The sequence below is a fragment of the Agrobacterium vitis genome, from assembly GCF_037039395.1.
GTDB classification, from domain to species: Bacteria; Pseudomonadota; Alphaproteobacteria; order Rhizobiales; family Rhizobiaceae; genus Allorhizobium; species Allorhizobium vitis_E.
Window position 1 is genome coordinate 967529 of record NZ_CP146242.1, and the last position, 57671, is coordinate 1025199.

General features: G+C 58.3%; 46 protein-coding genes, 1 tRNA gene and 1 pseudogene (2 of these 48 running past the window's edge). 20 read left to right on the forward strand and 28 right to left on the reverse strand.

Going from position 1 to position 57671, the window contains the following annotated elements; genetic code table 11:
* Positions 1-290 carry the 5' portion of a (R)-mandelonitrile lyase gene (locus V6582_RS07215; protein WP_156631882.1) on the reverse strand. The gene continues 109 nt to the left of window position 1, outside the view, so the window shows 290 of its 399 coding nt (coding positions 1-290); the start codon lies at positions 288-290; the stop codon falls past the left edge of the window.
* A gap of 229 nt (positions 291-519) precedes the next feature.
* Here V6582_RS07215 and V6582_RS07220 point away from each other — a divergent pair, with 229 nt between their 5' ends.
* Both V6582_RS07220 and V6582_RS07225 read left to right on the forward strand, forming a co-directional pair.
* Positions 520-1644 (forward strand): glycoside hydrolase family 88/105 protein, encoded by a 1125-nt coding sequence (locus V6582_RS07220; RefSeq protein ID WP_234889672.1) that lies wholly within the window; start codon positions 520-522, stop codon positions 1642-1644.
* Positions 1645-1764: 120 nt separating this feature from the next.
* A pseudogene (locus V6582_RS07225) lies at positions 1765-3013 on the forward strand (NAD(P)/FAD-dependent oxidoreductase).
* Positions 3014-3075: 62 nt separating this feature from the next.
* On the opposite strand, the gene V6582_RS07230 reads toward V6582_RS07225, so the two are convergent.
* Positions 3076-4074: a SphA family protein gene (locus tag V6582_RS07230; protein WP_197434378.1), complete on the reverse strand. Its 999-nt coding sequence runs from the start codon at positions 4072-4074 to the stop codon at positions 3076-3078.
* A gap of 707 nt (positions 4075-4781) precedes the next feature.
* Here V6582_RS07230 and V6582_RS07235 point away from each other — a divergent pair.
* The gene (locus tag V6582_RS07235) at positions 4782-5591 is read left to right on the forward strand and encodes a CDP-diacylglycerol diphosphatase (RefSeq protein ID WP_234889673.1); all 810 of its coding nucleotides are present in this window, start codon (positions 4782-4784) and stop codon (positions 5589-5591) included.
* A gap of 60 nt (positions 5592-5651) precedes the next feature.
* Here V6582_RS07235 and V6582_RS07240 read toward each other — a convergent pair whose 3' ends face one another.
* From V6582_RS07240 to V6582_RS07250, 3 genes are all read right to left on the reverse strand, one after another.
* A complete protein-coding gene (locus V6582_RS07240) occupies positions 5652-6197 on the reverse strand; it encodes a gluconokinase (RefSeq protein WP_156631885.1) in 546 nt (181 codons plus the stop codon).
* Between the two features lie 167 nt (positions 6198-6364).
* Positions 6365-6835, reverse strand: a complete 471-nt coding sequence (gene rirA / locus V6582_RS07245) for an iron-responsive transcriptional regulator RirA (RefSeq protein ID WP_015915017.1) — start codon at positions 6833-6835, stop codon at positions 6365-6367.
* A 255-nt stretch (positions 6836-7090) separates the two neighbouring features.
* Entirely contained in the window at positions 7091-8587 is a 1497-nt protein-coding gene (locus V6582_RS07250) for a CoA-acylating methylmalonate-semialdehyde dehydrogenase (RefSeq protein WP_156631886.1), read from the reverse strand.
* 110 nt (positions 8588-8697) lie between these two features.
* Here V6582_RS07250 and V6582_RS07255 point away from each other — a divergent pair, with 110 nt between their 5' ends.
* A complete protein-coding gene (locus tag V6582_RS07255; RefSeq protein ID WP_156631887.1) occupies positions 8698-9579 on the forward strand; it encodes a LysR family transcriptional regulator in 882 nt (293 codons plus the stop codon).
* A gap of 14 nt (positions 9580-9593) precedes the next feature.
* The gene (locus V6582_RS07260) at positions 9594-10022 is read left to right on the forward strand and encodes an OsmC family protein (RefSeq protein ID WP_156631888.1); all 429 of its coding nucleotides are present in this window, start codon (positions 9594-9596) and stop codon (positions 10020-10022) included.
* Positions 10023-10031: 9 nt separating this feature from the next.
* Here the strand turns inward: V6582_RS07260 and V6582_RS07265 are convergent, their stop codons facing one another.
* The 3 genes from V6582_RS07265 to V6582_RS07275 are packed head-to-tail and all read right to left on the reverse strand — an operon-like array spanning position 10032 to position 12063.
* Positions 10032-10652 carry a DUF1007 family protein gene (locus tag V6582_RS07265; protein ID WP_156631889.1) on the reverse strand — a complete coding sequence of 207 codons (621 nt, stop codon included), beginning with the start codon at positions 10650-10652 and terminating at the stop codon, positions 10032-10034.
* Positions 10649-11440, reverse strand: coding sequence for a hypothetical protein (locus tag V6582_RS07270; RefSeq protein WP_156631890.1), 792 nt, complete (start codon positions 11438-11440; stop codon positions 10649-10651). The genes V6582_RS07265 and V6582_RS07270 overlap by 4 nt, the downstream gene beginning before the upstream one ends.
* A gap of 14 nt (positions 11441-11454) precedes the next feature.
* Positions 11455-12063 (reverse strand): HupE/UreJ family protein, encoded by a 609-nt coding sequence (locus V6582_RS07275; RefSeq protein ID WP_156631891.1) that lies wholly within the window; start codon positions 12061-12063, stop codon positions 11455-11457.
* A gap of 334 nt (positions 12064-12397) precedes the next feature.
* Between V6582_RS07275 and V6582_RS07280 the strand changes: the two genes are divergently transcribed.
* A complete protein-coding gene (locus V6582_RS07280) occupies positions 12398-12982 on the forward strand; it encodes a HupE/UreJ family protein (protein ID WP_337739257.1) in 585 nt (194 codons plus the stop codon).
* Positions 12983-13136: 154 nt separating this feature from the next.
* Positions 13137-13511, forward strand: coding sequence for a hypothetical protein (locus V6582_RS07285; protein ID WP_156631893.1), 375 nt, complete (start codon positions 13137-13139; stop codon positions 13509-13511).
* 107 nt (positions 13512-13618) lie between these two features.
* Here V6582_RS07285 and V6582_RS07290 read toward each other — a convergent pair.
* Positions 13619-13695, reverse strand: a tRNA-His gene (locus V6582_RS07290).
* A 165-nt stretch (positions 13696-13860) separates the two neighbouring features.
* Positions 13861-14310 carry a phasin gene (locus V6582_RS07295; protein ID WP_156631894.1) on the reverse strand — a complete coding sequence of 150 codons (450 nt, stop codon included), beginning with the start codon at positions 14308-14310 and terminating at the stop codon, positions 13861-13863.
* Between the two features lie 233 nt (positions 14311-14543).
* Here V6582_RS07295 and V6582_RS07300 point away from each other — a divergent pair, with 233 nt between their 5' ends.
* Positions 14544-18737, forward strand: coding sequence for an ATP-binding protein (locus V6582_RS07300; RefSeq protein ID WP_156631895.1), 4194 nt, complete (start codon positions 14544-14546; stop codon positions 18735-18737).
* A 124-nt stretch (positions 18738-18861) separates the two neighbouring features.
* Positions 18862-20802, forward strand: coding sequence for an AsmA-like C-terminal region-containing protein (locus V6582_RS07305; protein WP_197434379.1), 1941 nt, complete (start codon positions 18862-18864; stop codon positions 20800-20802).
* A gap of 9 nt (positions 20803-20811) precedes the next feature.
* On the opposite strand, the gene V6582_RS07310 is transcribed toward V6582_RS07305, so the two are convergent.
* The 4 genes from V6582_RS07310 to V6582_RS07325 all read right to left on the reverse strand — a co-directional run bounded on the left by V6582_RS07310 (position 20812) and on the right by V6582_RS07325 (position 24901).
* On the reverse strand, positions 20812-21627 hold the full coding sequence (locus V6582_RS07310; RefSeq protein ID WP_060719219.1) for an ABC transporter permease: 816 nt from the start codon (positions 21625-21627) through the stop codon (positions 20812-20814).
* Positions 21628-21636: 9 nt separating this feature from the next.
* Positions 21637-22578: an ABC transporter permease subunit gene (locus V6582_RS07315; protein WP_234889674.1), complete on the reverse strand. Its 942-nt coding sequence runs from the start codon at positions 22576-22578 to the stop codon at positions 21637-21639.
* A 4-nt stretch (positions 22579-22582) separates the two neighbouring features.
* Positions 22583-23731, reverse strand: a complete 1149-nt coding sequence (locus tag V6582_RS07320) for an ABC transporter ATP-binding protein (protein ID WP_156631897.1) — start codon at positions 23729-23731, stop codon at positions 22583-22585.
* 99 nt (positions 23732-23830) lie between these two features.
* Complete coding sequence (locus V6582_RS07325) at positions 23831-24901, reverse strand: polyamine ABC transporter substrate-binding protein (protein ID WP_156631994.1); 1071 nt, start codon at positions 24899-24901, stop codon at positions 23831-23833.
* A gap of 540 nt (positions 24902-25441) precedes the next feature.
* On the opposite strand from V6582_RS07325, the gene V6582_RS07330 reads away from it, so the two are divergent.
* Positions 25442-26212, forward strand: coding sequence for a hypothetical protein (locus V6582_RS07330; protein ID WP_156631898.1), 771 nt, complete (start codon positions 25442-25444; stop codon positions 26210-26212).
* Positions 26213-26239: 27 nt separating this feature from the next.
* Here V6582_RS07330 and V6582_RS07335 read toward each other — a convergent pair whose 3' ends face one another.
* Entirely contained in the window at positions 26240-27649 is a 1410-nt protein-coding gene (locus V6582_RS07335; RefSeq protein ID WP_156631899.1) for a helix-turn-helix domain-containing protein, read from the reverse strand.
* Positions 27650-27897: 248 nt separating this feature from the next.
* Between V6582_RS07335 and aceA the strand changes: the two genes are divergently transcribed.
* On the forward strand, positions 27898-29187 hold the full coding sequence (gene aceA, locus V6582_RS07340) for an isocitrate lyase (protein WP_070166362.1): 1290 nt from the start codon (positions 27898-27900) through the stop codon (positions 29185-29187).
* Positions 29188-29339: 152 nt separating this feature from the next.
* The gene (locus tag V6582_RS07345; protein ID WP_060719226.1) at positions 29340-29600 is read left to right on the forward strand and encodes an SMc00767 family acetate metabolism repressor; all 261 of its coding nucleotides are present in this window, start codon (positions 29340-29342) and stop codon (positions 29598-29600) included.
* Between the two features lie 42 nt (positions 29601-29642).
* On the opposite strand, the gene V6582_RS07350 is transcribed toward V6582_RS07345, so the two are convergent.
* The 8 genes from V6582_RS07350 to V6582_RS07380 all read right to left on the reverse strand — a co-directional run bounded on the left by V6582_RS07350 (position 29643) and on the right by V6582_RS07380 (position 39938).
* Positions 29643-30836, reverse strand: coding sequence for a TCR/Tet family MFS transporter (locus V6582_RS07350; RefSeq protein WP_156631900.1), 1194 nt, complete (start codon positions 30834-30836; stop codon positions 29643-29645).
* Between the two features lie 271 nt (positions 30837-31107).
* Complete coding sequence (locus V6582_RS07355; RefSeq protein WP_156631901.1) at positions 31108-32763, reverse strand: ABC transporter ATP-binding protein; 1656 nt, start codon at positions 32761-32763, stop codon at positions 31108-31110.
* Positions 32764-33250: 487 nt separating this feature from the next.
* Positions 33251-33586: a haloacid dehalogenase-like hydrolase gene (locus V6582_RS27530; protein ID WP_420360188.1), complete on the reverse strand. Its 336-nt coding sequence runs from the start codon at positions 33584-33586 to the stop codon at positions 33251-33253.
* The gene (locus tag V6582_RS07360) at positions 33583-33900 is read right to left on the reverse strand and encodes a haloacid dehalogenase-like hydrolase (protein WP_156631902.1); all 318 of its coding nucleotides are present in this window, start codon (positions 33898-33900) and stop codon (positions 33583-33585) included. Before V6582_RS07360 ends, V6582_RS27530 begins: the two co-directional genes overlap by 4 nt.
* A gap of 337 nt (positions 33901-34237) precedes the next feature.
* Positions 34238-36766, reverse strand: a complete 2529-nt coding sequence (locus V6582_RS07365) for a methyl-accepting chemotaxis protein (RefSeq protein WP_156631903.1) — start codon at positions 36764-36766, stop codon at positions 34238-34240.
* Positions 36767-37022: 256 nt separating this feature from the next.
* On the reverse strand, positions 37023-37883 hold the full coding sequence (locus V6582_RS07370) for a LysR family transcriptional regulator (protein WP_156631996.1): 861 nt from the start codon (positions 37881-37883) through the stop codon (positions 37023-37025).
* A 332-nt stretch (positions 37884-38215) separates the two neighbouring features.
* Positions 38216-38362: a hypothetical protein gene (locus tag V6582_RS07375; protein WP_156540775.1), complete on the reverse strand. Its 147-nt coding sequence runs from the start codon at positions 38360-38362 to the stop codon at positions 38216-38218.
* A gap of 388 nt (positions 38363-38750) precedes the next feature.
* The gene (locus V6582_RS07380; RefSeq protein WP_156631904.1) at positions 38751-39938 is read right to left on the reverse strand and encodes an NAD(P)/FAD-dependent oxidoreductase; all 1188 of its coding nucleotides are present in this window, start codon (positions 39936-39938) and stop codon (positions 38751-38753) included.
* Positions 39939-40084: 146 nt separating this feature from the next.
* On the opposite strand from V6582_RS07380, the gene V6582_RS07385 reads away from it, so the two are divergent.
* From V6582_RS07385 to V6582_RS07410, 6 genes are all read left to right on the forward strand, one after another.
* Positions 40085-41503: a glutamine synthetase family protein gene (locus V6582_RS07385; RefSeq protein ID WP_411909750.1), complete on the forward strand. Its 1419-nt coding sequence runs from the start codon at positions 40085-40087 to the stop codon at positions 41501-41503.
* Positions 41504-41572: 69 nt separating this feature from the next.
* Positions 41573-42856: an NAD(P)/FAD-dependent oxidoreductase gene (locus tag V6582_RS07390; protein ID WP_156631905.1), complete on the forward strand. Its 1284-nt coding sequence runs from the start codon at positions 41573-41575 to the stop codon at positions 42854-42856.
* A 145-nt stretch (positions 42857-43001) separates the two neighbouring features.
* Positions 43002-44471 (forward strand): glucose-6-phosphate dehydrogenase, encoded by a 1470-nt coding sequence (gene zwf, locus V6582_RS07395; RefSeq protein ID WP_156631906.1) that lies wholly within the window; start codon positions 43002-43004, stop codon positions 44469-44471.
* 13 nt (positions 44472-44484) lie between these two features.
* The gene (gene pgl / locus V6582_RS07400) at positions 44485-45183 is read left to right on the forward strand and encodes a 6-phosphogluconolactonase (RefSeq protein WP_156631907.1); all 699 of its coding nucleotides are present in this window, start codon (positions 44485-44487) and stop codon (positions 45181-45183) included.
* Positions 45184-45307: 124 nt separating this feature from the next.
* Complete coding sequence (gene edd, locus V6582_RS07405) at positions 45308-47125, forward strand: phosphogluconate dehydratase (RefSeq protein WP_156631908.1); 1818 nt, start codon at positions 45308-45310, stop codon at positions 47123-47125.
* A 991-nt stretch (positions 47126-48116) separates the two neighbouring features.
* A complete protein-coding gene (locus V6582_RS07410; protein WP_156631909.1) occupies positions 48117-50339 on the forward strand; it encodes a methyl-accepting chemotaxis protein in 2223 nt (740 codons plus the stop codon).
* A gap of 64 nt (positions 50340-50403) precedes the next feature.
* On the opposite strand, the gene V6582_RS07415 is transcribed toward V6582_RS07410, so the two are convergent.
* Positions 50404-51078 (reverse strand): DJ-1/PfpI family protein, encoded by a 675-nt coding sequence (locus V6582_RS07415; protein WP_337739258.1) that lies wholly within the window; start codon positions 51076-51078, stop codon positions 50404-50406.
* 188 nt (positions 51079-51266) lie between these two features.
* Here V6582_RS07415 and V6582_RS07420 point away from each other — a divergent pair, with 188 nt between their 5' ends.
* The gene (locus V6582_RS07420; protein ID WP_156631910.1) at positions 51267-52214 is read left to right on the forward strand and encodes a GlxA family transcriptional regulator; all 948 of its coding nucleotides are present in this window, start codon (positions 51267-51269) and stop codon (positions 52212-52214) included.
* A 284-nt stretch (positions 52215-52498) separates the two neighbouring features.
* Positions 52499-53758 (forward strand): 2-hydroxycarboxylate transporter family protein, encoded by a 1260-nt coding sequence (locus V6582_RS07425; protein ID WP_197434381.1) that lies wholly within the window; start codon positions 52499-52501, stop codon positions 53756-53758.
* Positions 53759-53815: 57 nt separating this feature from the next.
* Here the strand turns inward: V6582_RS07425 and V6582_RS07430 are convergent, their stop codons facing one another.
* The 4 genes from V6582_RS07430 to V6582_RS07445 all read right to left on the reverse strand — a co-directional run.
* The gene (locus V6582_RS07430; protein WP_156631911.1) at positions 53816-55225 is read right to left on the reverse strand and encodes a tlde1 domain-containing protein; all 1410 of its coding nucleotides are present in this window, start codon (positions 55223-55225) and stop codon (positions 53816-53818) included.
* Positions 55226-55832: 607 nt separating this feature from the next.
* Positions 55833-56240, reverse strand: a complete 408-nt coding sequence (locus tag V6582_RS07435) for a hypothetical protein (RefSeq protein WP_156631912.1) — start codon at positions 56238-56240, stop codon at positions 55833-55835.
* A 138-nt stretch (positions 56241-56378) separates the two neighbouring features.
* Positions 56379-57467 carry an ABC transporter ATP-binding protein gene (locus V6582_RS07440; protein WP_156631913.1) on the reverse strand — a complete coding sequence of 363 codons (1089 nt, stop codon included), beginning with the start codon at positions 57465-57467 and terminating at the stop codon, positions 56379-56381.
* Between the two features lie 77 nt (positions 57468-57544).
* Positions 57545-57671, reverse strand: the 3' end of a protein-coding gene (locus V6582_RS07445) for an alpha-glucosidase (RefSeq protein ID WP_156631914.1). Its footprint extends 1526 nt past the window's final position; only the last 127 of its 1653 coding nucleotides appear in the window; the start codon falls outside the window, past its right edge — the gene reads right to left on this strand; the stop codon is at positions 57545-57547.

Below are 57671 nucleotides of genomic sequence, written 5' to 3' on the forward strand. Positions count from 1 at the left end.
CCGTGCCAGTGCTTTTCGCCGGGTTCGAACCAGACGACGTCACCGGGATTGATGGTTTCGATCGGGCCACCCTCGCGCTGCACGAGGCCGAGGCCGGTGGTGACGATCAGCGTCTGGCCGAGGGGATGCGTATGCCACGCAGTGCGTGCGCCGGGCTCGAATGTCACGCAGGCTGCGGCGGCGCGGCGGGCATCGTTGGGCGAAAACAACGGATCGATGCGGACCGTGCCGGAAAACCAGTCCGATGGACCTTTGGTGGAAGGTTGGGTGCCGTTTCTCTTGATGTCCATGGGCTTGGCCCCTTTTCTTTTGAGAGATTCTGCCAAATAGATGGTGTCCACATGCCGTATGGCAATGATCATCTTTCGGCAGATCATCCCACCCAAAAGATAAAATCAATGTCGAAAGCGTGTTCACCGCCCCCCCGAATTCCTCCTATCGTGCCTCCTGCTTGCAATCCCCTTCCGTCTATGCTCCCTTCACGCCGACGCTGTGGAGGGCGTCGCAGGAGGAGATACCATGACCATGCATCCTTTGCTGGCGCAGCCGGAGCGTTTTGTGACGCGCAACGAGGTTGTCGGGCTGATTGGCCGGTTGACGGACAATCTGATCAATATCACGGACACGACAGGGGAATTCCTGCTGCGGCTGGATGATGGGCGGGTGATCGACACCAAGGGCTGGGCCGGGTGGGAATGGACCCATGGCATCGGACTTTACGGCCTGTTCAAATACTGGCAGCAGACCGGCGATGCCAAGGCGATGGCTGTTATCACCGACTGGTTTTCGGCGCGGCTTGCCGAGGGCACGCCGACCAAGAATATCAACACGGTCTGCCCGTTTCTGACGCTCGCCTGCCTCAATGAACATGCGCCCAACCCAGCCTTTGTGCCCTATCTGGAGACCTGGGCCGAGTGGGTGATGCATGAGATGCCGCGCACGCGCGAAGGCGGTTTGCAGCATATCGTCTATAACAGCGTCAACGACCAGCAGATGTGGGACGATACATTGATGATGAGCGTCATGCCGCTCGCCAAGATCGGTCTGCTGTTGAACCGCCCGGACTATGTGGAGGAAGCGAAGTATCAGTTTTTGATCCACAGCCAATATCTCGCCGATCGCGCCTCCGGCCTGTGGTTTCATGGCTGGACCTTCGATGGCAATCATAATTTTGCCAGCGCACTCTGGGCGCGCGGCAATTCCTGGGTGACCATCGCCATTCCCGAATTTATCGATCTCCTGCAATTGCCGGAAGGGGACGCCCTACGGCGTCATCTCCTCTCGACCCTGGACCGTCAGGCCGCAGCCCTTGCCAGATATCAGGACCCTTCCGGCCTCTGGCACACGCTGGTCGATGATGAGGGCAGCTATCTGGAAGCCTCGGCCACCGCCGGTTTTGCCTATGGGCTGATGAAGGCAGTGCGCAAGCGGTATATCAGCGCGAACTATCGGCCCGTGGCGGAGCGGGCGGTGCGCGGCGTCATTGCCAATATCGACGCCAAGGGCGAATTGAACCAGGTGTCCTTCGGCACCGCCATGGGTTCGGATCTGGATTTCTATCGCAATATCAAGCTAACCTCGATGCCCTATGGGCAGGCGATGGCCATTCTCTGCCTTTCGGAATATCTGCGCAGCTATATTTGACAGACGTAGATCTAAAAGCATTCAGGATAAGAATCCTGTCGGTTCAGAAAGTTTTCATTTGCGCGGCGCCACGCGCTTTTGCATGGTCATGACAGCAGTTCCTTACCCACGGGTCTTTTCATGTCTGTCGATGCAATTGTTCTTGGCGCCGGTATCATCGGCGTGTCCACCGCTGTTCAAGCTGGCGCGGCGCGGCAAATCGGTGGTGCTGGTGGACAGACGCGGCGCGGGCGAGGAAACCTCCTACGGCAATGCCGGGCTGATCCAGCGCGAAGGCGTCGTGCCCTATGCCTTTCCGCAGGAACTGAACCTGATCCTGCGCTACGGTCTCAACAATCGGATCGATGCGCATTACCACCTGAAAGCCCTGCCGAAGCTGGCCGCCTTTCTCTCCTCCTATTGGTGGAATTCCAACCGGCCGCGCCATGAGGTCATCGCCAGGGCCTATGCGCCGCTGATCGAACATTCGATCACCGAACACAAAGAGCTGATCGAGGCATCGGGGGCCGAAGCCCTGATCCGCAAGGACGGCTGGGTCGAGGCGTTTCGAACCCAGGCCGTACGCGACAAGGAAGTGGCGGAGGCCGAGCGGCTGGGGCGTGAATATGGCATCCAGTTTCAAACCCTGACGGCTGCCGATCTCGCCCGCGAAGAGCCGCATCTGAGTCAGGATTTCATCGGTGGGCTGAAATGGACCGACCCCTGGTCGGTGCTTGATCCGCACGGGCTGACCAAGGCCTATCTTGCCTATTTCGAAAGCCTTGGCGGACGCTTCGTGCATGGCGATGCCATGAGCCTGAAGCAGGTGGGTGGTGGCTGGCAGGTCACCACCGACGACGGCGTGATCGACGGCAAACAGGTCGTGGTGGCCCTCGGCCCCTGGTCGGATGAGGTGATGGCCACGCTCGGCTACCGCTTCCTGCTCGGAGTCAAGCGCGGCTACCACATGCATTATGCCAGCACTGGCAATGCGGTGCTGAACAACTGGATGATGGACAAGGAGCGCGGCTATTTCCTGGCACCCATGACCCAGGGCATCCGGCTGACGACCGGGGCGGAATTTGCCTTTCGCGATGCGCCGAAAACGCCGGTGCAATTGGCCCGGGCCGAAAAAGTCGCCCGCACGGTGTTTCCGCTGGCCGAACGCCTCGACGCTGAGCCCTGGATGGGCGCACGGCCCTGCACGCCAGACATGATGCCGGTGATCGGCCAGGCGCCGCGCCACAAAGGGCTGTGGCTGGCGTTTGGCCATGCCCATCACGGCCTGACACTGGGGCCGGTCACGGGACGGCTGCTGGCGGAGGCGATGAACGGCGAAACGCCGTTTCTGGATATCTCGGCTTTTCGCCCGGAGCGGTTTCGGGCCTAAACGGGATTCAAGCTGGCGGCAACTGGCAAGGCGGCAAGGCCCTGCCAGAGGGAACCTTTGCTTCAGGGACCAGGTTTAGGAACATAAAGCGGCACGTTGAACGACAACCGCACGGCATCGGATTTGGTGGCGTTCTCGGCATGGACGGAGAACTGATAGCTCAGCGTCGCATCGATAGGACCCATGGCATAAGTGATTGAGGGGCCGAGATTAATCGCTTTGAACCGGCTGTCGGCCAGACTGACGGACCCAGCCTTGTCATCTTCGATCTGGGCCAGATAGCCACCATAGCCGCCGATTCTGATCTTGTCACTCAAGGCATAGGTCAGCTTGAAATCCAGGGCGAACAGGTCGCCTGACCGGTAATCGGTGGTCGGATTTCGGTTATTGTAGTGATAGCCCGCCATGACGCCGAAATCGAGACCGGTAGGATCGAAGTAGTTGTAGTGTGCGCCCGCACTCAATGTGGAATAGCCATTTTGAGTATTGATCGACCGCGAGCTATCGTAATTCGAGGTGCGTCCTGTAAAGGATACCGACGCGCCAACATTATGAAACCGGGCAAAATTATAGTTGGTCAACTGCACGACAGACATATTCCCGAGGCCGCCAGCATGGCCTTGAACCGGAATATTGTCGAAATCGGTATCGCTATAGACAACGGGAATGATCACCTGGGTGGCAAACCGCCAGCCATCGAGATCGACAGGCCAGACGCCCATGATCCTTGAGACCGAGACCACCCCTTTCTGGTCGAGATCGAGAACCGAATTGCGCTTGCCATTGGCGCCATGGAATTCACTGCTGGAAAAATAGGCCGTCGTGTTGGAGAAAAACAGGCCCGGAACCGGCGGCAGGGCACCGAAGGTCAGACCGGGCGCTCCCGGCCCCCAGTTCAAGGCCCCAGCTTCCGCCGCCACGGCATGGCCAGCCGCGCTAACGGCGACGGCAAGGCAGCAGAAAAGGCCTGCAGCAAGTCGACGGATGCCGGAAACAGGTCGGGCGCCCCGCCCCGTGCCTCTGGCTGCGTGTATCGATTGAATTGATGGATCTTGTTCCATGAAACACCTTGAAAGAGTTATGGCGATGGATGCGGGCACGCCAAGACGGACGAGGACGGCAACGTCATCGCAATCCATCTGGTTTTGAGGAGAACCGAGGCCAGCATCAGGAAAACAGTCAGTTACAGACGGTTTGAAGCGTGGCAGCGGACGGGCGACCCCAAGACTTTCCGCCCTCTTTATCCCGAGACAGGTCCATGACAGTTACCCCGGCTTCATACCCAGGGCAAAAATAAGTGGCGAAACTTGCGCAAAACTATCTAATTTAAGATTTTCTAATTCACTTTAAAGTTTATTTAAATGATAGCGCTCGCAAACGGTGTTTCTCTTTCGTCCGTGGTATCTCTCCCTTCTGGACATAATCCCTGATCTCCTCCACCGATCACGCAATGGTGAGCTGGATGGTGGCGGACTGTCATGCGCGTGAAATCGGCGGCGACGACAGTATGGTGTAGAAAGCTGGAGCTGGCACAATGCTGTGGGCTTGTTCTCGGATCGGATTTTCCGAGGACCGGTCTCTACGCTTGCGCCCAACGGGTCGCGTCTGCCGGGCCACATTGAAACCATTTTGGGGCACCGCGCAGAGCATGAAGACATAATATCAAGTCTCGAAGATGCGTCAGAAGCTTGAGATTTTTTCGAAGGGAATACGAGGAGTCATTTTCAATTTATCATCGCAGAAGGCCCTTCATTTTCCAGAGGTTTACATGACGCCAGAATTCACCAGACTGTTTTTGCCCTCAACTCCATCCTTTTCCGGTTCGTCGTTCTGGCGTGCAAAAACCCGGCACCGGATGGCCTGCCTGGCGCTTGGCCTGATCGGCTTTATCGCCACGACATCGCTCGCCCATGCCGATCCCGACGCGCTGTGGAAAATCGTTCATGGCAAATGTGTCGTCGCGGCCGCCCCTTGCGTCCATGTCAATACCGGCGAACATTATGCGCTGCTGAAAGACCAGCGCGGCGTGGCGCAGCATCTGCTGATCCCGACCGACAAGATCACCGGCATCGAAAGCCCTGCCCTGCTGGATGCCAAGACGCCGAATTTCTTTGCCGATGCCTGGAACGAACGGGCCGCCGTCGATGCCAAGCTGCCGCATCCCTTAACACGCGATGCGCTCAGCCTGGCGGTTAACGCGCAGGATGCCCGTTCCCAGAATCAGCTGCATATCCATATCGATTGCCTCAGCGCGGATGCCCATGCGGTTTTGACCAAGATGGCCAATGACATCGGCACCGACTGGGCACCCTTGCCGGCTGAGGTGGCCGGGCACCAATTCATTGCCATGAAGGTCGAGGGCGATACGCTGGCTGATTACAATCCGTTTCTGGCACTGGCGAAGACCCTGAAAGACCCGTCAACGGAGATGGCCCAGCACAATCTGGTTGTGGTTGGCGCCAATTTCGCCAGCGGCCCAGGCTTCATCATTCTCACGGATATCGCGCCTGCCGCGATCGTCGGTTTTTCTGGCGGTGAAGATGTGCAGGATCACAGCTGCCGGATCGATGCGGTCTGAGGGGACGTTCAATCGCCGGGGCCTACAAGTCTTGGCTGACCGCGTGTCGGAGAGCCGGGTCTATTTAAGCTCGGCAAGCCCGGCTGCGGCGGCCTCGACAATGGCCTCGATGCTGCGATCTATATCGACCGTCACCACACAAGGCTCACCGGTCGGGCTTTCCAGTGTCGCAAGCTGGCTTTCCAGCAGGCTGACCGGCATGAAATGCCCGGTGCGTTCACCCATGCGGCGGGTCAATAGCTCTTTCGAGCCTTCCAGATAAATGAAGGCGGTGCGGTTGCCCGTCGCCTCACGCAGCAGGTCGCGATAGCTTTTCTTCAGCGACGAGCAGGACACGATGATGGTCTGGCCTTCCTGCAAGGCAGCGGCCATTTTATCGCCGATCGCTTGCAACCAGGGCCAACGGTCTTCATCGGTCAGCGGCGTGCCCCTGGCCATTTTCTCGACATTGGCGGCGGGATGCAGGCTGTCTCCTTCCAGGAAGGGGACACCAAGCTTTTTCGCCAGGCCCTCGCCAATCGAGCTTTTGCCGCAGCCGCTGACACCCATGACGATGGTCGCCCAAGGTCTGGTAGGAACGGTGTCGGCTGTCTGATTGACGGTCATGCTGATCTCTCTCCCGGCGGATACATCAATTACCTTCAAGTAGCGTATTGCCGTCTCTGGTCAACCGCTTCGTCCAAGCCTCTCCCCAAACGAAAAACGCCCGGACCGGAGGTCAGGGCGCTTACATCATCACTCTTACAAACAACAGGCTCAGGCAATCAACACGCTCAGGCAGCCGGTGCTGCCGCCAGACGGGGCAGATCCTCGATACCCAGCAGAAAGTTGATCTGCGGGCGAGCCTTGACCAGATCGTCGATGGAATATTCCGCCAGCACCGCGAAGAAAGCATTGAGCGCCTTGCGCAGCGCCGAATTCAGGCCGCAGCTGTCAATCAACGGGCAATCGACCTCGCCATCGTCCTCGAAGCATTCGGCCATGGCAAAACTGTCTTCCGTGACCTTGACCACATCGAACAGGCTGATCTTTTCAGGCGCACGGCCCAGACGCACGCCACCATTGCGGCCACGCACGGTCTCCACCAGACCCGCCTTGTTGAGCGGCTGGAGGATCTTGAACAGGAACAGTTCGGAGACACCATAGGCCTTGGCAATTTCCGGGATACGGCTCAAGTGGTCCTTGTTTGCCGCGCAATACATCAGAATGCGTACCGCGTAATTGGTCTGCTTCGTCAAGCGCATGCGCCACTCCTTAAGCTGGTCCAGCGAACCATAGCCGCTTGGCGGTCCTTGGCAAAGCGCCAATTTTGTCCGTCCATATCGGCATATATAATGGATTTTGTACTTTTGAACAATTCCAAATTAACATTTTCTGAGCGTGTTTCTCAAGAAAAGATTTTCATGCTTGGAGTGTCGATTTTGGCTTTTTATCACAAAAAAAGGCGGGCCTCTGGAGACCCGCCTTGGTGATAATTTTTGGTGCGACGTCTTACGTCATCACTTCATCGTTGGCATCACAAACTCAGCGCCATCTTTAATGCCGGAGGGCCAGCGGCTGGTGACAGTCTTGGTGCGGGTCCAGAACTTGATGGAGTCGGTACCATGCTGGTTGAGGTCGCCGAAGGAAGAAGCCTTCCAGCCGCCGAAGGAGTGATAGGCCAGCGGCACCGGAATGGGAACGTTGATGCCGACCATGCCGATATTGATGCGGCTGGCGAAATCGCGGGCCGCATCGCCGTCGCGGGTATAGATGGCAACGCCATTGCCATATTCATGCTTCATCGGCAGATCGAGGGCTTCCTCATAGTTCTTGGCGCGTACCACCGAGAGAACCGGTCCGAAGATTTCGGTCTTGTAGATGTCCATATCAGGGGTAACGTTGTCGAACAGGCAGCCGCCGACGAAATTACCGTTTTCATAGCCCTGAAGCTTGAAGTCACGGCCATCGACAACCAGCTTGGCACCGGCTTCGACCCCACTGTCGATCAGGCCCAGAATGCGGTCGCGGGCTTCCTTGGTAATGACAGGCCCCATATCGGCCTTGTCATCGGTATAAGGGCCAATACGCAGGCTCTCGATCATCGGTGTCAGCTTGGCGATCAACCGGTCGGCGGTTTCATCACCAACAGGAACGGCCACCGAAATCGCCATGCAGCGCTCCCCGGCTGAACCGTAGCCCGCACCCATCAGCGCATTGGCGGCCTGATCCAGATCGGCATCGGGCATGATGATCATATGGTTCTTGGCGCCGCCGAAGCACTGGGCGCGCTTGCCGTTGGCCGCAGCCGTGCCATAGACATAACGGGCAATCGGCGTTGAGCCGACGAAGGAGATTGCGCCGATATCGGGATGGGTCAGCAGGCCATCGACAGCTGATTTGTCGCCATTGACGACGTTGAGAATGCCAGCAGGCAGGCCAGCTTCAATCATCAGTTCGGCAAGGCGCATCGGCACGGACGGATCGCGCTCGGAAGGCTTGAGGATAAAGGCATTGCCGCAGGCAATCGCCGGGGCAAACATCCACATCGGGATCATCGCTGGGAAATTGAACGGCGTAATGCCAGCGCCAATGCCGACAGCCTGACGGATGGAATACATATCAATATTCGGGCCGGCGCCTTCGGTAAATTCACTCTTCGACAGATGCGGAATGCCGATGACGAATTCGCAGACTTCCAGTCCGCGGACGATATCGCCCTTGGCGTCTTCAATGGTCTTGCCATGCTCGCGCGACAGCATTTCGGCCAGCTCATCCATATGGGTGTTGAGCAGTTCCACGAACTTCATGAACACGCGGGCGCGGCGCTGCGGATTGGTGGCAGCCCATTTCGGCTGGGCGGCCTTGGCGTTTTCCACCGCTGCGTTCAGCTCGTCTGCGCTGGCCAGCGCGATTTCGCCCTGCACTTCACCCGTGGCAGGGTTGAAAATCGGCTGCTTGCGTCCGGATGTGCCAGCCACGGCCTTGCCGCCGATGAAATGCCCGATCTGATACATGGGTGATCCTCCAGAATGTTTTTTGATGCCCCACTATTGCGCTTTAAATTGCACAACGCAACGCGATGCTTTACGCATCCGTTGTGCAAAAATAGAGTAAAGGTCTGCCCATGAACTGGGATGATGTGCGCATTTTTCTGGCTATCGCCCGCACCGGCCAGATACTCGCCGCCTCCCGCAGGCTGGGGCTGAACCATGCCACCCTGTCACGTCGGTTGACGGCGCTGGAGGATGCGCTGAAAACCCGGCTGTTCGTGCGCCGCACCAATGGCTGCGAGCTGACGGCGGAAGGCGAGACCTTCCTGACCTCCGCCGAGCGGATGGAAACCGAGATGCTGGAAGTACAGGCCCGCCTTGGCCGCACCGATGCCAAAGTGGCAGGCACGGTACGGATTGGCGCGCCGGATGGGTTTGGGGTGTTCTTTCTGGCCTCCCGCCTTGGCGGATTGATCGAGCGACACCCGGAGCTGAAAATCCAGTTGGTGCCCGTGCCGCGCTCGTTTTCGCTCTCACAGCGCGAGGCCGATATTGCCGTAACGCTGGAGCGGCCCGATCAGGGCCGCCTCGTCTCGGCCCATCTGACCGATTATACCTTGGCGCTTTACGCCTCGCGCAGCTACATCGCTGGCCATGGCCTGCCACAGACGGTGGAGGCGCTGAAAGACCATCTCCGCATTGGCTATGTGGAAGACCTGATCTTCACGCCATCGTTGAATTTTACCGGCGAAATCATGCGCAACTGGAACGCCAGCTTTGAGATTTCCTCCGCCATCGGCCAGACGGAAGCGGTGTTGGCGGGCGCTGGCATTGGTATTTTGCACAGCTACATCGCGCGACAGCATGATGACCTGGTCCGCATTCTGCCTGACATCACCTTGCACCGCGCCTATTGGACCACCTATCATGAGAGCCTGCGCGATCTGGCCCGTATTCGCACCGTCGTGGATTACCTCAGCGAGCGGGTCGATCAGGAGCGCGGTATCTTTTTATAGGTAGGATAAGCACCATGGCCGAGATCAAGATGAAAGCCCGCCCGGTGGGCGCCACCGCTGTGATTGGCCGCACCGGTTTTCCGCAGATCACCTCGGCCACCGGCGGCGAACTGGCCATCGTTACCGGACCGTCGCAGCCGGGCTTCAACCCACTCGACCTGCTCTACGCCTCGCTGGCCGGTTGCCTGACAATCAGTGCGCGCCTTGCCGCCAGCGAGATGGGGGTGATGGACAAGATCACCAGCATTACCGCCTCCGTTACCGGCGAAAAGGCAAAAGACGGCCTGTCTCGGGTCGCAAGGTTCGACATCACCCTGACCATCCAGGGCGATATTGGCGCCGAGATCCGCAAGGCGATTGCCGACCGGGCCGAGCACGAGATATGCACCGTCAGCAACACCCTTTCCAGCAGCCCGGAATTTGTGACCACAGTGCTGGATTAAACTGGTTCTTTATAAGGGAGAATCGCAGGTCAGGGTTATCCGCTCCGGCACGACCAGACCGGCGAAATAGGCATGGGCGGGGTTTGGCGCGCGGCTGGTCCGGCATTGGCCACCATCGCCGCGAATTTGAAGCCCACCGGCCTCGGCCAAGCGGAACGCGGCGACATAATCCTTGTCCTTGACCTCCAGATCGAGGCTTTTACCGCGCAGGTCGACTGGTCCCGCCAGGCTGAAAGCAAAGGTGACAGTCACGACATTCCCATGGATTTCAGCGGTAAAGCCCACCGGCTGCACGCGCGCCGCCTGCCTGCCATCCACCGACAATTCCGTGAAAAACCGCTTGCGGCCAAGATCGGCAATCAGCTTGTCGCGCAGGGCCGAGGCCTCTTCGGCGGTAAACTGGCTGTTGCGGTCTCGGTCATAGCGATCCAGCAGAACGCGGCTGTAATTGGCATCGAAGGACCAGCTTTCGCCGAGCCCCGTCAACACGCCACGGCGCATATCGAACAGAACCCTCAGCGTGATGGCGATATCGGGATGCGCCAGCACCGCAGAGGCGGGAAGCAGACCAAAAGCCAGCATGGCTGCAAGAGCGATCTTCCGGCGAAAGGCAGGTGGTAAACGGCTCATGGCCCTCTCCCCTCGCCCAAATCCGGCCCCAGCACCGGTCTTTGCGGACCATAGCGATCCAGTGATTTGAACAGGGGCTGAAAACCTGAAAAATCATCGCTGGCAGCCGGAGGCTCCGCGAAGGGCGGCGGGGTGAGTGTGGTCTGTTTCGAGGCCATGTAAGCGCCGCCATACAGCATGCCGATGGCAAGCAACCAGCTGCCATAAACCCGCGAGGCAATTCTGGTCCAGGTGGCGGTGACGATACCGGCAACAAGAGCGGACACCAGCAACAGCCAAAGCGCGGCAGACAGCGCCAGGGGCAGATAGAGCCGGTCATGCAGGCTTGGATCGGAAAAAGAGATCGCCAGCGAAAGAGCCATCCCAAGCGCGGGCAACAACACCAGACCGGGCCAGAACCGCAGCGGCAATGGCAAAACCAGCATTACCCCCGCCAACAGGCAGGCCAAGGGGCCAACCAGAAAGAAATGGCTGGGCGCGGCCGGCAAAGGCGCCAGAAGCTGCATCCAGATATCGCGCCAGACAAAACCGGCGATAAGGCCTGCCACCAGCACCAGCAGAGCCAGCGGCAATCGCCGTCTCGGCAATTGTCCCAGGATGAAGCCGGTGCCGATCAAGGGCAGCAGACGTTCAATGGTAAACGTGGTCGATAGCAGCCAATGGTCCAGCGTCTCCTGGTCCAGCCAGGTCCACACTGCCGACGCGCATATCCCGATTGCTCCGAGCAGCGCCACTCCGATCAGCGCCACAGGGACGAGACCCGCCGTCAGATGACCAGCAAGGGGCATGCCCGGCTTTGCCATCACGTCACAAGGAAATAAAGGCCGCCGATGGCAATCAGCCCGCCGGGAATACGGATCATCCGCTCGCCCAAGGCCCGCGACACACCAAGCCCAACGGCAATACCGGCCAGATGAATCAGGCCGGTGGCAATCACGAAGCCGATGGCAAAATCGGCGGGATCGGCGGCAATTGGCAATTCCGCGCCATGGGCATAGCCGTGGCAGATGGCAAACAGGCCGATGACCGTCAGCGCCAGCCATTCCGGCGGACGCCAGACGAGCGCAATCGCTGCGCCCAGCACGACGATGGAGAGCGCGATGCCGGTTTCAATCGCCGGCAACGGCACGCCGGCAATGCCGAGAATGCCACCCAGGACCATGATCAGCGGAAAGGTGATTGGCAGCGCCCAGACATTGCGGCCACCCAGTTGCGCGCCCCAGAGACCGACGGAAAACATCGCCAGAAGATGATCGGCACCCGACAGTGGATGCTCGAAGCCTTGCAGGAACCCACCGGAACCGCCCTGGACGATATGCGCCTCGGCCATGCCCGGCATCAAGGCGACAAGCAATGCGACAGAGGCAAGCCGCCCCGCACCGACGATCTGACGTTTAAAGTTTTCCCGCATGTCCGATCTCCCGAATTGAATGCCTGCCCTGCTTCTCTGTCCTGCTCTAGCTTGGCTGCCACCTTATGCAGACTGTTTCTGCGACCAAATTGTGGTCGCGAAATGCATGGGACCCTGTTTGCACCTGATCAAACCAGAAAGAAAGCTTCGACGATAACAGCCAAACGTTGTCAGCGCTCTGACGGTCACTTATACCCCATATTTTCCAGCTACAGGCCAATCTTCCAAAAACGGCAAGGGCAAAGCGACAATGACCCCATTTCGTCCAGGAAAAATCCCGGGCCATTTCCAAAAGCATTTTCTGAGACGTCTCAGGGCAATCAACGCATTACCCTTGCGCCTATCTATCGCCTTGCTGGGCTTTGCAGGCAGCGCCGCCCCAGCCTTTGCCCATGTTCTGGGCGGTCCGATGGGCGGCTTCGGCAGCGGGTTCGAGCATCCATTGCTGGGCGCCGATCACTTCCTGGCCATGCTGGCGGTTGGTCTGTGGGGCGCGCAGATGGGTGGCCGCTCCGTCTGGACCCTGCCCGCCACCTTCCCGCTGATCATGTGCATCGGCGGCGTGATTGGCATGCTGGCCGACATTCCTGATCTGGTGATTTCCGGCGGCATAGCGCTGTCGCTACTGGCACTGGGCGCTGCCATCGCTGCCAACTGGAAAGCCCCCGAATTCGCCTCCCTGGCGATCATCGCGCTGTTTGCGCTGTTCCATGGCTATCCCCATGGCAAAATGGCCCCCAACGCCACCGACCCCGCCGCCTACACTGTCGGCTTCGTCGTCGCCACCGGCATGATCCACATCCTCGGCATCGCCATCGGCTACGGCCTGGGGCGGCTCTATAACGGCATTGTGGTCCGCGCGCTGGGCGGGCTGATCGTGATTGCGGGGGTGTATTATCTCGTCACGGGACAGATGTAGTGCTTTTGAAATTCTGTCGTTGAGGGCGGGCATCACGTCAGTGATGAGCTTGTTAATTACAGGTTAGAGTATGAATGAATTCTTTTCAGCTTACATGGTGCCGCCGATCTCTCCTCACATCAAGCTCATCTTAAGCTAATGCTGATGAATTTGGATGGATGAAAGCGTAAACGTGTACAAATTCAAAAAGGTGATAAATGCGGCTGTTTTTTTCGTGGTACTGACTGCCTTAACAGGGACACCTGCATCAGCGTTAACCAGTGCAGAGCTTTTACAGTCCGATCAAAACTACGCCAGAGGATATCTGTGGGGTGCACTGAATTCTTACTTACTTTTGGTTTCCCCTGAGGCTAACGGCGATAACGAGAAAACGCGTGCTAGCCGCCTCGAATGCCTTCAAAACGCGAAGATCAACGACCGCACCTTCCATCAAGCGGTAATCGGTTACATCAACCTAAATCCGCGTGCCTTGACGGAAGACGCCGTGGGGCCAATGATTCGAACTCTCATTGAAATCTGTGAGAGATGACGGACTAACCTGCACCGATTATTTCGCAAAGACCGATATAGCCTCAACTCAGAAAGTCATGCCAATTTTCCGGCACGCACTAAGTGACTGATTCCCTAAAAGGAAAATGGTACGGTTGGGGGGTCTCGAACCTCCGACCTCAGGTGCCACAAACCTGCGCTCTAACCAACTGAGCTACAACCGCACATCAAGCGCTAGCGCTTTCGAGGGGTCACATACGGGGCATGGGAGAATTTTTCAAGCCCCTTTTTGCGCTTCCCCCGTTATTTACACATCACCGGCGGCGACGACAATAAAAAGGGCCGGACGAACCGACCCTTTCATCTTCATCGATATGTGACCGAAAAGATCAGGAGACCTTGAAGGTGGACATTGCCTTTTCAGCGGCTTCCTTGCCGGGCTTGGCCACGGTTTCGGCAACCTTCTTGACGGTTTCCTGCATGGTCTTGGCCTGCTCGACGGTGACTTCAGCCTGCTTGCGGATGAAGGCGGTCTGCAATTCGACCAGCTCGGCAACAGACTTGACGCCCATCAGGGCTTCCATGTGCGACAGGGACAGTTCGGCATTGGTGCGCAGGGCGTCGATAGCCTTGAGGCCAAGTTCCATGCTGCCGCTCTGGGCGCTCTGTAACGTGGCTTCAACCGTCTTGGTGGCGTCTTCGGCAGCGGCCTTCATCTTGGTATAGGCTTCCTTGGACTGGGCAGCGCCCTTTTCAGTGAAGTCGCGCAGGCTGTCGGAAATCTTTGCAGGGTCGAAAGCAGCGGCGGAGAAAGGGGTGGATTTCGAATTGGTAGCCATGATGAACTCCTTGGGAGGGGCTGATCGTTGCAGCCCGGTTTTTTTCGATAGAGGGTATATAGCAGAACCTATTGTGCGTTGCAATATTATGTTGCAACGCACAATAAAATAATTGCTCACATTAACCCTGTTTGGCGATAGAGGCGCTCTCCGCTGGACCCGGAGGGGGTGCGAAGTTATTAAAAATCTGTTAATTCAGAACAGTGCCGGCGAAAAAGCTCGACAGGTTGACCATGCCCGCTATCCAATACCCTTTCATCGATATCGCCGTGCACAGCGCGGTCAGGGCCCGGTTTGCGCGTGGAGATGCTCTGGCATTGTTTTCGCTGGATCTGGAACGAGTGCTTTGGGCGAATGGCGCCGGAGCGGGTTTCTTCGGAACGGCCTCGGTTTACGATTTCCTCGACCAAGGGCCACCGCGCCAGGATGTCACCTTCCGGCAGATCGCCGCCATGGCCCGGCAGTTGAAAACGACGGGCGAAGCGCGCCGTCTGGTGGTGCGGGCCGGTTCGGGCTTTCGCCTTGTGCCTGTTGAAGCTCAGCTGGAACGGCTGGAGATCCGCCCCGGCGAAGTGGTCATTCTGTTTTCCATGCCGGTCAGCTACCGCGACGCCTCGGCCCGCAGCGAAGCACTGCTGCGTGGCTTCGAAGATCCCGACACCCATATGGCCCTTCTGGACAGCAAGGGCGCGGTGATCCGGGCATCCGGCAATTTCGACCGGCTCGGCATTACCCCACGCACCATCGAAACCATCGTGCAGATGGCGCAAGTCCAACCCGGCGGCCTGATGAAGCGGCCTATTCCGACAGCACGCGGCAACCTGCCCGCTGCGCTGGGCAGAATTGCTGACGACCCTGCAATGTTCCTGCTATTTGCAGTGGAAACCCTGCTGGGAACGCTGGATACCTCGGATGGGTTTACTGAGGAGCAGCCCGCCCCGGCTTCCGTAACGGCGCCACAGGTCCACGAACCGCAGGTTTCGATAGAGCCCGCCGTGGCCGCTGCTGAGACCCATCTTTCTGAGCCTCCCGCGTCCGAGACTTTTCCAGCCGCAGATACAATCGCTGTCGAGGTTGAAGAGGGCAAGCCTGAGGAAGCCAAGTCCGAAGAGGCAAGACCCGAGGAAGCCAGGCCTGTAGAGACTTTTGAAGCAGTCGTCGAAGCCCTGGGCAGCATCCACGAGTTGGAACCTGAGCCGGAAGACCTGTCTCAGGCGGATGCGCTGAGCCCGCAGCCGGATGATCATGCTGGTGGCGAGCCCGTGCCTGAAGACAAGCTCCTGCCTGACGACATGCACGTACCTGAAGACCAGCCCGCGCCTGAAGAACTGTCAGTTCCTGAGGAAAGCCCCGCTGAAGCGGAACAGCCTGCCACGTTCGACGCGACGTTGACCGAGGACAGTCAAGCCAGCACGGATCTGCCGGATTCCGATCTACACGCCGATGCTGAACAGGATGAGATCGAAGCCGAGACAGAGGCACCCACCGCGGACGCTGTTGAGCAGGACGAAGAGGGCGAGACGGAGCCCGCGCCACATTCTGCGGAAGAGACGCCAGAACTGCCGGAAACCGTCAGCGAACAGGCTGCGCGGCAACAAGAGAACACCCAGGAGGATTTCGCCTTCACTCCCACCATGCGGGCGGCGCGGTTCGTGTGGAAGGTCGATGCACTCGGCTGTTTCAGTGAAGTCTCACCGGAATTTGCCAAGGCGGTCGGCCCGCGGTCGGCGGCCATCGAAGGTCAGACCTTCGCCGATCTGGCGGCCCTGTTCAATCTCGATCCCGATGGCAAGATCGGTGAATTGCTGAAAAAGCGCGATACCTGGTCTGGCAAGACGATCTATTGGCCGATTGAAGGCACCAGCTTGAAAGTGCCGGTCGATCTGGCCGCCTTGCCGACCTATACCCGCAGTCGCGATTTTGATGGCTTCCGAGGCTTTGGCGTCGTGCGGCTGGCCGATTGCATCGAAGATATCGACAAGGTCGGACTGACCTTAAGCGCTCCGCTCGAGCAGAGCCGCACGACCGAGCAAGCGGCACTAGCCGATCCCCAGCAAGACATGCGGGATGATGCCGCCACTCCGGCAGAGGTCGAAAAGGCTGATACCATCCCTGTGCCAGAACGGGTGGAAGAACAGGCGTCGGAACGGGAAGAGGTGCCGGCCTTGGTCATCAGCGCACCAGCCCCCCTTCCCCAGGCGGAAAACATCGTTCAACTCAAGCCCCGCCATTTCGGCCGCGAAGGTTTGAGCCCCGCCGAACATGCGACCTTTCAGGAAATTGCCCGCAGACTGGACGCGCTCGGTGCAAAATCCGCTGACGGCAGCCGCGATCTATCGCCCAAGAAGAGACATAACGACACTGGGCGTGACGACAAAGCTGCCGCAGAAGTCCAAAAACCATCCCCTGTTGACGCAGCAGATGCCGAAAAGCAGAAGCCTGATGCCGCCGCCGCCGACCATGCGACACCCGAAGCGGAGGATACAACAGTGCCTTCGCCGCGTGCCGAGCGCGACAGCCTGCCTGAGAATGACAACACAAAACCAGATCCGGCCACCGATCTACCGGCATCGCAGGCCAGTGAAGAGGTCGATGACGAGGCCAATACCGCGGTAAGCGACGAGGCAACAGGTGCCGAAGATGGCGACGAGCCAGCTGACGTCGTTTCTGATCAGGAAGAGGAGTTTCCAGCCGACACCGTCGTCGAATTCCCCTCCACTGGTGACGAAGTTTCCGCCAATACGAACGATGTCGCCGAGGATGGAAAAAGCGCTGCGGACGAGATGATCCTGCCGGTCGCATCCGTGCCTGGCGCTCTCCTGCCACGTCCGCCGCGCGATGTGGTGTTTTCGCCTGATGTGCTGGACATGCTGCCCGTGGCATTGCTCGCTCATCGCGGCGATACCTTGATCCATGCCAATCCGGAATTTCTGGCGCTGACCGGCTATGCCGATCTCGACGCATTGGCTCAGTCCGGTGGGCTGGACGCGCTTTTACAGCGTGACGACGTGGTGCAAGGCGACAATCCGCAAGACGATCAGCCTGGAACGGACGACGCGCGCCGGGATGGCAGGCTTGTCGTGGTCAGGGCCGATGATGCGCTGGTGCCCGTCTCGGCGCGGTTGCAATCGATCCGCTGGGAAGAGGCCAGCGCCTTGCTGCTGGCGCTGGTGCCGCAGGCTCCGGCAAAGCCTGCCGAGACGCCCGTTGCAGACCATACGCCTCTTCCGGTTTCCGATGCCGGTGACGGTTCACAGCCTGGATTGGACCATCCGACCCGGCTCGATGCAGTGGAGCATACCGGCCTGCGCATCGAGGTGGAGGAGCTGCGCTCCATCCTGGAAACGGCAACCGACGGCGTGGTGACCATCAGCACCGACGGCGAAATCCGCTCGGTGAACGGCGCGGCCAGCGCACTGTTCAACTATGACGAAGACGATATTCGCGGTAAGCCGTTCGTTACGCTGTTTGCCCATGAGAGCCAGAGGGCGATCCTCGATTATCTCGGCGGGCTGACCGGCCATGGCGTTGCCAGCGTGCTCAACGACGGACGCGAAGTGATCGGCCGGGAATCCTCCGGTGGCTTCATTCCGCTGTTCATGACCATTGGTCGCCTCTCCTCTTCCAACGGCTTTTGCGCTGTCATCCGCGACATTACCCAATGGAAGCGCACCGAAGAGGAATTGCGCAGCGCCAAACGCGCCGCAGAAACAGCCAATGCCCATAAGACCGACTTCCTGGCACGGGTCAGCCATGAAATCCGCACGCCGCTGAATGCGATTATCGGCTTTGCCGATATCATGGCGGATGAGCGCTTCGGGCCGATCGGCCATGGACGCTACGCTGAATATGCCGCCGATATCGGCCGTTCCGGCCGGCATGTGCTAGATATCGTCAACGATCTCCTGGATATTTCCAAGATCGAGGCGGGCGAAATGGATCTCGACTTCATCGCGGTCGGCTTGAATGAAACGGTGTCGGAAGCCGTGGCCATCGTCCAGCCGCAGGCAAACGGCCAACGGGTGATTATCCGCACGGCGCTGTCGCAATCGGTGCCGAATGTTGTGGCTGACATGCGGTCGATCAAGCAGATCGTGCTCAATATCCTGTCGAACGCCATCCGGTTCACCCCGTCAGGTGGACAGATCATCGTTTCCACCAATTACGAGCCGAATGGCTGCGTAACCCTGCGTATCCGCGACACCGGCATCGGCATGACGCGGGCAGAACTGGAACAGGCCATGAAGCCGTTCCGGCAAGTATCTCCGGGCGGCGCCCGGTTGCGCGGCGACGGCACCGGTCTTGGACTGCCGCTGACCAAGGCGATGGTGGATGCCAACCGCGCCAGCTTTGCCATTCAATCGACACCGAACGAAGGTACGCTGGTGGAAATCACCTTCCCTTCTCCAAGGGTTCTGGCGGGCTGACCGACAACAGCAGGACGATAGAGAGCTTGCGGCGCGCCTGTTGAAATTGCAAGGAAAAGCGCTTTGCTCTATCGAAACGATCGGCGTTGATATATGTCTTCGCACCAGATCTGAAAGGCCTCCTGTGACGTTGGGTTCAAAACGCAAATGGTCGGCATCGCGGCGCTGGCGCGGACGCAGGCTGGCGCGGACGGTGATCGTCATCGCAGTGGCGATGCTTTGCATTTTCGTCGCGTCCCGGCTGGCGGCACCCTATATCGTGTCCAGCAGCCTAGTGCGCGGCAGCATCGAAAAGGCCATCAGCCGCTGGAGCGGCCATGACGTGGAGATTGCCGGCACGCCCAGCCTGCAATTCTGGCCAGAGCCACGCATTACCCTGCCCGATGTCACCATTACTGCCCATGAGCCTGGCATCAGCCCCAGCTCTGGAAAATCCGCCGATGCAAATGGCGCAAAAAAGCGGGTGCTTGCTCATATCGACGTACTCTCGGCCTCGTTCGGCCTGATCAAGGCGGCAATGGGCAATCCGGCATTCGACGATTTCTATCTGGTAAGGCCGCATATCTCCATGCGCCGCGACGCTCGGGGCCATCTCGATTGGGCTGGAAAAGGCCTGCTCTCGGATGCGATCAACCATGCCCAGGAAAATGCCGGGGGCGGCCAGACCCTCGACAAGAACTATGATGCCAGGATCGGTTCGATTACCGTCGAAAATGGCCGGATCGACATCGAAGACCAGTCGCTGCGGCGAACGGTGGTGATCGATAGCATTTTTTCCCACCTGTTCTGGCCGGTCATGTCGGCGCCGGTTGACGGCACCGCCAATATGATGATCGGCGGGGTGGCCACCCGGCTGGATTTTTCCTCGCGCCAACCCCTGCTGCTGCTCGGCGGCGGCATCGCGCAGGCGGAATTTTCGCTGACCGCCCCCGCCCTCAAAGGCACATTCAAGGGCAAGACCGGACTGGCGCCGGCCCGGTTCGCCTCCGGCGATCTATCGCTTGCGATTTCCGACGTTCCAGGGCTTCTTGCCTGGACAGGGGCGACGCTGCCCGGCACCGAAGCCCTGCACACCGTCTCGGTCCAGGCGACCGTGACGGCGGAAGCCGACAAGATCCGGCTGGACAGCCTGTCCTTTACCGCCAACGATACCAGCGCCACAGGCCTGATGGAAATGGCCCAGGCGAAAAGCGGCAAACCGAAGCTCAGCGGTACGCTGGCCTTCGAGCAGATGGACATCCCGACCGTGCTCGGTGCCTTTTCGCTTTCGGCCCCTGACGCCGATACAACTGAGGGAAAAAGTGGTCTGCTGGACTGGCTGGAATTCGACCTGACACTGTCAGCCCGCAAGGCCACGTATGCGCCCTTCACCCTTTCCGACCTGGGTGCCAGCATTCTCGCCACCGATGGCACTGCCGTGTTCGACATTGCCGACAGCACCCTTGCCGATGGCACGCTTGTCGCGCATCTGGAGGGCAAGAACCGCAATTTCGACGAGGGCGGTCACCTGGATCTCGCGCTGACCAATGCCGATCTATCCGATATTGAAAGTAAATTGGCATTAAATGGGCCTCTGCCGCTTGGCCCCGGCACATTGACGCTGTCGGCAACGACCAACCGGGCGCTGTGGGAAACCCGTCCTGACGATGTTACCGGCACGCTGGACATGACCGCCGGACCGGGGAGAATTACCGGCGTCAACCCGGACGGTGTCCGGCAAAAGGCGGCAGAGCAGCGGTTTTTCCGCCTGCAGGATGCAGGAAAAGGGGAACTGCCGTTTGACAGCCTGACGCTGTCGGCCACGCTTGGCAATGGTGGCATCAATATCGGCAAGGGCGAATTGCAGGGCAGTGTCCACTCCACATCCTTTACCGGCGTGGTCCCCTACGGCTTCAAAGGTCTGGCGCTATCGGCAGAGGTTCGCCCCGGCACGTCCTATGTCGGCGCATTCGCTCCGCTGCAATTGTTTATAGGCGGTTCGTGGCCGGATCTGATCGTTTCGCCAGCCAGTTCGCCTGCCGGTTCTTCGGCCAGTTCTCCAGCCAATCCAGTTGCCAATCCCTGACCTTTTTGATCACCGCCCAGCGGCGGCAATGTGCTCATCGCGCTGGCGCTGCAACTCCCGGCGCTTGGTGCCGATGGATGCGATAATGACACCGAGCGTCACGACAGCAATCAATATGGTGCAAACCGCGTTGATTTCCGGCGTCACACCCAACCGCACCTGCGAGTAGATCTTGATCGGCAGGGTGGTCGCTCCCGGCCCGGTGGTGAAGCTGGCAATGACCAGATCGTCCAGCGACAGGGTAAAGGCCAGCATCCAGCCGGAGACCACGGCGGGCAGGATCAGCGGCAGGGTGATGCGGAAAAACGTCTTGACCGGCGGGCAACCGAGATCGAGCGCCGCCTCTTCCAGGCTGCGATCAAACGTCACCAGCCGCGATTGCACGACGATCGCCACATAGCACATGGTGAAGCTGGTATGGGCAAGGGTGATGGTCATCAAGCCGCGATCGACATTCAGCGCAACGAACAGCAAAAGCAGCGACAGGCCGGTGATAACGTCAGGCATGACCAGCGGCGCATAGACCATGCCGGAAAACAGCATGCGGCCGCGAAACCGCCCGAAGCGCACCAGTGCCAGCGCCGCCATGGTGCCAAGCACGGTGCCGAGACTGGCCGAAATGACGCCAACCCGGAGCGTCACCCAGGCGGCATCCATCAGGCTGTCATTCTGCCAGATCTCCTGGTACCAGCGCAGCGAAAACCCGCCCCAGACCGTCACCAGCTTCGACGCGTTGAACGAGAAGATCACCAGAATCAGGATCGGCACATAGAGAAAAGCGAAACCGAAGGTGAGAAAAACGGGATCGAAACGGCCAGATTTCATCACGGTCCCTCACACTTTGCTTTGCTGGTTCTGGAAAATCATGATCGGAACCACCAGCAAAAGCAGCAGCACGATGGCGACGGCAGAGGCGACGGGCCAGTCCCGATTGCCGAAAAACTCCGTCCACATGGTCTTGCCGATCATCAGCGTATCGGCGCCGCCCAGCAGGTCGGGAATGACGAATTCGCCTGTGATCGGAATGAAGCAGATCATCGATCCGGCAATCACCCCCGGCAGGGAGAGCGGAAAGGTAATCCGCCAGAAGGCCGTCATCGGCGGGCAACCGAGATCGCTTGCCGCTTCCAGCAGGCTGCCATCCATCTTCTCCAGAGCCGAATAGAGCGGCAGGACCATGAAGGGCAGGTAGGAATAGACGATGCCGATGAATACGGCGATGTCGGTCTGGTAGATATGCACCTGCTGGTCTGGACCGTAGATATGCAGGCTTTGCAACAGCAGCGTCAAAAGCCCTTCCGGCTTCAGAATGCCGATCCACGCATAGACGCGGATCAGGAACGAGGTCCAGAACGGCAGGATGACCATCATCACAAGGGTTGGGCGCAGTTCCGCCTTGGCGCGCGCCATGGCCAGCGCCATCGGGTAGCCGATCAACAACAGCAGCAGGGTGGAGATCGCCGCGATCCTCAGCGACGACAGATAGGATTCAATATAGAGCGGATCTTCACCGAGGATCTGGAAATTCTCGAAATCCAGCTGCGACAGGAAATCACCCAGTTGCGAAAAGCCCTGGAAGACCGGCGTATAGGGCGGCATGGCGATGGCCGTATCCGACAGCGAGATCTTCACGATGATGAAGAACGGCGCCAGGAAAAACAAACCCAGCCACAGATAAGGGAGGACAACAATCAGCCAGCGGGCCCGGCTTGCCTTGGAAAGCGCTGGGGGAAGCGCCGGAGGAACGGCTTGTGGAAGGGTTGCGGGCTCGGCCATGGCGCTACCTCGTCAACAACAGGCCGGCATCCGGCGTCCAGGAAAACCAGACCTGATCGCCGAATGTAATCGGCCGGTCTACCAGACGTGCGACATTGGCCTGCGCCGCGCGGAAGGTAAAGCCATCCTCGCGCCGGATGATGAACACCGAAAAATCGCCGAGATAGCCGATATCCCAGACCTCACCGGAAAGCGCATTGACGCTGGTATCGGCGGGCGGGTCGATGGAGATACGAACCTTTTCCGGGCGGATGGCAAAGGCAACCTCGGCACCGTCAGCGAGATCGCAGGGCTGATCGACCAGGCAGGTGAAGCCGTCACAGGCAATGGCCACAGGGCCGCCATCACTATCGCTTCGCAGCAACCGCCCCTCGACAATATTGATATCGCCAATGAAATCCGCCACGTAACGACAATTCGGCGCCTCATAGATTTCGGCGGGCGTCGCCACCTGGACGATTTCGCCCTTGTCCATGACAGCGATCCGGTCAGACACCGTCATCGCCTCTTCCTGGTCATGGGTGACGATCAGGAAGGTCAGGCCAAGCTCGGTCTGGATATCCATCAGCTCAAACTGGGTTTCCTCGCGCAGCTTGCGGTCGAGCGCGCCGAGCGGCTCGTCCAGCAGCAGCACTTTCGGGCGTTTGGCCAGCGAACGGGCCAGGGCGACACGCTGACGCTGGCCGCCGGAAAGCTGACCTGGCTTGCGTTTGGCAAACTCCTCCAGCTTGACCAGTTTCAGCATTTCCTCGACCCGCGCCTTGATTTCACCCTTGGGCAGATTGTCCTGTTCCAGGCCGAAGGCGATGTTCTTTTCCACCGACATATGCGGAAACAGCGCGTAGGACTGGAACATCATATTGGTCGGACGACGATAGGGCGGCACGCCGGCGAGATCGCGGCCCTGCAACAGGATGCGACCCTCGGTCGGCTCCTCGAAGCCAGCCAGCATCCGCATCAGCGTGGTCTTGCCGCAGCCAGATGGCCCAAGCAGCGAGAAAAACTCCCGCTCGTAGATGTTCAGGGTAAGGTTATCGACTGCCGTGAACGGCCCAAAGCGTTTAGTGACATTTTCAAACCGGATGAAGGGCATTTGCCCCCGCTCCGTCCAAGGTGCGAATTTGCGTTTTACCGGCCCCAGAGTCTTCGCCATCGGTCCCCTTCCCCGCCTGCCTTGTTTGCCAAGGCCTGTACGGTCTGTTGTGCGCGTCTCAAATAGAAAACGGGGCATTTCTGCCCCGCTTCATCTCGTTTACTTGCCGGTCTTGACCTGGGTCCAGAGCCGGTTCAGGACGCGCTGCGATTTGGGATCGTAAGGCGAGATGGTGAACAACCGCTTCATAGTCGCCTCGTCGGGATAGACGGAGGGATTGTTGAGCACATCGGCGCTGACCATTTTTTGCGAGGCCAGATTGCCATTGGCATAGGAGACGAAATCAGATGCCTTGGCGATTACCTCAGGCTTCATCAGGTAATTGATGAAGGCATGGGCTTCCTCGACATTCTTGGCATCAGCCGGGATCGCCAGGTTGTCGAACCACATATAGGTTCCTTCCTTGGGGATCACATAGGCGATTTCCACGCCGTTCTTGGCCTCTTCCGCCCGCTTCTTGGCCTGGATCACATCGCCGGACCAGCCGATGGTGGCGCAGATATCGCCATTGGCGAGATCATTCAGGTAGGAGGAGGAGTTGAAGGTCTTGGCACTGGGCCGGATCGCCTGGTAGACCTTGGCGCCTGCTTCCAGATCGGCTGTTTTCTTGCTGTCGGCAGGCTTGCCGATGTAGTTCATGGCAATCGCGAAGGTTTCATCCGAGGCATCGAGGATGTTCAAGCCGCATTGCTTGAGCTTCTTGGCGTTTTCCGGCTTGAAGATGAAGTCCCAGCTATCGACCTTGACGTCATCGCCGAAGATCGCCTTGATCTTCTTGACATTGTAGCCAATGCCGGTCGTGCCCCACATATAGTTGACAGCATATTGGTTGCCGGGGTCGTAATTGGCCAGCCGCTCCATGACCATCGGCCACATATTGGCAAGATTCGGCAGTTTCGACTTGTCGAGCTTCTGGAACACGCCCGCCTGGATCTGCCGCGCCAGGAACGGACCGGTCGGCACCACCACATCATAGCCGGAGCCACCGGCCAAAAGCTTGGTCTCCAACAGGTCGTTGTTGTCGAAGACGTCATAGACGACCTTGATGCCGGTTTCCTTGGTGAAATCCTCGAGGATCTGCGGATCGATATAATCCGACCAATTGTACACATGCACTTCCCGGTCGGCAGCACCGGCAGGCAGCGCGCCCGCCGATAAGGTGATGGACATGGCCGCAAAGGCGGCGGCGGCAAAGCGAATCCCGGTGGATGTCATCACGTCTCCTGTATCCAGGCCATTGGGGGATAAGGCCCGTCGTTCCCATTATTTTTCGCCAGACTAGAAAGGAAATATGCGCTCGACAAGCGTAATTTTCCGCATCACAGCAAAGCAGCGCACAATGTACCGGCGGGGCACCGACAGGTTGAAGCGACAGAACCATCTTCCTGATGGCATGCGGTCCGGCAAGCTCCCCCTCACCAACCATCCGTCAATCTTTTTGAAACACCTTATGGTTATGTTATTTTAAATTTCAATCAAAGGTAGCGATCATGAGCAACGCCAATGTAACATACGAGACCATTCTTTCCCCGAACCAATTCGTGACCGGCGTACGCCAAGATGCCGGCACCAACCAGCCGGTCGTGCTGACCGGAAATTACCAGCCGACCCAAAGGTGCGCAACAGCAGGCGCTTCTCTATCGCGGGCCGCTGCTTTCCACCGACAGCTCCGGCTATGCCTATCTGACCCCCGTTTTCAAAGGCCAGACGGTGACGACATCGACCTTTTACGGTCCGAATACACCTTTGTTCAATCCTGACATCGGCAAGGGAAATGTGCGCGCCGTCGGCAGCTATAAATATGCTGAGGCCACCGATCCGACTGCCGACCATGGCATGATGTATGAAGGCGCCTTCGACGGTTCTGGCAAATGGACGGCGCTCGACATACCCAAGGATGTTGCCGGTGGGATAGTGTTTTATACCATTGCCCATTCCACCATGGGCGACCTGGTGGTCGGCAATTTCGATCTTGCCGGGCAGGCTGCCTCGGCTGCGGCCTTCATTTACGATATCCGCACGCAAAGCTTCTCCAGGCTCAGCCTCGGACCGCTCACCACCGCCTATGGCATCTGGCAAAATGGCGGCGACGGCAGCAATGCCTATACGATCGTCGGCGGCTACAAGGGCGCAACCGGAATCAATGTCGGTTTCGTGCTGGATTACGATGCCGCGACGAAAAAGATCAGCAACGTCACGAATTACAGCTATCAGGGCAAGCCAGGGATTGTGACCCATTTCGAAGGTATCAGCGCCATAGAGAGTGGCTATTGCCTGGCTGCGATGTCGGACCAGGACACCGCTTTCGTTACCATCGGCCGCAATAGCGACGGAACCTTTACCGACGCCAAATGGGTTCCGGTCGCCTATCCGACCAGCGATGGACCGTCAACCGGCAATACGGTGATCGACAACAATCTGATGGGCATCATGACCACGGGAGGCCACGTGCAATCCTATCTGGCGGTGATTAAAGCCTAGAGTTTGTTCGCCCCTCACTGGGAGCCGTCACTGGAAATCGAAGGCGCTTAATCCCGCCGTCATTTCATCCAGTCCGAGTGGCCGTGTCATTGGCAGCTCGGCCCTGGAAAGACAGGCCTGTCGCTCGCAGATTCGGCAGGCCTGGCCGATCTCCACTGGCGCCATCCGCGCCTCGCCATAGACGGTGTCCTGCGCGTGAGCGAGATCGCAGCCGATCAGCAGGGCCGTGCGGCGGACCCGCTGCTGAAAGCCCGCCTGTGGCCCTTCCAACGTGCGCGACACCGTGAGAAAACCGGCGCCATCCGGAGCAACCACCGGCTCGACCAGGATCTGCCCGGGCTCTGAAAAGGCCGCATGAATGTTCAGCTTCGGACATTGGCCGCCGAACGTGGCGCGCGGGAAGCCCTGCCCGCCGGCCCGGCGGATGATATTGCCGGCATGATCGATCTCCATCAGGAAGAACCCGATGCCCGCAGCACCCGCCCGTTGCAATGTGACCAGCCGCGAGGCTGCCTGCTCGAACGATACCCGAAACCGGGCGCGCAGCACGTCCACGTCATAACGCGCCCGCTGCGCCGCTGCCAGAAAAGCGCCGTAGGGCATGATCAGCGCCAGGGCTGCGTAGCGCGCCAGCTCGAACCGGGCGATGCGGCGTGCCTCATTTGAGGTCAGAGCCAGACTTTCCAGCTCGGCGCGAATCTCCTCGCCCATAACGAGAAGACAGGCTTCCATGGCCATTTCCCGCAACTGGTCGAAGGGCGACAGCCGTTCCGACAGGAACAGCCGCATGGAATGGCGGTCATAGCGCCGCCCGAGATGCGGCATGACATGCACGGGCAGCGCCCGCACGACGATGCCGTGCTGGGTGCGCAGCCAGGTTTTCAGCGCCGCCTCCAGCCCATCGCCCGGATCGAGCGCCGCATGAAAGGCTTCCGCCGCCGCCTCGATCAGGGGAAAATGCAGGCTGCGGCGCTCCAGCACGTCGCGCACTTCATCCATCGGCAGCCGCGCCCCGGCCAGCGCCGTTTCATGGCCCTCACGGGCCAGCAATTCGGCAAGGTCCGACAGGCGCTTGGCCTGTTCCCGGTAGGCCCGGTAAAGCTTGACCACGCCGCTGGCGGCATTGGGGGCCGCCTCGGCAAATTCGATCAATTCCTGATCGCCCGGAATTTCTCCAGCCAGCAGCGGATCGGCAAACACTTCACGCAATGGCACCGAGCCGCCGCCCGCATCGCCCTGTAATTCCTCCAGATCGACCTTATAGACCGAGGCCAGTTTCAGCAGCAATTGCACGGTCAGCGGTCGCTGGTTGCGCTCGATCAGATTGAGGTAGGACGGCGAAATGCCCAGCGCCTCGGCCATCGCCGTCTGGGTCAGGCCCAGGCCGTTGCGCACCCGCCTCACCCGTGGTCCGGCAAAGATCTTGTGGTCGGCCATATCAGCCCCTCCGACAGGAATTTACAAAATTTACGCCTCGACGCATCAAGCCGATAATTTACAATTTTTACAATATTACATCGCTCATTTGTAAACAACAAGACATCCTAACCTCTTTCAAGCCGTTGTTTTATCGTTTTTTCTTGGGATTTTTTGCAGCGCATTGTAAAACAAGTCACATCAGACCAGCAGGAAAGCAGCAAGAGGAGCGCGGCATTCCTGCATGAAAACGACAAGAGGAGACTGCCATGACTGATTTTTACAAACTCGTTCCCTCCGCACCGCAGGGTCGTTTCGATGGCGTCGAGCGGACCTATTCGGCAGAGGATGTCAAGCGGCTGCGCGGCTCCGTGGAGATCCGGTATTCGCTGGCGGAAATGGGCGCGAACCGGTTGTGGCAGCTGATCGGCCAGGAGGATTTCGTCAATGCACTGGGGGCGCTGTCGGGCAATCAGGCCATGCAGATGGTCCGCGCCGGGTTGAAGGCGATCTACCTTTCCGGCTGGCAGGTTGCGGCGGACGCCAATACCGCGTCCTCCATGTATCCCGACCAGTCGCTCTACCCCGCCAATGCGGCGCCTGAACTGGCCAAGCGGATCAACAAGACCCTGCAACGGGCCGACCAGATCGAAACCCAGGAAGGCAAGGGCCTGTCGGTCGAGACATGGTTTGCACCGATCGTTGCCGATGCCGAGGCAGGTTTTGGTGGGCCGCTCAATGCTTTCGAGATCATGAAGGCCTTTATCGAGGCCGGTGCGGCGGGCGTCCATTACGAGGACCAGTTGGCGTCGGAGAAGAAATGCGGTCATTTGGGCGGCAAGGTGCTGATCCCGACCGCTGCGCATATCCGCAACCTGACCGCCGCCCGGCTTGCCGCCGACGTGATGGGGACGCCAACGCTGATCATTGCCCGCACCGATGCGGAGGCCGCCAAGCTGTTGACCTCTGACATCGACGAGCGCGACCAGCCTTTTGTGGACTATGACGCGGGCCGCACCGCCGAAGGTTTCTACCAGGTACGAAACGGCATTGAGCCCTGCATTGCCCGCGCCATTTCCTATGCGCCCTACTGCGACCTGATCTGGATGGAGACCTCCAAGCCGGATCTGGAACAGGCCCGCAAATTCGCGGAAGCCGTGCATAAAGTGCATCCGGGCAAGAAGCTGGCCTATAATTGCTCGCCATCGTTCAACTGGAAAAAGAACCTCGATGACGCGACGATTGCCAAGTACCAGAAGGAACTGGGCGCCATGGGCTACAAGTTCCAGTTCATCACGCTGGCGGGCTTCCATCAGCTGAACTACGGCATGTTTGAACTGGCGCGTGGCTACAAAGATCGGCAGATGGCCGCCTATTCCGAGCTGCAACAGGCGGAATTTGCCGCAGAAGCCAATGGCTACACCGCCACCAAGCATCAACGCGAAGTTGGCACCGGCTATTTCGACGCGGTTTCCATGGCGATTTCGGGCGGCACGTCCTCAACCACAGCCATGAAGGAGTCGACCGAACATGACCAGTTCCGCCCTGCTGCTGAATGAGTTCTGGGCCGTTGTCCTGCTGATATCCACCGCCCTGGCCATTCGAAAACTGACGGCTGCCTTTATCGCAATTCCTGCCCGGTCTCGGGCGGGGCAAACTCTTAAAAACCTCCAGGCCTTTCAAAAACCCCAGACATAAGAGGAGCAATGCCATGACACCCCAGACCCGCGTTAAAGAACGTGCCGAAGAACAGGCAACCGCCATGAATGCCGACCAGCAGGCGCTGATCCGGATGCTGGCCAATGACCTGCACCGGCTGAACCATTCGGTCATGAAAGCCGTGGAGGCCGGGGTTTCCGTCGAGCTGGTCCGCTCTGCCCGCCACCATGGTGGCGATGGCAACTGGGGCGACCTGCTGATCCCGGTCGTGGTTACGCAAGGCATTGCGGCTCAGGGTATCAAGGCTGCCTGATATGCATATGACGAGCGTGTTTAGCCCGGCTGGGAGGCCGGGCTAAACTGCTTTTCCGCTGGTTTTAGTCTTGAGGCGCAGGCCCAGAACCAAGGGGACGCTGATGGCATAAACGGCAATGACCGACATCCAGATGCCCCCCGGCCAATAATCCCTGATGAGAAAGTAAACACTCGAAAACGCCAGGGGACCGATAATGGCGGCAAGGCTGAGGGCGGAGGCCAGTACGCCCTGGAATTGGCCTTGCTTGTCCGCATCGACCTGGGCGGTCGCCAAGGATTGCAGGGCCGGAACGCCAATGCCGCTCAAGGAAAAAACCGGCATGATCGCAAACACCATCCAGCTTTCGGTCGCAAAGGCAATGACCGCCAAAGAAATGCAGGCGCTGGAAACGCCGATCAGAATGGCGACCCGCTCGCCAAACAGCTTGACCGCCGGGCCGGGAAGAAAGGTCTGGGCAAGCGCCTGACAGATGCCGAACGCGCCGAGTGACAGGCCGATCCACAGTCCGCTCCACTGAAACGCATCGCCACCCCATAGCGCCCAGCAGGTGGCATAGGCTTCACCGATCAGATTGAAGATGAAAAACAGGATCACCATCGGCAGCAGGTTTTTCAACGACAACGCCCAGCGCAAAGGCCGCAGCGGGTTGATGGCCGCCAGATCGAGTTTCTCCCGCGTCGGGATGCGGGATTCCGGCAAGACGAAAAACGCCAGCAGCAGATTGCCACCATTCAGCACAGCGGCGGCAATGAAGGGCAGCCGCAGCCAATAATCCCCCAGCGCCCCGCCGATAATCGGGCCGAAGATGAAGCCTAGGCCGAACATCGCATTAAACAGACCAAAGCGCCGCGCCCGCTGATCTTCCGGCGAAATATCTGTCACATAGGCCGTCGCCACCGACATATTGGCGCTGGTCAACCCGGTAATGGCCCGCCCCAGCAGCAGCAGCCAGAGATTGTCGGCAAAGGCGAGAAACAGATAATTGACCGCCGCCCCCGCCAGCGAAATCAACAGGATGGGCCGACGACCGAGCCGATCACTGAGCGATCCCAGGATCGGCGCAAAGATAAACTGAATGACCGCATGAAGCGCCACCAACATACCAATATAGGGCGCCACATTCTGAATATGCGTCACCTCCCGCAACAAAGCCGGCAAAATGGGAAAGATAAGACCAAACCCAACAGCATCGAGAGCGACGGTGGCGAAAATGACGACGAGAGCTTTGTTCATAGCGCATTCCGGTTACACGGATTTTCGGCACCATACCAGCCCGGCGGTTCTGCGGTTAACTCCGATTGAGATCGGCCATGATATTTAAGGAAATGCGGGGCGTTGTATTTCGCGCAGGCACGTGTTTACGACAGTGAAAACGATTGGGCAAAGCGGTCTTGGTTGCCGTCAACCACCTGGTTCGCACGAACATCGACCGTACAACGCCGGAATTTATAATCATGGCATCAAGCACGGAATAAGAACCGGATCGATTTTACTTTGGCGACGTTCATTCACCTGCTTCAAGGCGCACAACCTGGTCGGATGAACGAATGGACGATAGGCGGTGGGTCACGGCAATGATGGTAAGGTTCTGCGCCAGATCGCGCAGCCCGTCCATGATTTGCCGTTCGGTGTCCTCGTCGAGTGCCGAATTCGCCTCGTCGAGAACGAGGATGGCGGGATTGCCGTAAAGCGCTCTGGCGATGGCAATCCGCTGGCGTTCTCCGCCCGAAAGTTTTAATCCGCGCTCGCCCACAACCGTTTCAAAGCCGTCGGGCATGGCTTCGATGCGCGTTAGAATGGATGCCTGCCTTGCCACCTCGCGCAGATGCTGCGCATCGTATGGTCGTCCGAGCACAATATTGACCGTGAGCGTGTCATTGAGCAGCGCAACCTCCTGCGGCACCACGCCGACATGGGCAAACCAATCATCACTGTCGATCCGCACGAGATCTGTTTCATCCGCCAGAATGCGGCCTTCGGCGGGCTCCAGGCTTTTCAGCAGCAACCGCAGGACAGTGGATTTGCCGGACCCAGTCTCGCCCACCAGAAATGTCGGCGTGCCTCGCTCAACCGTGAAGGACAGTTTCGAAATCCCGCGGCCATTCGGATAGCGGAAGGTCACGTCCTCAAACACAAGCGATCCCTGCGAGGGATGATAGGCAATGGGATTTGCAGGCCGGATCGCTTCCGGCGCGGCCCACATGGCGGCGAAAGGGCGAAACCGCGCCGCTGCTTCCACCGTTTCCTTGATCGCCATGCCGATCAGGTGAAAAGGCTCGTTTAGCTGGATCAAGAGCGTGTTGAACAGCACGATATCGCCTATCGAGAGGTGGCCAGCACGATATTGCGGCACAAGAAGCAGGAAGGTCACGGCAAGCTGAACCATCGCCGCAACGCCGAGAAAGGTCGCAAACGTGCTGCTGGCCAGCACATAACGCCGCCAGTTGCTGAAGGTCTCCCCTGCACTTCTGGCAAACTGGCCCGCGATCCACTTTTCCCCGCGTGTCTGGCGAAGCGTGTCGATGACGGCAACCGCATTGCCGACAAGTCTCGCATTGTCCTGGCTACATGCTATCGCCTTGTCGAGAAACGGATTGACGCGCCCGATCCGCATGTAGTCGAGGCCAACCACAACGGCTCCATAGGTCAGGACGATCAGGGCGATGTCCCAGCTGACGAGTTGTCCAAGCAGGAGTGCACTCAAGGCGATCTGGACAATGCCCGGCAAAAAGCCACCCATGCCAAGCTGGGTGATAATGTTCAGGGTCTGCTGCCCTTCCTGCATTGCCGCGCCGATATCGGCCGGATTGTGATCCAGGAAAAATCCATGCGTCTTCCTCAAAAGACGCGCGAAGAAGGCCAGGTTGGCGATATAGCAGAGCTTTTCAGCACACAGGAAAATCAGGAACCGCGATGCCTGGCTGAAAGCGGAAGCGACGCCAAACAAAACGGCATAGAGCAGAAAGATCTGGAAAGCATTGCCCGTCCGCTCCGTCAGATCGTCAACGGCGCGGGAAAACAGATAGGGAGCGGTGATCGAAGCCACCGACCCAACCAGCGATGTAGCCAGAATCATGATCGTGGTAAGCCGCGCGTCCCGCCAGTATTCGACCAAAAGCAGCCGCAGGATCGGCAATATCGCAGGGCGTGTTTCTGACATGAACGGCTCCGGCTGGCACATCATTAGCGTCGGGCCATCCCGTCTGACGGCAGAATGCGCCCGTTACCACCTCTCATTGCAATAGATGAATTTTTTCGTCAACTTTTTCTTCATTGTGGGGTGTTCAAGGTTCACAGCAGTGTTCTGTTTAGAGCATTTCCAGAAAAAGTGGACACCGGTTTTGCCAACCGAAAATGCGTAAAAACAAAGAGCTGGTAAGTTGATAGCGCTGAGAAGGCACCGCTGGCTTGCGACTCGGCCAGATAAGGCTCACGTATTTCTCTTTTCGGGAAACGCTGATCAATCGCTGTTTTAAACCAGATGCTTGACCGCTCAGAAGAGCTTTATTCTAACGATTTTGAGCTACCCGGAGAAGAAGGAAAAGCGGTCGCTTTGTGCTATGGTGGTTATTCACTTTGACGGGGTGAGCAAGGGGAAATAAGCCTCGAGCCTGTGTCAGATCTCGTCCGCTTTTGGACCGAAACGATCATAGGACGTCAACCCGAGAGAGCATGTCCAAGACTATTTCTTCGATATTTGCGTCAGGCCAGTGCTCAGCATGGAGCAACCCATGTGGCGGGGCTTTACCAACGAAATAGCTTCGAGAGGCGAAGTTAAGCATTGGAATATCACCATGCGAATCGCCAACCGCTGCCAAAGCCCCCGGCTCTAGTTTAAGTTCGGCGAGGAGAGAGTTCAGATAAACGGCCTTATCTTCCGGCCAGAAATGACTGAGTGTGTTGTCCTCCCGCCAGCCCGTACCAATTGCATAGTCGGCACCCAGTTCAGCGGCGAGCCATTCTACCGCGAAGTGCCAAGTTATTCAGCGGCGAGCCATTCTACCGCGAAGTGCCAAGTTATAGAGACAAGGGCAATCTTTACCCCTGCGGCCTTCAGCCGGGCGAAACCTTGTGTGACGCCTGGAGCAAGACGAAGGTCTGCCAGATGTTCGATCAATTGAGCCTTACTGAAAGGAAGGTACCATTCGACCATAGCCTCCCGTCCCTTCGTCATGTCCTCGCGAGATCGAAGCAGCTCGAAGGCACCCATCTCCGTTGAGCGCCCGATATGCCTGCCAATACAACCGCAGATGTTTTCGCCTCGCAGCAGTGTTCCGTCCACATCAAATGCAGCCAATCGTATACTACTAATATTACGTCTCCCGACATTACTCACGCCACACGCTAATTTTCAGACAAAGATTTTGTCATGAACGCATACTTCAATCAACCGGAAGCGAAACTCGGCCGACATCTCCCCGCTGGGGCGATGAAACAACAGGCGCTGCGGCTCCTTCCCTCTTCTCCCCAGCGGGGAGAAGGTGGCGGCATCCGGATGAGGGGGGCGGAGCCATAAACGGGGAACGTAAGTGATGGCGGTTCTCTGTCAGATATGCCGCTTATCGTTTTATATCAAATGCCTATAAAAACGCCCGGTCTCTCAACCGGGCGCCTCTCATCTCATACCATAACTATCAAGCCGCCCGGTCCCAACGCCCTGCCTGCGCACCGCTTTCCAGCTTGAACTGCTGCAACAGCCCCACCAATTGATCCGCCTCGTCGGCCAGTTGGCGGCTGGCGGCGGAGGTTTCTTCGACCATGGCGGCGTTTTGCTGGGTCAGGCTGTCCATCTGGCCGACGGCGCTGTTGACTTCGCCAAGCGCTGCCGATTGGTCGCGGCTGGCGGCCGCTATGCCTTCGACATGGGTGCTGATCGTGGCGATCTGCTGGCTGATGACGGTCAGGGCAGCCCCGGTTTCCTGCACCAGCCTTGCTCCGGCATTGACCTCTTCGGTGGAGGTGTTGATCAGCGCCTTGATGTCTTTTGCGGCGCGGCCAGAGCGTTGGGCGAGTTCGCGCACTTCTTGGGCAACGACGGCAAAGCCCTTGCCCGCTTCACCCGCGCGGGCTGCCTCGACACCGGCATTCAGCGCCAACAGATTGGTCTGGAAGGCGATTTCCTCGATGACGCTGATGATCTGCTCAATCTTCTTTGAAGCATCCTCGATCCGGCCCATGGCAGAGACGGCATTGCCGACCACGACAGCCGATTTCTCGGCATTCCCTCGGGTTTCGCCAACGATATCATTGACCTCACGCGCCCTGTCGGCGGCCTGGCGAACATTGGAGGTGACTTCGTTGACGGCGGCAGCGGTTTCTTCCAGTGAGGCGGCCTGGGTTTCCGTGCGGCGCGACAGGTCGTCGGTGGAATGGGCCATTTGCTGCACATTGCCCTGAATGGCGGTGACATTGCCCTGGATCAGGCCAATGGTTTCCTTCAGCCGGGTCAGCGAGCGGTTGAAGTCACTGCGCAACTGTTCCATACGCCCGGCAAAAGGATGATCCAGCGTGGCGGAGACATCGCCATTGGCAAGACGCTCCAGCCCGGCGGCCAGTTCCGTCACCGCAAATTGCACGTCCTGGTCGGCCTGCTGCTTTTCCGCATCGTTGCGGGCGCGCTCAGCCTCGCTTTCAGCCCGAACCCGCGCACCCTCGGCCTCGGCGCGGATCTTCGCCTCGGCATTGTCCTTGAACACGCCAAGGGCGCGGGCCATATCGCCGATCTCATCAGGACGCGTGCCGCCAGCAATCTGGATCTCGAGATCGCCGGATGCCAGGCGGCGCATGGCGGCGGTGATCTGGTTGATCGGTCCCTTGAAGGTGGCGATCAGGCCGATGCCAGCGACAATGGCGATGACGATGCCCGCCAGAAGAGCCAGCGCCGACATGGTATCGGCAAAGGCACGCTGCCCATCAGCCACCTGACGCTGGGAGGCGGCAAAATCACTCAGCTGCGACCAGATGGCGTCGATATCGCGGGCGGCGGCAAGAAAAGCGGCTGTTCTCTGGCCATCCATGGCCACCAGTTGGGTGCCCTTTTCGGCCATAACCTCTGTCAATGGCGCGACCTGTGCCAGCTTTGCCTTAATGTCTGCGCTAACATTAGGGTCCTTGGCCATGGCTGCGGCACGACGCTTCAGGGTGCCAAGCGAGGCCTGCAATTTTTGCAGACCATCCGCCGATGCCGCCGCCAGGAACCGCGAACTGCGCAACTCAACCCCGTTGCTGATATCCACCAGCTGACGTGTGGCGGTGAGCAAAGCGGTCGCTTCGGCAATCGGCTGGTCGAGCGTTCCAAACACCCCCGTCGCCTGCCGGGATTTCAAGGTAGACGCGCCCTGCAAGCGGATGGAAACCGGACGCATCAGGTTGATCGCCTGTTCCGCTGCGCCAACCGTTGTGTCGTTGACAATGCCGATTTCGACCTGGGCGGCCAATTGCTGAATATTGTCGGTCAATGATGTGCCAAGCACGGCCTGATCCGCAGGCAAGGCGGAGACGATATCGGTGACGGCCTTTTTCAGCCCCGGCATCTGCGCCTTGACCAGGCTCATCTTCGCCTCAGGGTCTGTGGCGCTGTTGAAATCGGTGACCAACTGGGCAATCAGATTGGCGCCGCGCGTCAACCGGTCGGAGTCGCGCAACATGGTCTTGGCCTGATTTTCATCCTTGGCCAGCGCCTCGCGGACATGGGTGGAATAGGAAAGCAGGTCGCTCTGCTGGCTGGACAGTTGCTGGGTATCGGCCTCCAGCGCCGCACGCAGATCTGCCGCGCCCTGGTTCAGCTCCCAAAGGCGCCTGATCTGACTGGCAATCGCCTGTGTTCCGGCAATGGCTGTATCGACCTGGCTTGTACCGCTCTCACCCGAAATCGAAGCGCGCATGGTTTTCAAACTGGTCAACTGCTTATCCAGCTCCTGATCCAGCGCCGTTTTCGATGCATCCGTGGTCTTTTGCAGGAAAGCTGTCATCGCTGCATAGACATTCTTGAAACCACTCAGCGTGTTGACCACACTATTGGTGACTTCCATCTGCCCTTGCAGGATACGCGATGCGTAATAGCCGGTCAGACCGACGGCCGAAATACTGAGAACGAACGGAACGATGAAGACCAGAACCTTGGTCTGAATCTTGCAGCGAGAAAGAAGACGATCAAATACCATAGCCAAACCCCCGAAACAAAGGGCGAAATTAATTAATTCGAATAAACGAATATAATTGCCGCCTTTCTTTTCTTGCATGGGGGTCTGAATAAATTCTGAATATTCTATGTCGACTTATAGTGATCCACGACCACTCCGTTCTAAAAAGCAACGCACTCTGCATAAACTTCTATTTTCGGCACAAGAAAATAAACCTTGAGTTGCTTTTATTTAACCTAAATCCCTATGCGTTTATTTGAAACATGTGGTTTCACCTCTATCGCCGCCCGGCGAAGGTATCCGCAAAGTCTCTCATCAGGGCAACCAAACGCCGGGCGCAATCGCGGATCTCGCTTCTATGCCGGTCATCATTATTGGTGACCAGCCATTGCCGATGGCGCAATTCGGCAATCTCATCGCCAACCCGCTGAAGCTGCGGATGGCTATCGCCGACAAAACACGGCAGGACCGCAAGGCCCATGCCTGAGACCGCCATATCCTTGAGGGAGCGCGGACGGTTGACGGTGATCAGGATCTGTTCGGCCTTATGCTGATGCGGCCACTTCAAATAGGCTGAGATTGCCGCATCCTGCGCTACGGCGATCCAGGGCTGCACTTCCAGTTCGTCGGCAAGGCGGTGGCGATAGGCCGCGTAGGCAACCTCGCCGAGCGGGACCCTGGCAAGATTGCTCTCCTGCGGCTCAAAAGCCCGGATACCAATATCGGTTTCGCGATGCGCAAGGGCAGCGCGCTCTTCGGTAATATGCAGATCGAGGCGAAAGCGATCATTGCTCCGGCACAGCTTCGGCAGGTTCTGGGCGATCAACCAGGAAATCCACGTTCCCGCCGTCACCCGTACCAGCGCTGGCTGCGACGCCTGCTGGCGCCAGAGATCAATGCCGCGCTCCGCCGCCTCAAAGGATTTCAGATGATCGAGCAAGGCACGACCATCCACCGTTAACGTATACCCCGTCTGGGCCCGGTGAAACAGGACCCGGCCCAGCTTTTGCTCCAGCTCTACCATCCGCCGGCCAAGGGTGGCGGCACTGAGGCCGGTGGAGTGCACAGCCCCCGTCAGCCCGCCATTGCGCGCCACATCGATGAAGAGCTGGTAGGTATCCCAGGGCAGGTTTTTCATGGGTGAACGATATAACGCAATCTCGGCGATATATCCATCATCCATGAAAGGTTAGCCTTCTCCAGAACACTGGAGATGACGGTCATGGACTCTATCGGATTGCTTGCCTTTCAGGAAACCATAAGACGGGAGGCGATCAGCCGTCATGCATTGACGCCCGCCCAGCAAGAGGATGCGTTTTACAGGTTTTATAGTGAGCCATCCTGGCCGCGCCTAAGAAGGATCTTTTCCAGACTTTTCGGCATGCGAAAGGGCCGCAGATGTGCGCCGGAGGATGTGGACGCGCAGGCAGAAGCGACAGTCGCCGCTTTGCCGCAGGCGCCAAGGTCTGATCAGCCGATAACGCCAATCAGCATCAGGCCATAGACCATGAAGCAGGCCATCAGGCCGAGGCCAGCGCTGCGCAGGATAAGCTTGTTCTGATCGTCGCGCGCCTTGGCGATAGCAATGGCACGGGCCTTCCGGATGGGTCTGTTCATTGGCAGCACTTTCCAAAAGTTAAGCGGGGAATCACCCCGACCTTGATCGTAACCCTAACCCGTCCCGAAAAACAGTAAAACAACGAGGCGGAAGATCACGATGACTGAGGTATATTAACAACTATTGAAAGATGGTGGCGGGAATGCGGCATGGCGCAAGACTTGTCCATGCGGGACACAATTGCGGTAAACAAATCGTATCGTCGCACTCGTGGTCCGATTCCGACATTTGCATCCGTTTGCAGCACCCTCGAGAGCAAATGTCGGAATCTTCAGGACCACTAGCAAGTCTCTGTTTCTAGTGGAATTTAAGAATTTGACATTTGATCCTCGACGGTGCCGCAAGGGGATATCAAATGTCAAATTCATTCCACTAGGATGACAAATATTACGCCGCAAGGCCTGCCGCATGGCCCGACGCCCAGGCCCACTGGAAATTATAGCCACCCAGCCATCCCGTGACATCGACGGCTTCACCGATGAAAGACAGGCCGGGAACTGCCTTAACCTGCATAGTCTTGGAGTCCAGCGCCTGGGTATCGATACCGCCCAGGGTCACCTCGGCGGTGCGGTAGCCTTCCGATCCCGCCGGTTTGATCTGCCAGTTGCACAAGGCATCAGTAATACCTGCCAAGACCTTGTCAGACAGGTCGGCCAGCGGCTTTTCCAGCCCGTGGCGCTCCGTCCAGTATTGCGCCAGCCGCTTCGGCAGATATTGGCCCAAAACCGTCTGCACCGCCTGACGTCCATTGTCGCGTCGGGCGGTTTTCAGCAGGTCCAGAAAATCCAGCTCCGGTTGCAGCGACAGGGTAATGGCCTCGCCCTCGCGCCAATAGGAGGAGATTTGCAGGATGGCCGGGCCGCTTAGACCGCGATGGGTAAACAGCAGCGCCTCACGAAATTCGGTCTTGCCATGACGCACCAGCGCATCGACGGCCATGCCGGACAGCGGCGCCAATTCCTCCAGCAGTCCCGGTTCCAGCGTCAGCGGCACCAGCGCCGGGCGGGTCTCGACCAGGCCAACGCCGAATTGCTCGGCGACGCGATAGGCAAAGCCGGTGGCGCCCATTTTCGGGATGGATTTGCCGCCGGTGGCGACGATCAGCGACTGGCAGACAATGGCGCCTTCAGAGGTCTCGACGCGAAAACCGTCCAGCGTCTTTTCCACGGCGCGGATGTCGGTCTGCACATGCAGCCTGGCACCGGCGGCGCGCATCTCTTCCAGAAGCATGCGGATAATATCCTTGGCGCTGTCATCGCAGAACAATTGCCCAAGGGTTTTTTCATGCCAGCCGATCCGGTGGCGCTCAACCATGGCGATGAAATCGGCAGGCGTGAACCGGGCCAGCGCCGATTTGGCAAAATGCGGATTGGAACTGAGATACTGTTTCGGTCCGGCATGAATATTGGTGAAATTGCAGCGCCCGCCGCCGGAAATGCGGATCTTTTCGCCCGGTGCCTTGGCATGATCGAGCACGGCCACAGACCGGCCCCGCTGGCCAGCCCGGATCGCCGCCATCATGCCGGCGGCCCCTGCCCCGATCACCACCACATCCACCCGCTTGTCCAATGTCATGTCCTCGTCATCATCGCCATGTCTGTTGTGTTTTCGATCGGCAAAGCGATGTCAATTGCATATTCACCCTCGCCAATTCCAGCGAGGCGGATATGATGGCATCATTATCAACACAGATCCGGTGAGACATGCCTGCAAAAAAGACAATGCTCAGACCCAAGGGCGCGGCATCCAAAAAAGCAGGCATTCCCCCAGATATCAGCCCGACGCGTGGGGTCAAGACCTGGAAAGAAGCGGCTTCCTGGCTGCGCTCCCGGGGTATCGAGGATATCGAATGCATTACGCCGGATCTGGCCGGTGTGCCGCGCGGCAAGATGATGCCGAGCTCGAAATTCACCAGCAATACCTCCCTTGCCCTGCCGTCAGCGCTCTATCGCCACACGATCTCGGGCGAATATCCCGATGAAACCGGCAATTTCCGCTATGACAGCCGCGATAGCGACATCAAGCTGTTGCCAGACCTCTCGACGCTGTCGGTCGTGCCCTGGGAGACCGATCCGACCGCGCAGGTGATCTGCGACATCGTCGGCACCGAAGGCGAGGATGTCAGCTATACGCCGCGCAACGTGCTGAAAAACGTCCTTAGCCTCTACGAGAAAAAGGGCTGGAAGGCGGTCGTCGCCCCGGAAATCGAATTCTACCTTGTCGCCAAGAATGAGGACCCGGATTACCCGCTGCATCCGCCGAAAGGCCGGTCGGGCCGGTCGATCATCGGCGGCCAGGGCTATTCCATCGCCGGGATCAACGAATTCGACGAGTTGATCGACGATATCTATCACTTCTCGGCCAAGCAGGGCCTGGAAATCGACACGCTGATTCATGAAGAAGGCCCGGCCCAGCTGGAAATCAACCTGCGGCACGGCGATCCGATCGAGTTGGCCGACCAGGTGTTCCTGTTCAAGCGCACCATTCGTGAAGCAGCGCTGAAACACGGGATTTTTGCGACCTTCATGGCCAAGCCGATGCAGGGCCAGCCGGGCTCGGCCATGCATATCCACCAGTCGGTGGTGGATATCGAAACTGGCCGCAATATCTTTTCCAAGGCCGATGGTTCGCCGTCGTCTGAATTTTTCCACTTCATCGGCGGCATGCAGAAATATGTGCCGAATTCGCTGGTCATGATGGCGCCCTATGTCAATTCCTATCGCCGCCTGACACCCGATATGGCCTGCCCGGTCAACAATGCCTGGGGCTATGACAATCGCACCACCGCTTTCCGGGTGCCGATTTCCGATGCGGCGGCGCGACGGGTGGAAAACCGGCTGCCGAGTTCGGACTCCAACCCTTATCTGGCACTGGCCGCCTCGCTCGGCTGCGGCTATCTCGGCATCTGCAAGGCCATCGAGCCGACCGCGCCGACGGCAGATACCGCCAACGAGGGCTCCATCGAGCTGCCACGCGGCCTGCTGGAAGCCGTCGCCCTGTTGGAAAGCGAGCCGGATTTCGAAACCGTGTTCGGCCGCGCCTTCATCGATATCTATGCGGGCGTCAAGCGCGGCGAATTCGAGACCTTCATGCAGGTGATCAGCCCCTGGGAGCGTGAATTCCTGCTGCTGAACGTCTGATCCATATAGCTGTCACGGCGCCCGCTGTCCCAGGCGGGTCGCCTTGCAGCATTCAAAAAGGAGCTTCGCATGTGGCAAAGCCCGATTGCACCCGGCCTTTCCTGGTATCAAGCCACCGTGGGCGAACGCCCTGAATACGAACCGCTGGATGGTTCGACCACGACAGATGTCGCCATTGTCGGCGGCGGCTATACCGGCTTGCAGGCGGCTTATACGCTGGCACGCGCCGGTGTCGGTGTGGTGCTGATAGAAGGCGGGCGGTTCGGTGATGGCGGCTCGGGGCGCAATGGCGGTCAGTTCGGCACCGGCCAGCGCGCCTGGCCGGAGGAGCTTGAAGCCGAATTTGGTTTTGAGCGCGCCAAGGCGCTGTTCGATATGGCCGAACACGCCAAACGCTATATTCTGGATTTTGCCCGCGAACACCAGATCGACATGGAATTCATGCCCGGCCAGCTAAACGTCGAGCACAAGCGCGGCAAGGACAAGGAGTATCGCAAAAGTGTCGAGATTGCCGCCACACGGTTCGATTATCCGCATATGCATTTCATGGACCGTGAGGAAACGGCGGCACGGCTTGGCTCCAGCCATTATTACTGCGGCATCCGCGATATCGGCACCGGACATATCCACCCGCTGAAACTGCTGGTGGGTCTGGCGAAAGTGGCGAAAAACGCCGGAGCCCGCCTGCATGAAATGACCAAGGCCACATCGATTGCCCAAAGCGGTGGCAAGACGATGATCGAAACGCCGAAGGGTACGATTACCGCCCGCCATGTGCTGATCGCCACCAATGCCTATATCGGCAATCTGGAACCGGTGACAGCGTCCCATGTCATGCCGATTCGCTCCTTCATCGGTGCCACCGTGCCGCTCAAGGATTTTCCGGACATTCTGCCCGGCTCGGAAGCGGTCGCCGATAGTCGGTTCGTGGTGCGCTATTTCCGCAAGACCCGCGACGGCCAATTGCTGTTTGGCGGACGCGAGGCCTATACCGCCGATAGCCCGCGCGACATTTCCGACCATATCCGCCGCCAGATCACCGAGATCTATCCGGCTCTGAAAGGCATCGAAATGACCCATGCCTGGGGCGGCTCGGTGGGCATCACCATGAACCGCCAGCCTTTTGCCCGCGAGGTCATGCCAGGGGTGATTTCCGTCGCCGGTTATTCCGGCCATGGCGTGATGTTGTCAAACTATTGCGGTACGCTGTTTGCCAAATCGGTTCTGGGAGAAGCCAGCGAGTTGGACCTGTTGAAGGAGTTAAAGGTTCCGGCTTTTCCAGGCGGGTCCCGGCTGCGCTCACCGCTTCTGTTCCTGGCGCTCAGCTGGTATGCCCTGCGCGACCGTTTTTGAAGGAACGCTATTCACGCTTTCGTTTTAGAAGGGTCGGGCGTTTTAGAAGCGCCAGGACTGGCTTTTTTAAATCGATTGAATTATAAACCGTGCCAATAGCTTTGCCCATTAGCCTAGCCGATGGCCATGAATGAGAGATGCCCTTATGAGCAGCCAGATTATTCCTGTCGAACCCTTTGACTACGTCGTCTTTGGCGGCACCGGGGATCTTGCCGAGCGCAAGCTTCTGCCGGCCCTTTATCACCGCCAGTTGGCTGGCCAATTGACCGAGCCGACCCGGATCATCGGGGCCTCGCGTTCGCCGATGACGGATGCGGAATACCGCGAATTCGCTCATAAGGCCCTGAAGGAATTTCTGAAGCCCGATGAATTGGAAGAGAGCCAGGTCAAGCGCTTTCTCGACCGGCTGCATTACGTCTCGGTCGATGCCAAGGATGACAAGGGCTGGGATACGCTGAAAAAGCTGCTCGATACCGGCAAGGACATCGTGCGCGCCTTTTATCTGGCCGTTTCCCCATCGATTTTCGGCGATATTGCCGACAAGATCCGCGATCACAAGCTGATTACCAAATCCACCCGCATCGTGGTGGAAAAGCCGATTGGCCGCGATCTGGCTTCGGCCCAAGCGCTGAACGACACGATCGGCAAGGTTTTCAAGGAAGAGCAGATCTTCCGCATCGACCATTATCTCGGCAAGGAAACCGTGCAGAACCTGATGGCGCTGCGCTTTGCCAATGCGCTCTATGAGCCGCTGTGGAATTCCGCCCATATCGACCATGTGCAGATCACCGTGGCCGAATCCGTCGGCCTGGAAGGTCGCGTCACCTATTACGACAAGGCTGGCGCGCTGCGCGACATGGTGCAGAACCATATCCTGCAATTGCTTTGCCTCGTCGCCATGGAAGCCCCGTCCTCGATGAATTCAGAGGCACTGCGCGACGAAAAGCTGAAAGTGCTGCGGGCGCTGAAGCCGATCGATACATCCAATGTCGAAAAGCTCACCGTGCGCGGCCAGTACAGGGCCGGTGCTTCGTCGGGCGGTGCGGTCAAGGGTTACACAGAAGAGCTGGGCGACAGTTCCGACACGGAAACCTTCGTCGCCATCAAGGCCGAGATCAACAATTGGCGCTGGGCGGGCGTGCCGTTCTACCTGCGCACCGGCAAGCGTCTGGCGGGCCGCGTTTCGGAAATCGTCATCCAGTTCAAGCCGATCCCCCATTCGATCTTCGGCGATGTCGGCCGTATCGAGGCCAACCAGCTGGTGATCCGCCTGCAACCGGATGAGGGCGTCAAGCAATGGCTGATGATCAAGGACCCAGGCCCCGGCGGCATGCGTCTGCGCCATGTGCCGCTGGATATGAGCTTTGCCGAATCCTTCGGCGTGCGCAATCCCGATGCCTATGAACGGCTGCTGATGGACGTGATCCGCTCCAACCAGACGCTGTTCATGCGCCGCGACGAAGTGGAAGCCGCTTGGAACTGGGTCGATCCGATCCTGAAGAGCTGGGAAGAGGTCGGCCAGAAGGCGCAGGGCTATACATCCGGCACCTGGGGACCAAGCCAGGCCATCGCGCTGATCGAGCGTGACGGTCGTACCTGGCACGAGAATGACTGAGGGCAACGGCATCATGGCGCATACACTGCATAGCTTTGACAATGGCACGGCGCTGGCAACAGCGCTGGCCGACCGTGTAGCCGCAGCGCTGGCGGAGGCGATTGCCGCCTCCGGCGCAGCGTCGCTGGCTGTCTCCGGCGGCTCCACCCCCAAGGCCTTCTTCGAGGCACTGTCGCAAAAGGAACTGGACTGGGACAAGGTTTCGGTGACGCTGGTCGACGAGCGTTTCGTGCCTGAGGACAATCCCCGTTCCAACCATTTGCTGGTCGCCACACATCTGTTGAAGAACCAGGCCGCCGAGGCCGAATTCGTGCCGCTCTATTCGCCGGAAGAGACCATCGAGGCTGCTGCTGCGGTGGCGAGCGATGCGGTATCCGACCTCGGCACGCCGCTCGACGTGGTTATCCTCGGCATGGGAACCGATGGCCACACCGCCTCGTTCTTCCCGGGTGGCGACAATCTGGAAGACGCGCTTGATCTGACGCTCCCGCCCCGCGTGATCACCATGCAAGCGCCGGGCGCTGGCGAACCGCGGCTGACCCTGTCTTTTTCCAGCCTCGCCGATGCCGGTCTGCTGATCGTTCATATCGAGGGCGCGGAAAAACAGGCGGTACTGGACAAAGCTCTGGCAGGCACGGACGAAACCGAAATGCCTGTTCGTGCCGTATTGGCCCGGGCTGAAACGCCTGTCGATATTTACTGGGCGCCTTAACGGCGCTCCATCAAGCGGCCCTGAGACCGGGGCCGCAAATCGCCTGCAAACGATGGGTTACACAAACGCGACGAAGCCGGTGCTGCCCGTTGCCCCCTGCCCTTTTTCAGGAAGGATGCTTTTCATGAGTGCCGATCACCGTATCGAAGCCATCACCAAGCGCATTGTCGAGCGCTCGAAGCCGACCCGCGAAGCCTATCTGGACCGTGTTCGCCGGGCCGCTGGCAAGGGCGTCAACCGGGGGACGCTGGCCTGTGGCAATCTCGCCCATGGCTTTGCGGTCTGTTCCCCCGGGGACAAGGCCGCACTTGCTGGCGACACCGTCCCCAATCTCGGCATCATCACCGCCTATAACGACATGCTGTCGGCGCACCAGCCGTTTGAAACCTATCCGGCGCTGATACGCCAGGCGGCCAGCGAGGTGGGCGGCGTCGCCCAGGTGGCAGGCGGCGTGCCCGCCATGTGCGATGGCGTCACGCAGGGCCAGCCCGGCATGGAACTGTCGCTGTTTTCCCGCGATGTGATTGCCATGGCGGCTGGCATCGGTCTCAGCCACAACATGTTCGATGCAGCGGTGTTTCTCGGGGTCTGCGACAAGATCGTCCCTGGCTTGATGATCGCGGCGCTGACTTTCGGTCATCTGCCCTCCGTGTTCATTCCGGCTGGGCCAATGACCACGGGCCTGCCGAATGACGAAAAAACCCGCATTCGCCAGCTCTATGCCGAGGGCAAGGTTGGCCGGGCCGAACTGCTGGAAGCCGAATCCAAATCCTATCACGGCCCCGGCACCTGTACCTTCTACGGCACGGCCAATTCAAACCAGATGCTGATGGAAATCATGGGCTTTCACATGCCCGGTGCCTCCTTCATCAATCCCGGCACGCCGCTGCGCGATGCGCTGACCCGCGAAGCCACCAAGCGGGCGCTGGCGATTACCGCGCTTGGCAACCAATACACGCCATCGGGCGAGATGATCGACGAGCGCTCCATCGTCAATGGCGTGGTCGGCCTGCATGCCACGGGCGGCTCCACCAATCACACCATGCACCTGATCGCCATGGCGCGGGCGGCGGGCATTCTGCTCAGCTGGCAGGATATTTCCGACCTCTCCGACATCGTGCCGCTTCTGGCACGCGTCTATCCGAATGGCTCTGCGGATGTGAACCATTTTCACGCCGCCGGTGGCATGGGCTTCCTGATCAAGCAATTGCTGCGCGCCGGTTTCGTCCATGACGACGTGCGCACGGTCTATGGCCAGGGACTTGCCGCCTACACGATCGAGCCGCATCTGAACGCCGATGGCACCGTCGACCGCCAACCCTCGCCCGAAGACAGTGCCGATCCAAAAGTGTTGTCGCGGATCGAAGCACCGTTCCAGGCGAATGGCGGCTTGAAAATGCTGACCGGCAATATGGGCAAGGCGGTGATCAAGATTTCCGCCGTCAAGCCGGAGCGCCACATCGTCGAGGCGCCTGCCATGGTGTTCCATAGCCAGCAGGACATGCAGGATGCCTTCAAGGCTGGCAAGATGAACCGCGACTTCATCGCCGTGGTGCGCTTCCAGGGGCCGAAAGCCAATGGCATGCCGGAATTGCACAAACTGACCCCGTCGCTTGGCGTGCTTCAGGACCGTGGCCTCAAGGTAGCACTGGTAACGGATGGACGCATGTCCGGCGCTTCGGGCAAGGTGCCTGCCGCAATCCACATCACGCCGGAAGCCGTCGATGGTGGACCGATTGCCAAGATCCGCGATGGCGACATGATCCGTCTCGATGCCGTGGCGGGAACGCTGGAAGTGCTTGTCGATGCCGAGGAGTTTGCCGGTCGCAGCCCAGAAGTCATTGACTTGGCGGATAATGACTTCGGCATGGGACGTGAACTGTTTGCCCCTCTGCGTCGCATTGCAGGCCCGGCAGACCAGGGCGCCAGCGTGCTGTTCTAGAATTTGCCCGGCTCAGATTGGGCGGGGCAGGTCTGTCGGATGATAGATCTTATCGGGAACCCGTCGATTTGACGCGGAAACACAGTTTTATATTCTCGGCTATAGCCTCGTGCCGAAGAAGTGGAATCGGCACGGCGCTATAGCACTTTATATCGCCTGGATAATGCGCACCTTAAGCCTCAAGTTGTTTAAGGAATTATGCGGTATAGGTGTCTCGAATATTTCAAGCCTATGGGAGGGTTGCACCACCCTGGGCTTTATCAAATGTGCGGTGGTATTGACCTCTACATTCGCGGCATCATTCAAGCTCATCCAAGATATGAGAGCATCACCGTATTTCGTGTCGCCGCGAAAATGGTTTTATCCATCTATTTCACGCATCCGCGCTTTGAAGGATTTTCGGCGCTGTAATACCAAGTCTCTGACATGCTGACAGCGCGGTTTGTATCTCCAGGGTCGCTTTCAATCCGTCTTGATATACGTAAAAACCCGGGGCAACGATCTTTTTATCACTGTACTCTTTCGGGATTTACTGCCTCCGCCAAAACAACCCGTCACAATCTCCCGTATTTCTCTTCCATACAAAATCATTCCTCAATCATTTGTATTTTTTGATAAATTGAAATTTTGCAAAATTTGTTTTTTGCACAAAATATACAACCAAAAATTGCTTCACCTAGTGCATATGAAAAATTATATGTATTTATATTTTTATTCGAATAAATATTTATTAAATAATTTTGTTATTTATTGAAATAAGTAATGCGTTGAAACGCTATTACATCAGCAGTTTTCAGATTGATTTCGGTCAGCAAAATTTCTGCTCAAACTGGAACGGGTTTTCTGAAAATCGCCGTTTATCACAATGCATTTTTTCTGACGCACAAATCTATAAATCCAAGCATTTTATATTTTTTTAATTTATGTCTATCTACATTAGATTTAATTAATCTATCTGGCGAAAGACGACACCAAAGAGGAAATCAATCCAATGCTCGACAATGTAAAACTCAGTTACAAGATATATGGTGGTTTCGGCATCATTATTGCCATTCTCATCACCATTGCCGGCATGTCAGTCTATTCCAACACCAGTAATCAGTCCAACTTTACTGATTATCGCGCTATTGCCCGGCTGACCAATGAAGCAGGCCGCGTGCAGGCAAACATGTTGGAAGCTCGCCTGGCCTTTCTGAAATATCAAGCCGACCAATCCGCCGATAATCTTGCTGCTTTTGACAACCGACTGGCCACCGTCAAGGAGAGCACCGCCAATCTCTTGTCTATGGCCCGCTCCGATGCGGAGAAATCCGCGTCAGCCGGGTTCACGGCTGCCGTTGCCGACTATGAAAATGGCTTCAAGGCCGTTGTCGCCGCCCAATCGGAACGCGACAAACTGGTCGATACAAGCCTCGACCGGCTAGGCCCTGGAATTGAAAAATCCACCTCACAATTGCTCGGTGATTTCGACAGCAGCGGTAATAATATTGCAGCTTACAAAGCCACTCAGTTTCTGGCCTCGACCTTCGTCATGCGGCTGGCTGCCACCAGATACCTGCTGAACAACGAGACCACGGATTACCAAGCGGCGATGGCGGCAGCACAGGATGCGCTGGCCCGCTCCACCGAGGTTACAGCGGCTATCATTATTCCCGAACGCGCTCAGCGGTTCAAAGCCACCCTGGATGATCTCAACACCTATATCAGCGACCTGACCAAGACACAGGCTGTTATCACCAAGCGCAATTCCGTCATCACCAATGTCATGAATACCGTCGGCCCGAAATTGGCCAAGGACACCGAAGAACTGAAACTGGTCCTGAAGAAAGAGCAGGACACGCTCGGTCCTCGTATCGAGGAGACAATGCGCGCTTCGATCACAACAGCCGTTATTGTCGCCGCACTTGGCTTTCTCTTCGCCACCGTATTGGCCGTATTGATCGCCCGCAGCATCAGCCGTCCGATCCTGGCGATCACCTCCGCGATGAGCAAGCTGGCCGACAACCAGTTGGAGACCGATATCCCGGGCCTCACCTATGATAACGAGGTCGGGTTGATGGCCAAGGCCGTCAATATCTTCAAGCAGAATGCCGTTAAGATTCGCCAGCTGGCCGCCCAGGAAGCCGCTTTGCAGCAGAAAAATGCCGATCTGCAATCCGATATTGCCACGGTCGTCTCGGCAGCGGTCGCCGGTGATTTCACCAGCCGCATTACCAAGCACTACGACAATCCGGATCTGGACGCCTTTGCCAGCAACGTCAACACGCTGGTGGACTCTGTCGACAAGGGTATCGCCGAAACCAGGCGGGTGGTTTCCGCTCTCTCGAATGGCGACCTGACGGAATCCATGAGCGGCAGATATCAAGGCGTGTTTGCCGAGTTGCAGACCAATGTCAACGAAACCATGACCAAGCTGCGGCTGCTGATGGAGCAGGTGCGCCAATCCGCAGATGTCATCAATGGCGGCGCCGACGAAATCCGCCAGGCCTCCAACGACCTGTCTCGCCGGACGGAAACCCAGGCGGCCTCGCTTGAAGAGACCTCGTCTGCCCTGGAAGAAATCACCGTGGCGGTAAAAACCTCGACCGAACGGGCGCAGGAATCCAGCAAAATGGTCTCGGAAGCCCGTCAATTTGCCGAGCGATCCGCCAATGTCGTCCAGGACGCGACAGCCGCCATGAGCCGCATCGAGCAAGCCTCCAACGAAATCACCCAGATCATCAATGTGATTGACGAGATTGCCTTCCAGACCAACCTTCTGGCTTTGAATGCCGGGGTGGAAGCTGCCCGTGCTGGCGAGGCCGGCAAAGGCTTTGCCGTTGTCGCGCAGGAGGTCCGCGAACTGGCGCAGCGGTCGGCCACCGCTGCCAAGGACATCAAGGCGCTGATTACCAAATCGTCGAATGAAGTGGAAACAGGCGTGAGGCTGGTTACCGGCACCGGGGAAGCGCTGAGGGAAATCCAGCAAAAGGTGATCGGCATTTCCAGTCAGGTCACCTCGATTGCCACAGCAGCAAACGAGCAATCCACCGGCCTCAGCGAAGTCAATACTGCCGTCAACCAGATGGACCAGATGACCCAGCAAAATGCCGCCATGGTCGAGGAGGCCGCTGCCAGCACCTCGAAACTGGCCGAGGAAACCGTCAACCTGCTCAATCTGATCTCGCAGTTCAAGGTCCACAAGGCAGACCGGGGCATGCGCCACGCCGCCTGATCGGGATCAGCTTGCAAACCACGTGACACGGCAGGGCAGACGCCCTGCCGTGTCATTTAAGGAATTATGAAGCAGTCATCAGGTGAACAATGTCCTGCCGTTGCTTCAGCGTTGCCGCCAGATTTTCGCGCACCCTGGCGACGATGGCAGCCGGTGCTGTTTCCGGCGTTCCCGCCTGAAAGGGGGGAGCGGGCGCATATTCCAGAGCCAGCTGAACCGTTTGGGCCACATCCTCGCCGATCAGGGCCGCAAGAACGGTCAGGCCAAAATCAATCCCGGCCGTGACCCCGCCTGCCGTTATAACATTGCCATCGGTGATGATCCGGCCCTGCGTCGGAATTGCTCCCAATGGAGCCAGCAGGTGTTTTGACGCCCAATGACTGGTGGCTTTCTTACCTTTCAGCAACCCCGCCGCCGCCAGCACGAGCGATCCCGTGCAAACAGAGGTGACAAAGGCTGCATCTGGGGCTTTTTCCCGAAGGAATGTCAGCACATCCTCATCTTCCATCAAGGCATCAATGCCTTTCCCGCCCGGCACGCAAATGACATCCAATGGTGGGCAATGGGCGAAAGTCACTGTTGGCGACAATGGTAAACCCGTTGCAGACATGATCTGCGCCAGGTCTTTCCAGATCAGATGCACGACAACATCCGGCGCAGAGGCAAACACCTCAAATGGACCCGTCAGATCCAGTTGCTGAACATTCGGAAAGACGAGAATTCCGACATGAAAGGTCACTTTTCACTCCTTGTGGAAAGCCGCCCACACGGGCATGGGCAGGGTGAACGCAGCGCATTTTCGGCTTTGACACAAACGCGCTCGTGAAGGGTCAACACCGCGAGAGTGTCGCTCGAGGATTGACAGAGACACCCTAGCTGAAAGACACTTGGCAAAATTGCCAACAATCACTCGAATTCTGCCAATCCATGCGTATCATCGAAATCCTCGGCTTCGAGAATGCCCAGTTGCTCGACATCACTGGCCCGTTTCAGGTGTTCGCCACCGCCAATGACGAATTGCGCCTGTTGGGAAAGCCTCCTGCCTATCAGCTCCGCCTGGTTGCAAAGACCGGGCAAGTGATCACCCATTCGGGCCTTGCCATTGCCAGCCAGGAACTTGCGAAGGCAAATCAAGCAATCAACACGCTGATGATTGCCGGTGGTCGGGGCGTTAATTCCGCCTGCTGTGATGAGGACATTCTGGACTGGATTCGCGCCAAGGCCGCCCATGCCCGCCGTGTTTGCTCGGTCTGTAGTGGTGCGTTTTTGCTGGCTGAGGTTGGCTTGCTGGACGGGCGTAAAGCCGTCACCCATTGGAACCGCTGTGCGGAGTTTTCCGAACGCTTTCCGCAGGTCAAACTCGACCCGGACCCGATCTTTCTTCAGGATGGCCATATCTGGACATCCGCCGGCGTCACTGCGGGAATTGATCTGGCGCTGGCTCTGGTGGAGGCCGATCTTGGCCGAAACCTTGCTCTTGCTGTTGCACGCGAATTGGTGGTCTTTCTTAAGCGACCCGGCGGACAGTCGCAGTTCAGCACCATGCTGGCTTTACAGCAAGGGAGCGACCGGTTTGACGCTTTGCACAGCTGGATTCTGGATAATCTGCGTCGTGATCTGTCGGTGGAAACGCTCGCCAACCATGTTCATATGAGCACGCGCAGCTTTTGTCGCCATTACCTCAAATCCACCGGACGAACGCCAGCGCGGGCCGTGGAAGAAATAAGGGTGGAAGCAGCAAGACGTCTGCTGGAACAGGGTGTCAGTGTTGCTCAAACACGGCTGCGCTGTGGGTTCGGCGCGGATGAAACCATGCGCAGAAGCTTCTTGCGTATGCTCTCCACGACCCCCCAGGCTTATCGCGAGCGGTTTTGAAGCAGCGGCAGGGCGTATTCCCTGGGAAAATATGCCCCATGGCATCAGGACTTTTTTAATTTACCTTTGCGGAGGCTCCTATAAAACGAAGCCCAGACGTTAGACAGGAGTTTATAGTGCCATCAATTTTCGATAGCGATCAACATTCAGCTGCTTCCCAGGCCGATAAAACATCCGAACGACTGCAAGGCAACACTCCCACTCAGCACGATGACCGCCCCCCCAACTCAACACCGGCTGGCGCAATAAATGGCTGGCGAGAACAATGGTGGCGGATCGTCGATATGAAAATCGGCGTCGTTCCCGTTCCAATTTATATTCTTCTCTTCGTGCTGATTGCCGCCTTCGCTGCCACCGGCAAAGTGCCCTCCGACCTGACCATGTCGATTGCCATTCTGTCGTTTGGCGGCTTCTTCTTCATGCAGCTCGGCCGTTGGCTGCCATGGCTCGGCATGATGGGGGGAGCGGCGATCCTGTGTTTCGTGGTGCCGTCCGCCATGGTGTTTTACGGCCTCATCCCGCCGCCGGTCGCTGAAGCGATCAACAGTTTCGTCAAGAGCTCCAATTTCCTCTACATGTATATTGCCGCCATCATCGTCGGCAGCATCCTCAGCATGGATCGGAGCGTGCTGATTGCCGGGTTTTTCAAGATTTTCGTGCCTTTGGCGATCAGCTCGATAACCGCCATGCTGGTTGGCACCCTGGTCGGCGTGATCATGGGGATGACCTTCGAGCACAGCCTGTTTTTCGTCGTCCTGCCCATCATGGCCGGGGGCTTGGGCGAAGGCGCAATCCCGCTGTCCATGGGCTATTCCGGCGTTCTGTCTCAGCCGCAGAACGAGATTTTCGCGCAGATTATTCCCGTCGTCATGCTGGGCAGCTTCACAGCCGTGGTGATTTGCGGGCTGCTCAATGTGCTCGGCAAACGCTATCCTCACCTCACTGGCGAAGGCCGGTTGCAGGCGGGCCTGCTGAATATCGACATTAACGGTAAAAAGCCGGGTGAACAGCCGGTCGACCGCGCGATGATTGCAACGGCAGGCGTCACCATCGTCACCTTCTATCTGGTGGGTGTTCTCGCCCAGCGGCTTCTGGATTTTCCAGCCCCGATCACCATGCTGTTTCTGGTGGTGATTGCCAAGCTGGGTCAATTGGTATCGCCAAGCCTTGAAGACGGCGGACGAGAAGTGTACGCGTTTTTCTCGCGCATCGTGACCTGGCCCCTGCTGTTTGCCATGGGCATTTCCTACACGCCGTGGCAATCCTTTATCAGCGCCTTTACCCTGCAAACGGTGGTTACGGTGGTCAGCACCGTGCTGACATTGATCGGCACCGGATTTCTGTCCGCCCGCCTCGTCAAGATGTTTCCCATCGATGTCGCCGTTGTGGTTGGCTGTCACAGCGGCCAGGGCGGCACTGGCGATATCGCCATTCTGACCGCCGCCAACCGGATGAGCCTGATGCCATTTTCGCAGATCGCCACCCGCATCGGCGGTGCCATCACGGTCACCTGCGCCATCCTGGCCTTCCAGCATCTGGTTTGAACGCGAAAACGCCGCGCTGTTGGCAGCGCGGCGTTTTCGACTCAAAGGTTGCTCGTATTACAGCTTTGCCATGTATTTCGGCAGTTCGGCCACGGTCGGAACCACGATCAGCGTCTTGATGTCGCCGCGCTTGTAGGCGGCCAGGAAGCGCGGATATTCCTGGAACACCACGCAGCCACTGGAATCGCCACGTACCCGCAGCAGGAATGTATGGGTAAGGAAGCCATCGCGGCCATACATATTGTTGCCGCCAACCGGCGTCATCCGCAAGGCCTCGACACCATGGAACAGGCTTTCACGCAGGGTCAGCCGATAGATATTCGGTGGGGTCGCACCACGGTTCTTGATGTGGACGGAGCGCGGATTGTCGCGATTTTCGCCGCGACCGGAATGCGCCACCAGCTTTTCGCCATTGGGCATATAGACCGTGGCGCTGGAAATATCATAGACGGCGACACCGCTGCCGCGACCGGGCAATGAGGCACGCTTGCGGAAGATCGACGGGCTTTCATCATCGTCCATCACCTCCTGCGAGCGGGCATAGGCCATCACCGTCTTCGGCGCGGTTTTTTCCGGTGCGGATTTCAGCGGAATGGTCTTCGGCTGCGGCCGGGCGGAGGTGTCGGCATCTGTTTCAGGCTTGGGCGCTACCAGGACTTCGCGGAAAGGGTCGCCCTTGGGCCGGTTGATCGGCGCCGGCACCACATCCGGCAGCATGGCCACCTGCATCGGCTTGGCAGCGGGCGGTTCGGCAGAGGCAATAGTGGTCGGGCCAGCTTGCGACGGAGCGACAGGTTCGCGGCTGCGGTCGGCGACCATAGCGGTTGCGACCGGCTGCAATTGCGCGGACAAGGGCTGGTTTATCTGGCCAAGGGGCGGCGCCGTCTTCAGGATCGCCTCAGCAACCTGCTGCGGCGGCATCACGGTTGGTTGGGCTGGCTGCTGGGGCTTTGCCGCTGCGGCCTCGGCAACCTGGCTGCCCGTATCATTGCTCCAGCGTTGCGCCAATGCCCGCTCGGCAATGGAGACGGCCAGCGCCTGTTCAAGAATTGCGCGTCCGGCGAGGTCAAGCGGTCTGGAAACCGGAGTGGACAGGGCCGCGATTTCGTGGCGGACCTGCGCCATCTTTTCCTTCACCACCTGGGCAGATCGGACTTCGTCCCGCCTTACCGCCGCGACAGGCGGCTTTGGCAAGATCAGGCAATTGCGGAATTCCGCTGCCATATCCCTCGAAAAGGGAGCAGAGACAGAGGCCTGTGAAAACCCGACACCGTGCAGAGTGCCGAATGCCACGGCGACCCAAAGACCGGCGGCAAGGCTACCGCCGACAAGCGCCGCGCCGGACATCAGCCTGGGAACCAGGACGGATTTTGCGCGCCCTGAGCTTCCGGTGCCCGACTTGCCAGTGATGGACCTACCGTTGCCGGGCCTGCCAGTGCTGGGAAAGAAATCGACCGCGAACGCCATACTCACAACTCGTACCCAAACAGCCGGTCAGCGGCTGGCGGCTCAACGCCGCAACTTTTTACCAAGGCTGGAGGATATCCACGCATCCCCGCCTTCAAGAGATTGCAACTGTCTCAAATGCATGCCGCGCCTGAGACCGTCGCCCTGAAGATCCGGTCCAGAAGACCCAGTCCGTCAGCAACGAGAACCGACTGTCTTTAAAGGATGAAGAAACTTGGTAACCAAAGGGTTTACAAAACCCGGTTTTTATCATCGCAATGTCTCATATTCGCGCGAATAGAGGAAACGCCACGGATTTACGGCATTTTTAGCGCTACGCGCAGCAGCAGGCCTTTCGGGCGGAACTGATCGAAACTCCCGTAAAAGACGTAGGGCCGGACTGTCAGGACGCCCAGCGCATCGAAATGGTCCTGCGCCGATCTTCAATAATATCAATTACTTAGAATGTAAAAAGGGTAATGGATACCCCATCAGGCGGCCAGAAACTTCTCCCGGTGCAAACAACAAAACGGGGAGCTAATGCTCCCCGACAACGCGTCTGATATTTAATTTTTGGTACGCTACCGTACAAAAGATTTGCTGGCGAAAATTGCCTCGCCTACTGTCATTACCAGGTGCGGACATCCAGAACCCGGTCACGATGGGCCGGATGGGTGCTGAACACGAAAATCCGATCCAGTTCCTTCTGGGTCAACAACCGCAGAAAACGAATCTCGGCGGTATTGTTGGAAAAGGTCTTCATCAACAGGCCACCCACTTTATTGATGCGGGCATCGGGAATGTCCAGATAGAATTGCTTGGGAAGATTGAACTGCGTCAGGAGGGAAATGACGGCGCCACTTTGAGAAATACGGATGATGTCGCAGCGGCGCGACGCCATATGGCTCATGCCTTTCTCGGTATATTCCAGACGCCCGGAATTCATGGTGTCTTCCATGCGAAACCGGCCTTCCCGGTCATACATGAAGGACTCTTCCCTGCGCAGGTAATTTGATTGACCAGCTGCCGTACTCATAACGCTTACCCCATTCACGCCCTCACTGGACACAGGCTAGGGGAACGAGCTTAACAGAAAATGGAGAAACCGGCTTGCCCACCCCCTTGGCGAGCTTGCCTTTTTTACCATAGTTAATGCATAGGAAATCAAGCGCGATTAACGCTTGTAGCTTTGCCCCTGCGCATCAAAAAGATGTAGCTTTTCACCATCTGCCGCAAAGCGAAGCCGCTCGCCCCTGGCAACCTTGGCAATGCCCGGCAGTTTCACCACCACCGGCTGCCCTTCGACCGGGCCGTCGACATAGAGCATCGTCACCTCACCCAGGGCCTCGACCAGCGAGACGGTGCCTTCAAACAGCGCCGCACCTTCGGCGGCAATGGTCAGATCCTCCGGCCTTACCCCGAAACTGGCCGCCTTGCCCGCATCCTCCGTGGGAACGGCAATCGGCACCGACAGGGTTGAGCGATCCTTGAGCGCTATGCGCGTTTCAGACCCGGCCTCGACAATGGTGGCCGGCAGGATGTTCATGGCGGGCGAACCGATGAACTGGGCAACGAACAGATTGGCGGGCCGCTCGTAAAGCTCCAGCGGCGCGCCGACCTGTTCGATCCGGCCTGCCGACAACACAACGATCCGGTCAGCCAGCGTCATCGCCTCGACCTGATCATGGGTGACATAAATCATCGTGGTATCGGACATCTGCTCGTGCAGGCGGGCAATTTCAATCCGGGTAGCGACACGAAGGGCTGCATCGAGATTGGAGAGCGGTTCATCGAACAGAAAGACTTTCGGATCTCGGCAGATCGCCCGGCCAATGGCCACGCGCTGGCGCTGCCCCCCCGACAGCGCCTTGGGCAGACGGTCGAGATAGGGTTCCAATTGCAGGATGGCGGCGGCGGCGCGCACCCGCCGCTCGATTTCCTGTTTGCTTTCACCGGCGATCCGCATGCCGAAAGCCATATTGTCATAGACGGTCATATGCGGGTACAACGCATAGGACTGGAAGACCATGGCGATGCCGCGCTTGGAGGGCGGCACGTCATTGACGATCTGGTCATCGATGCGCATCTCGCCGCTGGTAATGTCCTCCAACCCGGCAATCATCCGCAAAAGCGTGGATTTGCCGCAGCCGGACGGACCGACAAACACCACGAACTCTCCCTTGGCGATTTCAAGGTCGATGCCATGCAGCACCTTGACCTGTCCATAGGCCTTGCGAATGTCTTTCAGGACCAAGCTTGCCATTGTCCTCCCCCTCCTCAGTTTTGGATCTGTCCGGCTCGCCATGAGCCGGACAGGTGACCGTTTGTTAGTTTCACCGTTTAACCGCGACCGAACCAGGCGCCCCAGGCTGGAAGGCTGATCTTGCCGCCTGCGACACTCCCGGCAAAACCATGGCCCTCCAGGGCCTGCCAATTTCCATCCGGCAAAGACAGTTCAGCCGGTTCG

What these genes read in the sequence shown, in the direction of transcription:
- V6582_RS07220 (WP_234889672.1), top strand. Translation starts at nt 520, where the DNA reads ATGACCATGCATCCTTTGCTGGCGCAGCCGGAGCGTTTTGTGACGCGC.
- V6582_RS07230 (WP_197434378.1), bottom strand. Translation starts at nt 4,074, where the DNA reads ATGGAACAAGATCCATCAATTCAATCGATACACGCAGCCAGAGGCACG.
- V6582_RS07235 (WP_234889673.1), top strand. Translation starts at nt 4,782, where the DNA reads ATGACGCCAGAATTCACCAGACTGTTTTTGCCCTCAACTCCATCCTTT.
- V6582_RS07240 (WP_156631885.1), bottom strand. Translation starts at nt 6,197, where the DNA reads ATGACCGTCAATCAGACAGCCGACACCGTTCCTACCAGACCTTGGGCG.
- rirA (WP_015915017.1), bottom strand. Translation starts at nt 6,835, where the DNA reads ATGCGCTTGACGAAGCAGACCAATTACGCGGTACGCATTCTGATGTAT.
- V6582_RS07250 (WP_156631886.1), bottom strand. Translation starts at nt 8,587, where the DNA reads ATGTATCAGATCGGGCATTTCATCGGCGGCAAGGCCGTGGCTGGCACA.
- V6582_RS07255 (WP_156631887.1), top strand. Translation starts at nt 8,698, where the DNA reads ATGAACTGGGATGATGTGCGCATTTTTCTGGCTATCGCCCGCACCGGC.
- V6582_RS07260 (WP_156631888.1), top strand. Translation starts at nt 9,594, where the DNA reads ATGGCCGAGATCAAGATGAAAGCCCGCCCGGTGGGCGCCACCGCTGTG.
- V6582_RS07265 (WP_156631889.1), bottom strand. Translation starts at nt 10,652, where the DNA reads ATGAGCCGTTTACCACCTGCCTTTCGCCGGAAGATCGCTCTTGCAGCC.
- V6582_RS07270 (WP_156631890.1), bottom strand. Translation starts at nt 11,440, where the DNA reads ATGCCCCTTGCTGGTCATCTGACGGCGGGTCTCGTCCCTGTGGCGCTG.
- V6582_RS07275 (WP_156631891.1), bottom strand. Translation starts at nt 12,063, where the DNA reads ATGCGGGAAAACTTTAAACGTCAGATCGTCGGTGCGGGGCGGCTTGCC.
- V6582_RS07285 (WP_156631893.1), top strand. Translation starts at nt 13,137, where the DNA reads ATGGATGAAAGCGTAAACGTGTACAAATTCAAAAAGGTGATAAATGCG.
- V6582_RS07295 (WP_156631894.1), bottom strand. Translation starts at nt 14,310, where the DNA reads ATGGCTACCAATTCGAAATCCACCCCTTTCTCCGCCGCTGCTTTCGAC.
- V6582_RS07300 (WP_156631895.1), top strand. Translation starts at nt 14,544, where the DNA reads ATGCCCGCTATCCAATACCCTTTCATCGATATCGCCGTGCACAGCGCG.
- V6582_RS07310 (WP_060719219.1), bottom strand. Translation starts at nt 21,627, where the DNA reads ATGAAATCTGGCCGTTTCGATCCCGTTTTTCTCACCTTCGGTTTCGCT.
- V6582_RS07315 (WP_234889674.1), bottom strand. Translation starts at nt 22,578, where the DNA reads ATGGCCGAGCCCGCAACCCTTCCACAAGCCGTTCCTCCGGCGCTTCCC.
- V6582_RS07320 (WP_156631897.1), bottom strand. Translation starts at nt 23,731, where the DNA reads ATGGCGAAGACTCTGGGGCCGGTAAAACGCAAATTCGCACCTTGGACG.
- V6582_RS07325 (WP_156631994.1), bottom strand. Translation starts at nt 24,901, where the DNA reads ATGTCCATCACCTTATCGGCGGGCGCGCTGCCTGCCGGTGCTGCCGAC.
- V6582_RS07335 (WP_156631899.1), bottom strand. Translation starts at nt 27,649, where the DNA reads ATGGCCGACCACAAGATCTTTGCCGGACCACGGGTGAGGCGGGTGCGC.
- aceA (WP_070166362.1), top strand. Translation starts at nt 27,898, where the DNA reads ATGACTGATTTTTACAAACTCGTTCCCTCCGCACCGCAGGGTCGTTTC.
- V6582_RS07345 (WP_060719226.1), top strand. Translation starts at nt 29,340, where the DNA reads ATGACACCCCAGACCCGCGTTAAAGAACGTGCCGAAGAACAGGCAACC.
- V6582_RS07350 (WP_156631900.1), bottom strand. Translation starts at nt 30,836, where the DNA reads ATGAACAAAGCTCTCGTCGTCATTTTCGCCACCGTCGCTCTCGATGCT.
- V6582_RS07355 (WP_156631901.1), bottom strand. Translation starts at nt 32,763, where the DNA reads ATGTCAGAAACACGCCCTGCGATATTGCCGATCCTGCGGCTGCTTTTG.
- V6582_RS07365 (WP_156631903.1), bottom strand. Translation starts at nt 36,766, where the DNA reads ATGGTATTTGATCGTCTTCTTTCTCGCTGCAAGATTCAGACCAAGGTT.
- V6582_RS07370 (WP_156631996.1), bottom strand. Translation starts at nt 37,883, where the DNA reads ATGAAAAACCTGCCCTGGGATACCTACCAGCTCTTCATCGATGTGGCG.
- V6582_RS07375 (WP_156540775.1), bottom strand. Translation starts at nt 38,362, where the DNA reads ATGAACAGACCCATCCGGAAGGCCCGTGCCATTGCTATCGCCAAGGCG.
- V6582_RS07380 (WP_156631904.1), bottom strand. Translation starts at nt 39,938, where the DNA reads ATGACATTGGACAAGCGGGTGGATGTGGTGGTGATCGGGGCAGGGGCC.
- V6582_RS07385 (WP_411909750.1), top strand. Translation starts at nt 40,085, where the DNA reads ATGCTCAGACCCAAGGGCGCGGCATCCAAAAAAGCAGGCATTCCCCCA.
- V6582_RS07390 (WP_156631905.1), top strand. Translation starts at nt 41,573, where the DNA reads ATGTGGCAAAGCCCGATTGCACCCGGCCTTTCCTGGTATCAAGCCACC.
- zwf (WP_156631906.1), top strand. Translation starts at nt 43,002, where the DNA reads ATGAGCAGCCAGATTATTCCTGTCGAACCCTTTGACTACGTCGTCTTT.
- pgl (WP_156631907.1), top strand. Translation starts at nt 44,485, where the DNA reads ATGGCGCATACACTGCATAGCTTTGACAATGGCACGGCGCTGGCAACA.
- edd (WP_156631908.1), top strand. Translation starts at nt 45,308, where the DNA reads ATGAGTGCCGATCACCGTATCGAAGCCATCACCAAGCGCATTGTCGAG.
- V6582_RS07410 (WP_156631909.1), top strand. Translation starts at nt 48,117, where the DNA reads ATGCTCGACAATGTAAAACTCAGTTACAAGATATATGGTGGTTTCGGC.
- V6582_RS07420 (WP_156631910.1), top strand. Translation starts at nt 51,267, where the DNA reads ATGCGTATCATCGAAATCCTCGGCTTCGAGAATGCCCAGTTGCTCGAC.
- V6582_RS07425 (WP_197434381.1), top strand. Translation starts at nt 52,499, where the DNA reads ATGAAAATCGGCGTCGTTCCCGTTCCAATTTATATTCTTCTCTTCGTG.
- V6582_RS07430 (WP_156631911.1), bottom strand. Translation starts at nt 55,225, where the DNA reads ATGGCGTTCGCGGTCGATTTCTTTCCCAGCACTGGCAGGCCCGGCAAC.
- V6582_RS07435 (WP_156631912.1), bottom strand. Translation starts at nt 56,240, where the DNA reads ATGAGTACGGCAGCTGGTCAATCAAATTACCTGCGCAGGGAAGAGTCC.
- V6582_RS07440 (WP_156631913.1), bottom strand. Translation starts at nt 57,467, where the DNA reads ATGGCAAGCTTGGTCCTGAAAGACATTCGCAAGGCCTATGGACAGGTC.